Origin of the sequence: Veillonella sp. CNR 79/14 (assembly GCF_003992185.1) — a bacterium.
Taxonomy (GTDB): domain Bacteria; phylum Bacillota; class Negativicutes; order Veillonellales; family Veillonellaceae; genus F0422.
Genome location: NZ_RQVH01000006.1, coordinates 57,672 through 101,463, shown reverse-complemented (window position 1 = coordinate 101,463; position 43,792 = coordinate 57,672). Strand labels below are relative to the sequence as shown.

The window sequence follows — 43,792 nt, the reverse complement described above, 5'->3', positions numbered from 1 at the left end:
AAGCTGGCGACCGTGTTGTTAAAGCAAAAGATGGTAAATATTACAAAGCTGATGAAGTAAAAGCTGATGGTACTGTAAAAACTGCTGAGGAAAACAACGGTAAAGCACCAGAAGAAGTGAAAACTCCACAAGCTCGTTTAGTAAATCCTAATGGAGAAACTACAGCGCCTACTACCTTGTCCAATATTGCAGATGGCAAAGTAGCAGCAAACTCCAAAGATGCTGTAAACGGCGGTCAATTATATACTGCTAAATCTGAAATTGGCGCTATCATTGGTGGAACTACAATTGCAGCAGATGGAACTATAACAGGTCCAAAATTCAACGTTACTAAAGCAGATGGTACAACAGAAGAAGCTGGGACTATTAAAGAGGCAATCGAAAAATTAGATGCTACCAATGCTGGACAAAATACAGCGATTACTAATTTGGACACAAGAATTACTAACTTAGTAGACGGTGGTATGACATTCAACGGTGATGATGCAACAGCAGATAAAGTAACTCGTAAATTAGGAGAAACTTTAAACATCCACGGTCAAAACAATATCACTGTGAAAAAAGATGCTACTGCAGCAGATACATTAAATGTAAAACTTGCTAGTGATTTGAAAAATATTACATCTATCAGCAGTGGAGATGGTACAACAGGCTCTAAAGTTACATTAGGTACAGATGGTGTATCTATTGCTAATACAGCAGCAGGTCAAGGTGGAGCAGCAGGTGACACTAAAACTGTAACAATCGGTAAAGATGGCATTAATGCTGGTGGTATGAAAATTACTAATGTAGCGGATGCAGAAAAAGATGGCGATGCAGCGAACAAAAAATATGTAGATAATGCAATTTCAAATTTGAATACAACAGTGACTAATAATGCAAATCTACGTTATGCTGGCGATACTAATGAAGGTGCGGCAGCTGGTGCAGATCACTTGAACTTACCATTAGCCACAGGTACTTTAAAAGTAGCTGGTACAGCTGACCAAATCAAAACGGTAGCTAAAAATGGAACGATTACTTTATCCTTAGATGAAAAAGTAACAAATAAGTTAGATAAACTTGGTGATACAGCAGCTAATGGTCGTGACGGTAAAGCTGGTACATCTGGCGCACAAGGCTTAACTGGTAAAGACGGCTTAAATGACAAAACGTTAACAGATAAAGTAAATGCATTGCGTAACGGCGAAGCTGGATCTGTGGTATATACTAATGATGCTGGTGACCGTGTGGTAAAAGCAAAAGATGGTAAATACTATAAAGCTGATGAAGTTAAAGCTGACGGTACTGTAAAAACTGCTGAGGAAAACAACGGTAAAACACCAGAAGAAGTGAAAACTCCACAAGCTCGTGTGGTAAATCCTAATGGAGAAACTACAGCGCCAACTACCTTGTCCAACATCGCTGATGGAAAAGTAGCAGCAAACTCCAAAGATGCTGTAAACGGTGGACAATTACATACTGTGAAATCTGACCTAGCTACAGCACTCGGTGGAGATTCTAAAGTCAATGCTGACGGCTCCTTCACAGGCCCTACATACAACATCACAAAAGATGATGGCACAGGTACAGAACCAGTTAAGAATGTAGGCGAGGCGATTACTAAATTAGATGGTCGTATCAATAATGCAAACACTGCACTTGCTAATAAAGGATTAGATTTCACAGGCAATGATACAACAGATGCTGGTAAAGTACATCGTAACTTAGGTGAAACTTTAACAATTAAAGGTGCTGACAACTTCACACGCACAGATGCTGAAACAAACAACATTAAAGTTGTGAAAAATAACAATGATCTTGATGTGAAATTAGCAGAAAACCTTGGTAATATCAAAGAAATCGCTGGTAATGGTAAAGATGATCTAGTGATTAAAAATGGTGATGCTACCATTACCTTGAAACCTAAAAAAGACGCAGAAGGTACTAACCCTGCTACACCAGCTACAGTCGACTTTGGCAATGCGAAAGTAGTAGCCCCTAATTTAGAGGCATCTATCACATATCGTGCTAATAACGCAGAAGATGCAGATGCTAAGACTGTAACATTACAAAAAGGTTTGAACTTCGTATCTGGTGATGGTACAGCAGCTACTGCTGAAGCAGCAAAAGCAGGTATCACAATTGCAGCTGATAAAGATGGTAAAGTTGTATTTGGCTTGAATGAAGCAACTCGTAATGCTATCGATAATGCAGCAGATAAAAACTTAAGCAACTTATCTCAAGATGGTAAGGATAAAGTGGCTGATTTAGCAAAAACAGCAGCAAGAGATGCAGTAAAAGTTACAGCTGGCAATAATGTGACTGTAACATCTGAAACAAAAGATGGTAATACAACATACACTGTAAACGGTCGTGATACAACTGTAAAAGCAGCTGATAATGGTAGTGTTTCTGTTACTGGTGGTACCTTAAATGCTAAGGGTGAACGTGAATACACAGTAGATTTAACAGCAGATGCGAAAGCGGAACTGGGTAAGATTTCTGATCTAAATACACGCTTGGGCAGTGCAGAAGGCAAAATCACAACGCTTCAAGGTGATATGACTAAGGCAAAAGATGATATTGCAGCGAATACGAAAGCAATTGATTCTAATAAAGAAGCCATAGCTGCCAATAAAAATGCAATTGCTGACAATGCAAGAGATATTGCAGCTAATAGAAAAGATATCGATACTAATAAACAAGGTATTGCAGAGAATAAAAAACAAATTGGCGAAAATGCAAAAGCGATTGCTAAAAATGCAGAAGATATTAAGAAAAATGCCCTAGACATTAAGAACAATACAGAGACTATTAAATCTAATACAGATCGTATTCAAACAGTAGAGAACCGTGTTACTACAGCAGAAGGCAAAATTGCTACTAATGAAAAAGCAATTAAAGACAATGCATCCGCTATTCAATCTAATACAAAAGCAATTGGTGCTAATACAACAGCCATTGCAAAAAATGCTAATGATATCACAAAGGCAAATAAAGAGATTGAAAGCTTAAAAGGTAATTCTGCAACAAAAGATTTAAGTAACCTAACCAATACTGGTAAGGATACAATTACTAATTTGATCAATGTAACAGGTGAACATGGTATTACTGTCACACCAAGTACTGATACAACTACTAGAGTAAAAACTTTCACAGCAAAATTGAATGACACAGTTACATTTGGTTCTGGTGATAAGAAAATTACTGTAGATGGTACAACAGGTACTGTGACAAGCAAAGCAGTAGCAGCTGATACAGTGAAAGCTAATACAGTAAATGCTAAGACGGTTCAATTAGGAGATTCTGCAGGAACTAATACAACTGTTACAGCAGATGGTATAGCAGTAACGACTAAGAACCCTGATGGTACTACATCTAAAGTAGAAATCAAAAATGGTACAGTATCTGGTTTGACAAATACGAAGTGGGATCCAGCGAAAGTAGTGACTGAAGCAGATCGCAGTGTAGTGGCAACGCAAGGTCAAGTGAAAGATGTAACGGATACCTTGGCGCGTGGTCGAGTATTTGTAGGTGATACTGGTAGCACAGTGACAGTAGGTTTAGGCGATACTCTAGGCATTAAAGGTGGAGCTACTGGTCCATTAACAGATGGAAACATTGGTGTTGTTTCTACAACAGCAAAAGATGGCAAGCCGGCTACGATGACTGTGAAATTGGCGAAAAATGTGAATATGAAAGATGGTTCTACATCTTATGATAGTAACGTACCTGAGGTAAAAATTAATCCAGATGGTTCTAAAGAAATTGTTAAGAATGCAGATGGAACGGTGAAATATCAATTAGGTGAAGACGGTAAGCCGATTCATATAACTACAACAGTGAATGCTGGAGGTGTAACGATTGCACCAAATCAAGGAAGTGGTATTCCAACTGTTTCTTTAACAGCGGCTGGATTAGATAATGGCGGTCACCAAATTCACAATGTAGCGGCAGGTACAGCTAATACGGATGCAGCCACAGTAGGTCAAGTACGTGCAGCAGCACATGCTTTAAATAACCGTGTGAATGAGGCAGGCGCTCATGCAGCGGCATTAGCAGCGATGAATCCATTGAGCTATGATCCTCTTAAAAAATCTCAAGTCATGGCAGGCGTTGGCTCCTATAAAGGTAACAAAGCCTTAGCATTAGGTGTGGCTCATTATGCGAACGAAGATACTCTATTTAATGTAGGTGTTGCCGTTGGCGATGGAAGCAACATGGTCAATGCAGGTGTGACATATCGATTTGGTGGAGAAGACAGTGCGGTTCCTGAACGTTACAAAGGCGGTCCAATTTCTTCTGTTTATGTAATGCAAGACGAAGTAAGTGCATTAAAAGCAGAAAATGCTGAAATGAAAGAGCAAATGAAAATGCTTATGGAACGTATTGAAATGTTAGCAGCAAAATAACTCAATAGGAGATAGCTTATCGCTCTATGAAAGAATGGACATCACGTCGAAAGACGTGGTGTCCATTTTACATATTAGAAATAGACTACAGTATGTGATAGTGATTTTTTGTAAAATGATGAAATATGCAATATTGAAAAAAACCGATGAAATGTATATAATTAAAAGTATAAAACATAATAGGATTTTAAAAGCGTTGAAACTCAATGCTTTTGTAATTGCATTTAAAGATTTAACGAAGTGTGCAGTATGGCATAATATAGACTTAGAATGATAAAAAAGTTTTGATTATTACAAAAAGTGAATAAAATAATCAAAATTATACTAGTACTTTTAGTAAAGATATGTATAATAAGAAGTAGATAATGTATTTCTTTAAGATTGAAACATGTAAAAGTGATATGTTATTGACTATGTAGTGATGTATAAGTTACATCGATAAATGGGGCAGTTTATATTTAACAAATATAAATATATATATAGTTCAAGGTTTGATGACCAGAAAAAGGGAGGATTATCACAATGAACAAGTTATTCAAAGTTATTTGGAGTAAGTCTAAGCAGTGCTACATCGTAGTTTCAGAAGTAGCAAAAAACACTACAGGTAAAAAGAAAATTGCTGTAGCTAGTGTATTAGCAGCCTTGGCAGTGAGTGCACAAGTGACAAATGTACAAGCGGCAATTCCTGAAGGGACTGCGACAAATAGTGCGGCTTTAGCAATAGGTAATGATGTAAAGGTCAGCAATGATAGTTCCACTGGTATTGGTAAAGATGTGAACGTGACTAGACGGTTTGCTGTTGCTATTGGATATGGCGTTGATGTCACTGCAGATAATGGTGTGGCGATTGGGTCATTTGCTCGAGGCCCGGTGAGAACACAAGCCAATGGTAATGATAGTATTGCCATAGGGACTCGTACAGTAGCAGACAAGCAAAGTTCTATCGCTATTGGTCGGTTGAGTAGTGCTCTCACAGGTGAAAAAGGCGTGGCCATCGGTAATGAAGCGCATACGACAGCAACGTCTGCCATTGCGATTGGTAACAAAGTGAATGCTACGAAGGATACTTCCATTACTATTGGTAACGAATCTACTGCCACTGGAACAGCAGCAGTTGCCTATGGTAATAAAGCACAAGCAACAGCAGATAGTACAGTAGCAGTAGGTGATCAATCGAAAGCTACAGTTGCTAATGCCACAGCAGTTGGTACATCTAGTGAAGCTACAGAAGACAGTGCATTAGCAGCTGGTAATGGGGCTAGTGCCACGGCAACAGGTGCAGTAGCAGCTGGCAAAAATGCCTCTGCTAGCGGTGTACAATCCATTGCTATTGGTAGTGCTGGTACTGATGCAGCAGAAGCGCCAACAGCATCTGGAACGCAATCGATTGCGATTGGATCTAAAACAGTGGCCAATAGTGGTAATTCCATTGCCATGGGTTCTACTGCAACAGCTTCAGGTGTTGCTACCACGGCTATTGGCTCTACAGTAGTAGCTAGACAACATGGATCTACAGCAATTGGTAGTATAGTTAACGTAGATGGTTTTAAATCGGTAGGCCTTGGTTATGATATTACTTCTAAACAAAATGGTACGACTGCTATTGGTTATATCACACGAGTATATGGTAACCAAGCAGTAGCGATTGGTTCTAATATGACTGCTGGTGAAGAAGGTGTGGACACAGGTGGTCAGGTAGCTATTGGTTATAACTCCAAAGCTACAGGTCAAAGTGCTATTGGTATTGGCTCCAATAACACAACTGCATCTGGACATAGTACCATTGCCCTTGGTAATACCGCAAAAGCATCTGCGGCAGGTGCTATTGCTATCGGTAGAAATTCCAATTCTGCATTAACTAATTCTGTAGCATTAGGTGAAGGGTCTACTACCACAGCAGCTGATGGTACAGCGACTACTGGTTACTTAACAAAAGATGCTGTCAATAACACTGATCATGGCGTTGTTTCTGTAGGTAATGGAGGCAGTATCACTCGTCGTATTATCAGTGTAGCAAGTGGTACTAATGATACTGATGCAGTAAACGTAAAACAATTAAAAGCATTACGCAATGACACAGTAAGTACAGTAAGTGTGATGAATGGATCCACTACTACAGATTTAGTGCCTAAAACAACTGAAGGTGATGCAGAAGCTCATAAGGTAAAATTAGTAGCTGGTAAAAATATTACTTTAACAGCCAATGGCAATGCTGTAACGATTGCATCTAAGAGTGAAGTAAACTCTATTACAAGTAGCAATGGGGATGCAATTTCTGTAACGACTGGTGCAGATGGTAAAGTAAGTGTAACACCTAACTTAGCTAATGATGTGACTTCTAGTGGTGATGCGAATAAACTTGTTACGGCAGGCAAGGTAAAAGAAGCATTAGATAAAAAAGTAAATAAAGATGATCTAACTACAGAATTAAATAAAAAAGCAAATGCAGCAGATGTTACTAATTTAACAAACAATAAACTAGATAAATCCGCTGAATTACATGTTAAAAAGGGTTCCTATGCGGTAGATAGTGACGGTAGTGTTACATTAGATAAAGTAGATGGAACCGGTACTGTCAAAACAGAAGAAGCTGTAACAATCACTGGTATTGCAAGTAAAACTGCTCTAGAACATTTAAAAACAGAAGTAGATAAAAAAGCAAGCAAAGATGATTTAGATACAAAAATTGGTGAAGTTAATGCTGAATTAGCTACGAAAGTAAGTAATGATACTTTCAGAGAAGAAATGGCTAAAAAGGCTGATTTAAAAGCTATTAATGACTTAAAAGATGTATTATCTGGCAAAGTAGATAGTGCAGCACTTGATAAAATGGTAGCTGCCCTAGGTAATAAAGTTGATGAAACTGAATTAAATGAACGTTTAAAAACTGAAAAAGCTGAAAATGCGGCAGCTCTTAAAAAGGCTGTAGATGAAGCAAAAGCAGCTGCTAATACGGGTGTCAATGATTTAAAAGAAGGCAAACTTGATAAATCTGCTGAATTACACGTGGTAAAAGGCGAATATGAAGTAGATAATGACGGTACTGTGACATTGAAAAAAGCAAATGGTGAAAATACTGAAATTGCTGATGAAAATGTTACGATTAAAGGCGTTGCCTCTAAAGCAAAATTAGATGAAGTAGCCGGTAAAGTCACTGCAGCTGAAGGTGATATTACTAAACTAAAAGCTGGTGTGGAAGAGAATAAAAATGGCTTGGGAGATCTTAAAACTAAAGTAGATACAGTAGAAGGAACTGCTAATAAAGCAAAAGAGGATCTCGCCGGATTAACCACTAAAGTGGATGGTATCGATGGAAAAGTGACGGCACAAGGTGAAAAAATCGCTGCTGCTGATAAAAAAATTGCGGATATTGAAAAAAATATTACTGATAACGTAGTAACAAATGATTCTATGGCAGGCAAATTGGAGGCCTTAAAAACTGACTTAGGTGCTAATACAACATTGTCCTTCGCTGGCGATACAACAATCGATGATAAAGGCACAGATGCAGCTGACGATGATAATAATAGTGCTACTAAATTATCCTTGAACTTAAAAGAGAAAACTTTAAAAGTAAAAGGTGCCACTGATGAGATTACAACGGAAGCTAAAGGCGATACCATTACAGTTGGTTTATCTGATAAAGTAAAAAAAGAGTTAGCTAACATTTCTAAATTAGGTGACACAGCCGCTGATGGACGTGATGGTAAAGGTGCTACAGGTAAAGCGGCAGATGATCCAGATGCTACGGCAGCTGATAAAGGATTAACTGGTCAAGATGGCTTGAATGGTAAATCCTTGACAGATAAAGTCAATGCATTACGTAATGGTGAAGCTGGGTCAGTTGTATACACTGATGCTGATGGTAAACGTTTGGTAAAAGCTAATGATGGTAAATACTACTTAGCTAAAGACGTAGGTGAAGATGGTAATAAAGTAGGTGCAGCTAAAGCTGTAGAAGGAGATAACCTAAAAGCTAGCGTCGTGAATCCAAATGGTAAAGGTGGTCCAACTACATTATCCAATTTGAAAGATGGTAAGATTGCTGAAAACTCTAAAGATGCGGTGACTGGAAATCAGTTGCATGCAGCAAAAGCTGAAGTTGCTAAATATCTTGGCGGTGGTGCGACTGTAGATGAAAATGGTAATGTAACAGAACCAACCTTTACAGTAAAAGATAAAGATAATAAAGATGTTGCGGCTCATAATGTAGGTGATGCATTGTCCACCATGAATGAACGTTTAAACAATGCTCATTCTGCGGCAGCGGCCGATATTACGCAATTAAAAAATATGGAAGGACTTACTGAGGCTGGCATAAAGAAAATCAAAGAATATGCTGGCGAAGGCGTCGATGTTAAAGGTGATAAAAACATTACTGTTACTTCTACAATGGAAAATGGAGTTAAAACATTCCATGCAACATTGAGTGAAAAAATTACACTTGGTAAACATGATGCAAATGATCCTGATGGAGATCATGCTAATGATCCAGGCGTAGAACTTGATGGACACGAAGGAACTATTGTGGCTGGTGATCCAAATGGTAAAACAGCTGTTAAAATCGATGGTAAAGATGGTAGCGTAACAGCGGGTAAAGATGATAAACAAGTTAAGCTAGATGGTAAAGATGGTAATGTGACTGTAGGCACTGGTGATACGCAAGTTAAATTAGATGGACCTAAAGGAACTGTATCTACTGGTAAAGGTGACAAAGAAGTTAAAATGAATGGTGCTGATGGCACTATTACAGCTGGTGACGGTGCAAACGGCAAACAAGTTAAACTTGATGGCAAAGACGGTAGCGTACAAGCTAACAAAGTAACTGCAGGTACAGATGATAAAGCCGTATCTTTAGATGGAGATACAGGCACTATCACAGCCGGTAAAGATGCAAATGCTGTTACTATCAATGGTACAGATGCCACTATTAAAGCCGGTACAGGTGAAAACCAAGTAGGTATCAACGGTAAAGATGGTAGCGTAACAGCTAAAACTGTAAAAGCAAAAGATGGTGCTTTTAATAAAGTTACTGCAGGTAAAGATGATAAAGCCGTATCCTTAGATGGCGATAAAGGCACAATTACAGCAGGTACAGGTGCTAATGCAGTTTCTGTGGATGGTACAAAAGCGCTTATCACAGCAGGTACAGGTGAAAACAAAGTAGGTATCAATGGTAAAGACGGTAGCGTAACAGCTAAAACAGTAACAGCAAAAGATGTAAATGCCAATACACTTACTTTGGGTGATAAAGATTCTCCTGAAGCTGTAAAAATGGATGGTACCAAAGGAACTATTACAACAGGCAAAGATGCAAAAGCTATTGAAGTAAATGGACCTGAAGGAACGATTACTTTAGGCAAAAAAGACGGTGATACTAAAGTAGAATTGAATGCTGAAAAAGGTAGTGTAACAGCTAACATGGGTACATTTGGTGCTCCAGCAGATGCAAACGGTGTTCCTACAAAAGCAGGAGTTAATACTACCACTATCACTGATAAAGGATTATCCATACTAAGTAAAAATGCGGATGGTACAGTATCTAAAGTAGAAATCAAAGACGGTAAAATAACTGGCTTGAATGGTTCTGATTACAACAACTACAAAAAAGATAAAGACGGTAATGTTGTAAAAGATAAAGATGGAAACCCTGTAGTAGATAGTTCTGTGAAAATGGATGGCGCAGGTCTCAGCATTGCTCCAAGTACAGGTGATCCTACAAAATCTGTAAGCTTAACAAAAGATGGCTTAAATAATGGTGGTAACCGTATCACTAATGTAGCCCCAGGAGTTGAGGATACAGATGCAGTAACGGTTGGTCAAGTTAAAGAAGTGACAAGTAAACTTGGTGCTGCTTTAGAAAAAACTTCTCAACGTGTAGGCGAAGTTGGTGCACACTCTGCCGCATTAGCAGCCATGAATCCATTAAGCTACGATCCATTGAGAAAATCTCAAATCATGGCAGGTATCGGTTCTTATGATGGAAACCAAGCATTAGCATTAGGTATTGCACACTATGCTAACGAAAACTTTATGTTCAATGCAGGAATTACAATGGGATCTGGTAAGAGCATGGCAAACATCGGTGCCACATATCGCTTCGGTACTGGTGATGATGACAATATCCCAGAACGTTACAAAGGTGGTCCAATCTCCTCTGTATATGTAATGCAAGATGAAATTTCTGCATTAAAAGCAGAAAATGCTAGAAAAGATGCAGAAAATGCAGAAATGAAAGCACAAATTAAAATGCTTATGGAACGCATGGGGATGGCATAAAACTAAATATCAATAGTTAGTACTAAATTATGCATACCAAAAAGTGGGTACCAACGTCGAAAGACGTGGTACCCACTTTGCTTATCTTTATCAAGAAAAAATAGAAAATATCCAATAAAAGTGTTAGAATAGAGTCAAATCATATCATGTATTAATTATAATACATGTAATATCGTTATGAGATCTAGGAGGTTATGATGAATACAGATAATACAAATAATAAAAAGAATATTAAAATTATTACTAGTGAGAATAATAAGGAATTAGAAAAAAGGCTTAAAGAACTTTCACAAGAATTGATTGTAGAAAATTATGAATTATATAAAGAATTAGAGAACTGCTAATGGATAAAATTATTCATCTCTTGTTACAAGATATACTAAACTTTCATTCTGATTTGGAAAGACAGTTTGTACTTTTACCTGGAATAAGGAATATTGGATTATTAGAGTCAGCTATCTCTACAGCGTTTCAATCTTTTGGTGGATATGACTTATATCCTACAGTACATGAGAAGGCAGCACAATTATGTAGAGGAATAGCAAAGAATCACCCATTTATAGATGGAAACAAACGAACTGCATTACATTGTATGTTTATATATTTAAAGGCCAATGGATATATAATTAATACTACTCTAGAAGAAAAGAAATCTTTAATTATTGATATAGCTTCTGGTGAGAAGTCTTTTGAAGACATTGTTAATTGGCTTCGTGTGTATGCAGAAGAAATATGAAAAATAATATGTTTATCTCTAAAAGAAATTTGCACATATAATAGAAAAAACTCCCCTAAAGTGCTAGAATGAAATCAAATAATAGTCTGTATTACTGTTAATATTAGAAAGGAGTTTCTATGGCAATCGAGATTGGACAAGTTGGTATGGCTACGGTGGTAGTGGAAGCTAATAATACAGCGGAGTATATGGGGAGTGGTACGTTACCTGTATTTGCCACACCTGCGATGGTAGCATTGATGGAGAAAGCAGCCTATACAGGAATTCAAGGTGATTTAGGAGATGGCGAAGGATCCGTTGGGATTCGCATGGAAACAAGTCATGAAGCGGCTAGCCCATTAGGAGCAACTATAACGGCAATGGCAACGGTAGTAGCAGTGGACGGTAGAAAAGTAACCTTTGAAGTAGTCGCTAAAGAAGGTGAAAAAGTTATCGGCCGTGGCACACATGAACGGTTTATTATTAATAACGAGAAGTTCATGTCCAAAATCGTCGCTGGTTAAGTTATGTAGCCTGTGGCGATGCAAATAATAGATGAAAAAAGCCCGTGGCACACGTCTTCAGAAACGGTATTTCATAATGTTTCTTCAGACGTATACCACGGGCATTTTGTTATCTTATTTACCTAGTATAGAGTCGCCACAAGGCTACTACACATAAGGGCGTTCCTTACTTAAACATGTAAGTGAAAAGCCTAACGAATGAGGTCTAGCCACCTCAACACGTTAGGCCATTTCAATTCTCTAGTATCCTGAGATGAGCCTAACGCCTTCGACACGTTACTGGCTCTCTTTTATTGTGTCTAGTATACCATACTTTCAATGGTATGACAAATTATTTACGAGGGATACGGCGTAGGATCGGGATTAATAGCAAGGCTACTAAGATGCCGATGCCACTAGTTAGGAAGGATGCAGGGAGTCTTGTGACGGCAGCGATATAGCTATCCAGTACAACCCACCATGCTACGAAGTACCCTGCAGCTGTCCAAATAGCACCTACTAGCATAGCTAATAAGATGCGAGGGGTAGATATGGAACGAGCAGGAATGGAAGGTCTCCAACCTACTGTTAATACACCTACAATCACGCCCGCTAGTCCTTTGATTACGATGGAGAATAAGGTGTATTGGGAATGGCCCATGATGAGGTCAAAAATGCCAGACCCGATGGCGCCAGCGAGCCCTGCATAGAATCCGCCGAATACGGATGCTATGGAGAATAGGGCAGCGGAACCAAGATGTACCATGGCACCTGTTGGTAAAGGTACTTTAATAGTCGTAAACACGATGCATAAGGCAGATAATAATCCGATATAGATAATATCTTTTGTTGTGGATCTTGAGCTAGTAGATATAGCCAGTTGTGTATGCTCAGACGTTGCTGTGTTATTAGCTTGGGTCATATCATTGTTTGTTTTGTAAGTGTTCATAAAACCTCCTTATTGTGGGTCTGGAATAGAAATTAAACGATCTAATAGTAATTCAAGAGCTAAGCCGTCACGAAGAGAACCGATTTCCTCGTGGGTAAACTGTACTGCCTCTGTGGTAAATTGGCCTGCAATGCGAGATGCCTCTTCGGGGCTATAGCCACGTAGTACGAGGGCCGTCAAGATAGCTGTGAAAGTATCCCCCGTTCCGTGTGCTTTCACTTGTACTAATGGATTGGATACCCAAGTGATAGTATCTGTACTACCCCGATAGACGGCGATGAGGGCGGAATCCTCAGATGGTAAGCTAGATAAGACCACATATTCTGGGCCTTGCGCATGTAAACTGCGACACATATCATAGATAACCTCTTCCGATTGTGGTGTAGGGTCATAGGGCATGTCTAAGAGGAAGCAAGCCTCTGTGTAGTTCGGTTTGATGATGAAAGCTTTGGTGATGAGTTTACGCATTTCTTTCACCATTTCCTCGTTGTAGATGGAATAGAGTTTGCCATCATCTGCCATAGCGGGATCTACGACAACTAATTTATCTTTGCCGAATCGTTCGATGGCATCTTCAACAAGACGAATTTGCTCAGGTGATGCGAGGAAACCACTTTGGATGGCGTCGAAAGTGATATTATTTTTATTCCAACAGTTGTAGAAACTTTCAAGGTGATCCGTAATGTCCACCATTTCAAAATTAGGATATTCTACATGATTGCAAAGTACCGCTGTTGGTAATGGGATAGGTTGGCACCGTAAAGCGCTCACTAAAGGTATGAATACAGTTAGTGAACAACGGCCTACAGAGCTCATATCTTGTATAGATAAGATAGTAGGTACATGATTCATGGGATATACTCCTTTTTGTTAGTATTAGAATACTATTAGTATACACTTTCACATTGTCATGCGTAAATACACAGAAAATATAAAAATAACAGGACAGATGTTTAAAAACTAGAAATTATTGTCATGTTAACGTATAATAAAAGGATACATAACGTTAGTTTGGAGAATGAATATGAGTGTTTTAACTGTAACCAATGTAACCCATGGATTTGGGGCAAGACAAATACTAGATGATGCCTCCTTCCGTTTGCTGAAAGGCGAACACGTAGGCCTGATCGGCGCCAACGGAGAAGGAAAGTCAACATTTTTAAATATCATAACAGGGCACTTGATGCCTGATGAAGGAAAAGTGGAATGGTCCAATCAAGTGACGGTGGGTTATTTGGATCAGCACAGTGTATTAGAGAAAGGGATGACCATTCGTGATGTATTACGAGGGGCTTTCGATTCTCTATACGGTATTGAACAACAACTGCAAGATGCCTATTTAGAGATGGGCGATTGCTCTGAGGACAGAATGAATGAGCTTATGGAGCTCACTGGAGAGTGGCAAGAGATGCTAGAGCAGCGTGGATTCTATGAAATCGATGCTACCATTGAACGAACTGCGCAGGGTTTGGGCTTGATGGATATCGGTCTGGACCGTGATGTGATGGATCTCAGTGGTGGTCAACGGACGAAGGTGTTGCTCACAAAGTTGTTGTTAGAACAACCTACTATACTGTTATTGGACGAACCGACAAACTATTTAGACGTGGACCATATTAAATGGTTGCAAAACTATTTACAAAATTATGAAAATGCCTTTATCTTAATCTCTCATGATGTGGAGTTTTTAAATTCTGTGGTGAATGTGATTTACCATATTGAACAAGCTCAGCTCACACGATATACAGGAGACTATTACCAATTCCTAGCTGCCTACGAAGTGAAAAAGCAACAAGCTTTGCGTGCTTACGAGCGTCAACAACAAGAAGTGGCAGATATGAAGGATTTCATTCAACGGAATAAAGCCCGTGTAGCGACTCGTGGTATGGCAAACTCGAGAGCTAAGCGGTTAGAAAAAATGGAAATCTTGGAGAAGCCACAAGAAAAGATAAAACCATCTTTTGGATTTAAAGAGGGACGCACCCCAAGCCGTTTTATTGTGGATGCGAAGGATCTTGTCTTGGGCTATGATGAGCCCTTGACACGACCAGTTGAAGTAGTCATTGAGCGAGGGAAAAAAATTGCCATCCAAGGTGTGAATGGGTTAGGTAAAACAACCTTATTAAAAACCTTATTAGGTATGATTCCCGCTCTATCTGGAAAGATAGAAAAAGGTGAGTTCTTACAAATTGGATATTTCGCTCAAGAAGACAGTCGAGATAATTCTAAAACGGCTTTAGACTATATTTGGGATGCCTATCCGTCCTTGACTAATTCTGAGGTGCGTGCGGCTTTGGCTCGTTGTGGACTTACCAATGAGCATATTACCAGTCAAATGCGCGTCTTATCTGGAGGGGAAAATGCAAAAGTTCGCCTATGTAAATTGATGCAAGAGTCCTATAATGTGCTTGTCTTGGACGAACCGACGAACCATTTGGATGTGGATGCAAAAGCAGAATTGGCGCGGGCATTACAAGCTTTTAAAGGAACTATTGTCCTAGTTTGTCATGAGCCTGAGTTTTACGAATCTTGGGTAACGGATATTTGGACTATCGAAGATTGGACCACGAAAATTATTTAGGAGATGACTATGAAAGAACAAGCTATAATGGGTGTGCGCCAATTATTAGAAGGTCTTGATATCAATTTAGAGACAAAGGGCATGACAGATACGCCCAAACGTGTAGCTACGCTGTTTGAAGGCTTGTTTTCTGGGTGTTATAGCACTGGAAAAGAGGCATTAGGTGATGTGTATCCTACGGAGCATACTGGCCTTGTATCAGTGAATCATATCCCCTTTTATTCGATTTGCGAACATCATTTAATGCCTTTCTATGGCAAAGTACATATTGTGTATCAACCACGAGATGGTAAAGTATTTGGCTTGGGCCGATTGAAAGCATTAGTGGATGTCTATGCCAAGCGCCCACAATTACAAGAACGATTGACCCATGACATTGCCACATCTTTAGTGGAAGATGGCGATGTATTGGGTGCCATGGTAATGGTAGAAGCCACCCATTTATGCATGCTTATGAAAGGTGAAGTGGCACAGGAAACTGTAGCAAAAACAATACTGGCTACAGGTATATTAGAACCCATGGGGACATTACGCGAGGAAGCATTGGTGTTATTAGGAGGTAACGATCATGTTTAAGTACCGCAAGTACAACTGGCAAGATGGTAAACAATTAGAGCTAAAAGACCGTACATTAATTATGGGAATTTTGAATGGAACTCCAGATTCTTTTTCTGATGGAGGTCGTTACAATACTTCTGATACAGCCGTAGCCCATGCAAAACTTATGATAGAACAAGGGGCAGATATTCTTGATGTAGGCGTAGAATCCACTCGTCCAGGGCATACACAAATCTCTGTAGCAGAAGAATTAGAGCGTATGAAAGAAGTACTGTTGCCAGTTCTAGAATGCTCTACTGTACCTGTATCTGTGGATACATACCGAGCAGAAACAGCTGATTTTGCCTTATCGCAGGGGGCTCATATATTGAATGATATATGGGGCTTAAAATATGATAAGGACATGGCAGCGGTAGCGGCAAAATATGATGTGCCAGTCATTATTATGCACAATCAAAATAGTACTGATTACGATGACATTATCGATGATATGAAGGCATTTTTCTTCTCCTCGGTGGATCTAGCTTTGAAAGAAGGAGTAAAACCACAAAATATTTGGCTTGATCCAGGCATTGGTTTTGGCAAAGATTATGCTCAAAATGTGGAAGTGATCCAACGGTTAGGAGAAATTACAGTGTATGAATATCCTGTCTTATTAGCGCCTAGCCGTAAGCGTTTCATCGGAACCATACTAAATGATATTCCCGTGGATCAACGAGATGAAGGAACGGTAGCTACTTGTATTACAGGGATGATTCAAGGTGTAGATATGGTGCGAGTTCATAATGTGGAAATGCATAAGAGGGCAATTACCGTAGCAGATGTACTATTACGAGGTGAGTAATGGACAGAATTAATTTGAGAAACATGGCATTCTATGGGTATCATGGTAATCTACCAAGCGAAAATGAATTAGGTCAACGATTCTTTGTGGATATTTCTATTGGTGTAGATTTGACGAAACCTGGACAATCTGACAGTATTGAAGATTCTATTAATTATGCAGATGTATACGAACGGACAAAAGCTATTGTAGAAGGACCGTCACAACGACTGATTGAACGGGTGGGTACACTCATTGCAGATGATTTATGGAATACCTATCAAGGGATTGTAGGACTTTCAGTGACAGTACGCAAGCCAGAAGCGCCGATCCCCGGTGTGCTAGATTATGTAGAAGTAGTGATTACACGAGGGCAATTATAATGTATACCTATTATATTGGTATCGGTTCTAATCTAGGTGACCGAGAAGGATATTTAGCATTTGCGGTGAATCAACTAGTAGGTATACAAGGTGTAACTAGTGTAGAGCATTCGAACTGGATAGAAACGCCACCATGGGGGCCAGTGGAACAAGGACCATTTTTAAATGGGATTCTGAAAGTAAAGTCCACCATAGAACCTCTGACCATGCTAGAAACTATATGGCATATTGAGCGTTTAGCGGGTAGACAGAGAGAGATCCATTGGGGACCTAGGACATTAGATTTAGATATTGTGTGGATAGAAACTGAAGCAGGTCAAGTTGTGTGTGTAGAAGAACCTAATTTAGTGGTACCTCATCCCTATTTTTGGGAACGCCAATTTGTGTTGGAACCGTTGCGAGAGGTGTATCATCACTTTTCCTATGAAGGAGTATCTATTTCTGATCGAATAGAAGAGTTACGAGTATTGGAGTCTTAACAGACATTACACATAGCCTATCGTATTTACTTAGGCCTGTTGGTATTACGACAACAGTATATCTGCAGTATAGGATAGGAATAGATAAAGGAGCATATTATATGGGTTCTTTTTTTAGAAAAGGATGGGTAAAATTTATCCTTCTCATGTTTATATTTACAGCTATTACATCACCTATCGTGGTGTTGTTTGGCCCTTTTGATAACATTAAACGCACCGTAGTAGGCGCTATTTTACGGTCTCGACATCCACATTATATTACGTGGCTCTATACGCCTGAAGAAATACAAAAAATTGTGGGTACAGTTGGGACTGGTGAAAACCAAGAATTATTTAAGTTTGATGTAAAAGAAGATACTACATTGAATTTGCGTAAAATTGAGTCTAATCGGTATACGGGATATTTACTAGAAATTCCAGATCCACGAAGAGTTCAGGTAGCTACAGCACCTCATCTTAATGAAAAAGGCGAGACGACTAGTAATATTGCTCGTTTAAATGGGGCAGTAGCGGCTATTAATGGGGGTGGATTCCATGACCCTAATGGGACAGGAACAGGGCGTTCTCCGTATGGATTTATCCTGCATGATGGAGAGTATGTATTAGGTAAAGATGTAGGACCTGATGAAGATGTAGATTTCATTGGTTTTACGAAATCTGGTAACTTAATTGCTGGTACTTACAACAAGCGTGAATTGAAAGAGATGGGAGCCAAAGAAGGTTTAACTTTCGGTCCACCGCTTATCGTAAATGGTAAGAAGATGATTACTGATGGTGATGGTGGCTGGGGCATTGGACCTAGAACAGCCATTGCTCAAAAGAAAGATGGGACGGTCCTATTCTTAGTCATTGATGGACGTCAAGCCTACTCTGCTGGAGCTACTTTGCGTGATGTGCAAGATATTTTATACCAAGAAGGGGCTGTGATTGCAGCTAATTTGGATGGTGGTTCTAGCACCACGTTGTTCTATAATGGTAAAACTGTGAACAAGCCTGCAGATTTGTTAGGTGAACGCATGATTCCTACTGTATTTATCGTGAAATAGGAGAGTCTATGAATACCTTTGGAAAAGTAACAACAGCCTTTTTGCTAGGCTTAGTTTTGCAAGGTGGTGTCTACCTGTATTTAGACCAAGTATACTTAGCGCCTACTACAAATTTTCAGGTGATCAATGGCGAGGAAGTAGATAAAAACTTTCCAGATGTGAAAGAGGGAACTCGCTATTACTCTCATGACCATAAATATATGGCTGTAGTGGAACAAAATCGTGTGGATATATACACGGCTGGTAAAGAAGCTCCTGTTACTTTGGATTTAAAAGAACGGGAAGTATCTTATTTTGAATGGATGTCAGATCGTAATTTAGCCATTGTTGGTTTATTTGGTGGCCGTCATAATGATGTGATGTTAGCTCGTATTGACCCAGAAGCACCAGAACATGAAATTGATACAACTATTAATTCTGTTCCTAATGGATCGCGTATTACAGATGTGGCGTACTCTGCGGCAACGAATGTAGTCTACATGAAGGTCCGTGTCGGAGACGGTGCATATCGTGTATATCGCACAGATGCAAACTATGATACGCGTCGTGTCTATATGCAAGCTTCTGATATTGGGCGTATCGGCATGTTCTACAATGAAGATCGATTCTTCTATGATAATGTACGTACTGGAGATGTATTTATGTTCAATGGTACAGAAGGTGGATGGCGTGCCATCAACCCTCCAGGAAAATTCCGTTTAATCGGTGTTACCCAAGGACAATTGATTTACATTGTTAAAGTGGATGATAAAAATCGTGCCTTAGAGGCCTATGAAGGTAAACTAGGGGTAGGTTTTAATAAAGTTTATACCTATGATAACCCAACAGAATTATCAGAAATTACTGTAGATTCTATCTTAAAGGATAAAGAGACTGCTAAAGATAGCGGTTCTTCTGAGAAAAAGCAATAAAGAATTATATGATACATGTAACTTTCAGTAATAAAATTCACTGTCTTTCATAAAAAGCTATAACAATTAGTCATAATAGAAACAAAATTGTGGGACATATGGAAAGAAGGAACTAAAAAATGGCGAAATTTAAAATCCAAAAAGGATTAAGTGATGCGGACATGATGAAAGGGTTTGTGGAAACAGAAACCTTTGAGACTGCTATATTGAAAGATAATGCCAGTACAGGTAACAAACTAGGGGTCAAAGTAAAGTCACATAAAACGGAAGATGATTTTTATCAAGAGTTTTTAACAGAGCGGATAAAAACAGAAATTGGCAAGTTGTTGCTAGCGATAAAAATGGATTATTTTAAAGAGGATGTAAAAGACTTTTCTATTCAGGTAAAACGAAATGGTCAACATATTGTGTTAGAAACAGCGCCTAAAAAAGTGAAGTAGATATACATCAGTTGACAATGAATATCGAAACAAAAGTGGTGAAATTCCTCTAAAATAGTGGCTATGCATGTAACTACATCGATAAAATTCATATGATTAAAAAGCATGTATTTAGGTTGACAAAGATGGCGTTTAGTAGTCTAATATAGTTATGTACATTATACATGAGATAACTGTTACTCATGTATTTAATAATTCCCTTTCTATCAGGTGGTAGAGTCTTGATAGAGGAGGGTCAATGTGAAGGAGAAGGATTATGAGTGCAAAAAGAGTAAGATTAGTAGAAACAGTTCTTCGTGATGGTCATCAATCTATCTTGGCTACACGTATGCGTATGAGCCATATGCTTCCAGCATTACAACAATTGGATGAAATTGGTTATGATGCTTTGGAATGCTGGGGTGGTGCAACATTCGATAGCTGTATCCGTTTCTTGGATGAAAACCCATGGGAACGTCTTCGTACATTAAAAGCAAACTTAAAAAACACACCATTGCAAATGTTACTTCGTGGCCAAAACTTATTGGGTTACAAACATTATGCTGATGATGTAGTAGAAGCATTCGTTCGCAAAGCAAAAGAAAATGGTATGGACCGCATCCGTATTTTCGACGCATTGAACGACCCTCGCAACATGCGTGCTGCTATCGAAGCTGGTAACAAAGCAGGCGTTCATGTACAAGGTACTATGGTTTACACAATCAGCCCTGTACACACTAACGAAAGCTTCGTAAAAGTAGCTAAAGAATTGAAAGAAATGGGTATTGATTCCCTTTGCATCAAAGATATGTCCGGCTTATTAGCTCCATACGATGCAGAATCCTTAGTAAAAGATTTGCGCAAAGAATTTGGCGAAAAATTCGATATCGATTTACATAGCCATTTCACTTGCGGTTTAGCATCTGCTACATACTTAAAAGCAGTAGAAGCTGGCGTTGATATCATCGACACTGCATTGAGCCCATTCGGCCATGCAACTAGCCAACCTGCTACTGAATCTATCGTTGAAATCTTCAAAAACACTCCATACGATACTGGTTTAGATCTTGCTAAAATGCGTGAATTAGCTACATACTTCCGTGGCGTTCGTAAAGAAATCGCTGATGAATTCGGCTTGACTCCAGCTCATGAAGTATTGCCAGAAGTTCGTCATTACCAAATTCCTGGTGGTATGTTGTCCAATACTCAAAATCAATTGAAAGAAATGGGTATGGCTGACAAATTCTTCGACGTAATGGATGAAATGCCTCGCGTTCGTGAAGATCTTGGTTTCCCTCCATTGGTAACTCCAACATCTCAAATCGTTGGTACAATGGCTATGATGAACGTGTTGTTCCAATCCCAAGGATTGCCTCGTTACAACACTACACCAGCTGAAGTAAAAGACCTAGTTCGTGGTAAATACGGTCAACTTCCAGCAGCTGTAAAACCAGAAATCAAAGAATTAATCATTGGCGACGAAACTCCTATCACTCATCGTCCAGCTGATGACGTAGCTCCAGAAATGGAAAAAATGCGTGCTGATCTTGAAGCTAAAGGCTTTACTGGCGTAACAGAAGAAGACGTATTAACATACGCAATGTTCCCAGAAGTAGCTCTTCAATACTTCGAAAAACATGCAACACCTGTAACTCAAAAAGTATTGAACTACAAAGGTGAATAGTTAATCCTTACATTCACATATAAAAAACGACCTCTTAAGGGGTCGTTTTTTATTGTATGTACTGGAGATATCGTATTCAGCACGCTCTTTTATAGGAAATGTACACGGAAATGTCTACATATGCTATAATACAATTATAGATACAATACAGGAGTGATAGGTATGGCAAATGTAAATGGAAAACCGAAAGGATCGGCAAAGAGAAAAGTAAATAGAAAATTAGACAAAGTTCGCTTAGCCTTGTTTATCTTGTTTGCCATAGTAGTAGTGCAGCAAGTATATACAATCTATAGTTTACATCAAGAAAAACATCAACTTGAACAACAGTTGCAAGAATTAAAGAAAGAAAATGAAGATTTATCAGAACAAAAGAAGTTATTAGAAGATGATAAACATATCGAAGGTGTAGCACGGGAAGAACTAGGCTTAGTTAAGCCAGGGGAAGTTCCCTATGTTCGATAAGGGAAAGTGATACAAGAGTATCACTTTTTTTGTGTGTACCATGGATAGACTATAGATATGATTATAAATAACTAAGGATAGAAAGTTGAGCGATAGAAATGGAACAATGTATAGTAGAACAAGGCAGTCGGATTGGAATTGTGGACTTAGGTTCTAACTCGTTTCGGGTATTGTTGGGAACCTATGATGGTTCGCAGTGGCAGAATGAACCGAAACAATTATGGACTACACAATTAGGTAAACGTCATGGTAATGGACTATTAACAGAGGAAGCTATAGAGCGTGGTGTTCAGGCTCTCAAAGAAATAGAAGAGGTACTCACTGACTATGGGGCTACTATCCGCATTGGTCTTGCTACGAGTGCCATTCGAGAATCAGGAAATGGCAAGGACTTCTTAGAGAAAGCCAAGCAAGTGTGTCCTATGGAGTACCGTGTACTAAGTGGTGAAGAAGAGGCTACCTATGGATTTATAGGGGCTACGGTTTATGAAAATCCAGACTTTCACTATGCTACGATTGATGTAGGGGGAGGAAGTACGGAAATTGCCTTGGGTGATGCGAACCATGTGTACTTTACAAAATCCTATCCTGCTGGTGCTGTGCGTATGCAAGATATATCTAGGGAGGGACCACAACGTGTATGGGAAGAAACTGTGCGCATGTGGGATGAACTACCCATTGAAGGAATGTTTGGCGAGTTTATTGGTATTGGTGGCACCGCAACATCCTTGGCGGCCATAGATTTGCAAATGGAACGTTACGATCCTAGACGAATACAGGGGCATCGTATGGACCGCGGTACTATTGAAGCTATGATATTACAGCTTCGGTATATGAGTCGTGAAGAACGGTTGGAAGTGAAAGGTTTGCAACCAGGGCGTGTAGATATTATTGTGCCAGGGGCCGAGATTATTACATCTCTTATGGATACCTATCAAATTGGATCGATTGTGGTCAGTGAAGCTGATGGATTAGAAGGGTGGCAAGCGCAATATGGTGCAAAATAAATCCTATTATTCTTGGGCGCCTTTGGTGACTAGTTTGTTAGATGCCTATGAAAGTCAAGGAGATTTGCACACCAGTATAGAAGTGGAAAAGGCCAATGAAACACGCAAATATGTGGAGATGGTTGTGCCCTTGCTGACGATGGAAGAATTGGCAGAGCAAGTAGATAACAGTCGCACCGTGTTGAATAGATACTATGGAGGAAATTGTATTGATCAGTATCATATGTATCGACACCGTATGTATCAATCTACTATCCCTATGAATCGTAGTCGAGAGAAAGCCTTATATGGAGATATGTGGGCTACTGTATTGCGGTTTCGGCAGGCAGTGACAGCAGCGATGGGGGACTCAATAACAAAAGATACCCCTTTATTGTTAGCCTGTTCCGGTGGGGTAGATTCTATAGCCTTATTACATTATTTTTATATAGAGGGATTCACGAATGTAGGCGTATTTACTATGGACCATGGACTTAGAGTAGAGGCTTTAGAAGAAGTGGAGCTAGTAGAATGGTATGCCATACAATTTGGTATGCCCTGCTATACAGTGCATGAACATGTTGGTGATAAGGCCAAAGAGGAAGGTATATCCTTTGAGATGATGGGACGTCAATTGAGGTATACTCATCTACAAGATATTGCAGAAGATAAGGGATATGAATATATTGTGACGGCCCATCATTTAGATGACCAAGGGGAAACAATCTTAGCTCACTTGTTACGTGGAACTGGTCTAGAGGGTTTACAAGGAATGAAAACTATCACAGAAAATCTGTGGAGACCTTGTATATCTTTACCTAAACAGGTATTACAAGACTATGCTAAGTGGTTGCAGTGTTTTCATGGAGAAGATGCGTCTAACCAAGATACGACCTATGATAGGAATTGGATTCGACAAGTCCTGATACCTACCTGTACGGAAAGGTATCCACAAACAGTGAATGCCTTATATCGATTAGGTGCATTGGCGGAATGTGATACCTCCTATTTTGAGCAAGAGGTGACACGGTTAGAATCGGACTATGTCAGTCATGATAAAACTGGCATAGTGTTGGATAAACGAGGGCTGATGGGTGAGCATGATGCCTTAGTGAGCCGACTATGGAAACGAGTATTAAGCCTTTATGTGAAACCAGAACAATTGAATCAGGCAGTTATAGATGGTTTATGTTCTTTAGTCAAAGGTCCAAAGGGAAAAGAATTTCGTTTCCGTCAGGTGCAAGTTTTGACATCATATGATACAATTAAGGTTGTTCTATGTAGTGACATAGAAAAGAAATAGAGCTAACTAATAAGGAGTTACTATGATACCAGAAGTAAAAGAATTATTGCTTTCGGAAGAACAAATTCAAAAACGAGTGGCGGAATTAGGTCGTCAAATTACAGAAGATTATAGAGGTAAAGAAATTGTCCTTGTAGGTGTATTAAAAGGGGCCATTGTATTCTTTACAGATTTAGCACGTCATATTGAAGGCGATGTAAAAATGGATTTTATTTCTTGCTCTAGTTACGGTAGTAGTACTGTAAGTAGTGGCGTAGTTCGTATTTTAAAGGATTTAGATCGTCCTGTAGAAGGAAAACATGTGATTGTAGTAGAAGATATAGTGGATACTGGTACAACCTTGTCCTATTTACTAGAAAACTTGCAATCCCGCAAAGCGGCTAGTGTTCGTCTTTGTTCCTTGTTGAATAAACCAGATCGTCGTAAAGTAGATGTTTATGTAGACTATGAAGGCTTTGTCATCCCAGATGAGTTTGTCATTGGTTATGGTTTAGATTACGATGAAAAATATCGTCAATTGCCTTATATCGGCATTTTAAAAGAAGAAGTCTATCAATAATCGTTGATATATTCGACAAAATTTGATATGATAAATAAGTATCAATTTAGATTATAGATGAGAAAGGAGAAAACTTTGAAGCGAGGCTTAAAAAACGTACTCCTCTATTTGTTGATAATTGTCGCCGCAGTAGCAGCGATTAACTCTTTTTCTGAAGGTACAAAAAATAAATCAGAAATTACATATACATCGTTCCTACAAGAGGTGCAACGAAAAAATGTAGAGAGTGTCACAATTACAGGGGATCATTCTATTACAGGTAAATTAAAATCTGGTACAGAATTTGCTACCTATGCACCTAGTGATGCAGGTATTTTTGCAAAATTGTCCGAAGGTGGTGTTGATGTAACGGCGCAACCACCTGAGCAACCAGCTTGGTGGGTTAGCTTATTAACATCTGCGTTACCAATTGTATTGATTATTGGATTCTGGTTCTTTATGATGCAGTCTACACAAGGTGGATCTGGTCGCGTCATGAACTTTGGCAAATCTCGTGCTAAAATGCAGGGAGAAGGTAAAGTCAATGTAACCTTCAAAGATGTGGCTGGTGCAGATGAAGCTAAGCAAGAATTGGAAGAAGTCGTTGAATTCTTACGTAATCCTGGTAAATTCAATGCTATCGGGGCTAAAATTCCAAAAGGGGTCTTATTGTTTGGCCCTCCAGGGACAGGTAAAACCTTGTTAGCACGTGCTGTAGCAGGGGAAGCAGGAGTTCCATTCTTTACCATTAGTGGCTCTGACTTTGTAGAAATGTTCGTTGGTGTGGGTGCTTCTCGTGTGCGTGATTTGTTCAGTCAAGCTAAGAAAAATGCACCATGCATTATTTTCATCGATGAAATTGATGCGGTAGGTCGTCAACGTGGTGCCGGTCTTGGTGGCGGTCATGATGAACGCGAGCAAACCTTGAACCAATTATTGGTAGAAATGGATGGTTTCGGTGCCAATGAAGGTATTATTACCATTGCGGCTACGAATCGCCCAGATATTTTAGACCCAGCTTTATTACGTCCAGGTCGTTTTGACCGCCAAGTGACAGTGGGTCGTCCAGATCTTCGTGGTCGTGAGGCAATTTTACAAGTTCATGCTCGTAATAAACCGTTGGATCCAGATGTGGATTTAAAAACGATTGCGAAAAAAGTACCTGGTTTTACTGGTGCTGATTTGAGCAATTTATTAAATGAAGCAGCGTTGTTAGCAGCTCGTCAAGATCGCAAATCCATTTCCATGCATGACTTAGAAGAAGCTAGTGAAAAAGTAAGCTATGGTCCTGAGCGCAGAAGTCATGTGGTGAGTGAAAAAGAACGTGAATTGACAGCATACCATGAATCTGGTCATGCCATTGTGGCTCATTTATGGCCCAATGCAGATCCTGTTCATAAAGTAACAATTATTCCTCGTGGTAGCGCAGGTGGTTACACAATGATGCTCCCACAAGAAGAGAAAAACTATATGACACGTTCCCAATTGCTAGCACAGATTCGCGTGGCTTTGGGTGGACGTTGTGCAGAGGCGATTGTACTGAAAGAAATCAGTAGTGGTGCTTCTGGAGACTTACAAATGGTGACGAACATTGCTCGCGAAATGATTACTCGTTTGGGTATGAGTGATGAGCTAGGACCATTGGTATTTGGTGAACATCAAGAACAAGTCTTCTTAGGTAAAAGTTTAGGCTCTGAACGCAATTATGGCGAAGCAGTAGCTGAAAAAATTGACAATGAAATGCATCGCATTGTAGCAGAAGCATACGGTGATGTAATGAACTTGTTAACAGAAAATATTGATTTCTTACATAATATGGCGAAAGCTTTATTAGAAGAAGAAACAATTGATGCTAAGCAAGTGGAAAACTTGTATCGCTATGGTACTTTACTAAGTCCAGAAGAAGTACAAGCAAAAGCAGAAGAGGAAGAGAATAGTAAGAAAACTCCTCTAGAAGTGGCAGGTATCGTGATGCCAGATAAAATTGATGTATCAAAAGAATAATCTAAGATGCTAATAGGAAGGTATCTTCCCCTAGGGGAAGGTACCTTTTGTGCATATTAGATTTAATCAAGGTGTATTATGAGAGTCCTTTTGTATGTGTACCAAATTGGCATAGCTATGGAGGGTGAATTACTTAGAAAAGACTTGCTTTTTATGTAGGACCTCTGTACAATCGTATTGTAAACCTCGATAAAGGTAAGGAGGCGACAAGCCGTGAGAGATGAAATACTAGACTTTTTAAAAGAAAACAGAAATCAATTTGTATCTGGGCAAGCGATGTCAGAGGCTTGCCAGGTGTCACGTACAGCGATTTGGAAGCATATAGAAGTACTACGTAAACGAGGCTATGTGATAGAATCTTTTACAAAAAAAGGGTATCGGTTGCTAGAAGAGCCGAACCTGATTAGTCCTGAAGAGATGGAAGGGGTATTACAAACAAAATCCTTTGGCCGTTATTATGTATATGAAGAACGGTTAGATTCCACAAATAGTATCGCAAAGGCCTTGGCTATGGATGGAGTTCCAGAAGGTACAGTGGTATGTGCAGAAGAACAATCTTCCGGTCGTGGTCGCTTATCTAGAGGTTGGTATTCTCCCTATGGAAAAGGGCTTTGGTTTAGCTTAATTCTAAGACCCAAGTTCTTACCTATGGAAGCGTCAAAATGTACCTTAATGGCAGGAGTTGCCTTAGTGAAAGCATTCCGTACCTTGGGGCTTTCAGAGGCGGGCATCAAATGGCCGAATGATATATTGGTAGGGTCTCGTAAAATGGTGGGTATTCTAACAGAAATGAATGGCACTATGGAAGAGATTAACTATATTGTCTTAGGGATTGGCATCAATACGCATACGACGATAGAAGAAGTTAGCGAGGATTTGAAGGATAAAGTCATGTCTTTTGCTATAGCTGGGATAGAGATAGATCGCAAAGAAGCCTTCGCTGTAATTTTAAAAGCCTTAGAGGCTCAGTATGAAAAGGTGTGTCGAGAAGGCTTTGACTCTACCTTGGAAGAATGGAAAGAGTATAGTGTAACTTTATATAAAGAAGTACTGGTAAAAGCGCCAGATAAAGATTATATAGGGTATGCTAAAGATTTAGATAGAGATGGAAATTTGATCGTTCAATTAGAGGATGGACGAGAGGAACGTATCATAGCAGGAGATGTGTCTATACGCTCCACTGGAGGAGGATATTAAGATGTTATTAGTTGTAGACGTAGGGAATACGAATATCGTATTAGGCGTATATGAGGGAAAAGAAATTATGGCTCATTGGCGCATTTCTACAGATCGTGGGAGAACTACTGATGAATATGGCATGTTGTTGAGCAATTTATTTCTTCATGATCCAAAGGTGAATAAAGAGGATGTGGAAGCTGTCATTATTTCTTCTGTAGTACCTCCGTTGAACCCTACGTTAGAGCGTGTGTGTTTGCGCTATTTTCACAAAAAACCATTATTCGTAGGCCCTGGTATTAAAACAGGTATTTCTATTAAATACGAAAACCCTCGTGAACTAGGAGCCGATTTAATTGTAGATGCGGTGGCTGCTTATGAAAAGTATGGTGGAAACTTAATTATCATTGACTTTGGCACAGCGACGACGTATTCTGCTGTATTAGACGGTGGTATATACTTAGGTGGGGCTATATCTCCTGGTATTGGCATCTCTGCAGAAGCCCTGTTTGGTCGCACTGCTAAGTTACCAAGAATTGAAATTAAAAATCCTGGTCCTGTCATTGGTCGCAACACAGTTGGTGCTATGCAGGCAGGCGTATTATTTGGATATGTTGGACAAGTGGAAGGCATTGTGGCTCGTATGAAACGAGAAATGCCAGAGGATACAAAAGTGGTGGCTACTGGAGGCTTAGCGCCTCTCATTAGTGCTGAAACTGATGTGATTGATCACATTGATCCAATGATGACATTAGAAGGATTACGACTTATTTATGAAAGAAATCAATAATACATCCTGGCACATAGGACATGTCATAATTCCTGGCCGTATTGGGTTAGCGCCCATGGCGGGATTTAGCGATGTGTCCTATCGCTTATTAGCAAAAGAAATGGGAGCCTCTTTCGTGTGTACGGAAATGGTGAGTGCCATGGGGATTAAATACAATAATGAACATACAAAAGAATTGCTCTATATGGAAGCGGTAGAACAGCCTGTTTCTATGCAAATTTTTGGGTCAGATCCAGAAGCCATAGCCATTGGAGCAAAAGTAGTAGAGGCAGCGGGAGCGCCTATAGTAGATATTAATATGGGCTGCCCTGTGAAAAAGGTAGTATCTTCTGGAGATGGCTCTGCGTTAATGAAGACTCCAAAGTTAGCCATGAAGGTGGCGGAGGCAGCTGTGAAAGCAGTACATATTCCAGTGACTGTTAAATTGCGCCTTGGATGGGATGATACATCTATCAATGTAGTGGATATGGCACAACGTATGGAATCCGTAGGAGTCGCTGCGGTAGCTGTTCACGGTCGTACTCGTGAACAGATGTATAGTGGTAAGGCCAATTGGGATTACATTAAAGAGGTGAAGTCTGCTTTGCAGATTCCAGTGATAGGTAATGGTGATGTGAACTCTCCAGAAAGTGCGAAAGCGATGTTGGAATACACCGGCTGTGATGCGATCTTGGTAGGGCGAGCGGCGCAGGGGAATCCGTGGTTGTTCCGTCAAATTAAAGACTATTTAGAAACAGGGCAGTATAATCAGAATCCAACAGGCTCGGAGCGTATTGCTATGCTCATTCGTCATTATGATTTGTTGTGCCACTACAAAGGTGTAGATTTGGCGACTCGTGAGATTCGAACACATGCTAGCTTTTATATCAAAGGATTGCCAGAGGCAGCAAGATGGAGAAATGCTTTGAATGTAGCTATGGGTCGGGAATCATTTATCAACGTTGTAAATGACTATAAAACATACTTGGAAAGCTGTTCTGGGCATACAATGTAAGGTGTTTTGTGCATTCTGAAAGGGCATGAAATCTTATTATATTGAGAATAAAGAAACTTCATAAGCCTAGAATGTATTGTAAATACGGGATTTCTTTAAGACTAAATCAGTACCATTATGAGAAATAGTAAATTGACATGGATGATATTTGTAACTATAATTAAATCAGAAATACCAATTTACTTTTTTGCATAGATCATAGGGTGATGTCATGCAATGAATGGGTATATATAGCGTGACTCATCCAACATTTAGGGGGTGTATGTATGGTCATGAATGGTATTTATTTAGTTATTGCCTCAGCGTGTATCTTAATGTTAGGATATCGTTTTTATGGGGCATTCATAGCGGCGAAGGTATTAACTTTAGACAAGTATCGAATGACGCCGGCTATGGTTCACAATGATGGACACGATTATGTGCCTACGAATAAATGGGTCACATTTGGTCATCATTTTGCAGCAATTGCTGGGGCAGGTCCTTTAGTAGGACCGGTAATTGCAGCACAATTTGGGTACTTGCCAGGTACTCTGTGGATTCTTATCGGCTCCGTATTTGCTGGTGCAGTCCATGATATGGTTATTCTATTTGCATCTATTCGTTATGATGGTAAATCCATTGCGGATATTACACGTGAAGAGATTAGCAAAATTGCAGGTTTAGGTGCTATGCTAGCGACGTTATTCTTGCTTGTTATTACATTAGCAGGTATGGCAGTAGTAGTAGCCAATGCGCTTCACGGCTCTGCTTGGGCATTTTTCTCAGTGTTTGCAACAATTCCTATTGCAATTTTTATTGGTATTTATCTACAATGGTTGCGTCCGGGAAAAATTCAAGAAGCAACAATCATTGGGGTTGGTCTTATTTTTGCAGCTATTATCTATGGTCCCAATGTAGCGGCTAGCGAATATGCATCTTGGTTTATTTATGATTTGAAAACAATTGAAATTATGTTAGCTGTCTATGGCTTCTTCGCAGCAGCATTACCAGTTTGGTTGTTATTAGCTCCTCGTGATTACCTATCTACCTATTTAAAAATTGGTACTATAGGAGCCTTAGCACTTGGTATTCTAATCGTTATGCCTGAAATCCAAATGCCAGCAGTGACAGAATATATTTGGGGTGGCGGTCCTGTATTGAAAGGTTCTGTATTCCCATATATTTTCATTACCATTGCTTGTGGTGCTTTATCTGGGTTCCATACGGTTATCGCAACAGGTACAACACCTAAAATGTTAACAAATGAAAGAGAAGTATTACCTATCGGTTATGGTGGTATGTTAACAGAATCTTTCATTTCTATGATGGCAATGATTGCAGCTACTGCACTGCATCCAGATGATTATTTTGCAATCAACTCTACGGCAGAATCTTTTAGAGCCTTGGGACTTCAAGTGCATGAATTACCAGCGTTATCAGCTCTAGTAGGGGAAGACTTGATGCATCGTCCTGGTGGCGCTGTATCCTTAGCAGTAGGTATGGCACATATCTTCTCTCGCCTACCTAATATGGATCATTTATTGGGCTATTGGTATCACTTCTGTATTATGTTTGAAGCCTTGTTCATCATGACTTTGATTGATGCAGGTACTCGTGTAGGTCGTTACTTATTACAAGAATTACTTGGCTTATACTGGCCTAAATTCAATGACCAACATTGGGCTCCTGGTGTATATGGTTGTGCTGCATTGATTTGTATCATGTGGGGATACCTAGTATTACAAGGCAACATTGGCACAATTTGGCCATTATTCGGTGTATCTAACCAATTATTAGGTACGATGACATTGGCAGTAAGTACAACAATCATCATGCGTTTAGGGAAAAAACGGTATGCTTGGGTAACAGGTGTTCCAACTATTCTTATGGCGATTGTAGCAGTCGCTGCTGATATTGAAAACGTATTCTTCAACTATATTCCAGCTGGTAAATGGATTTTAGTGGCCTTCTCTGTAGCTATGTTTATTATGATTCTTGTTGTATTAGTAGAGGCAATTCGTAGTTGGATTCGATTATCTACATTACCACAAGATTTTAGAACACAAGAAGAAGTAGAAGCTGAAAGTTACGCTAAATTAGCAAAACAAGCAGAAGCATAATATACATAATTAGTATGTTAATGAAATAGACATGGCTCCTTGGGGACTATGTCTATTTTCATATTTTTCTTGCAATTCAGACTAGAATGTTGTACAATAATAAGGCTTATTGATGGTAAGCATCTTCCTACCCCTATGTAAGATAGGGGCGTTAGTCCGAAAGAGGAGGTGATTTTGTATGAACAAATACGAAGTCATGGTGATTGTGAAACCAGCTGATGAAGAGACAAACAAAGCTACTTTTGATAAAATTGAGGCTTTAATTGCTCGTGTTGGCGGTACAGTTGAGAAAGTTGACGTTTGGGGTAAACGCCGTTTAGCGTATGCAGTAAATAAACATACTGATGGCGTATACGTATTGATTAACTTTGAAGCAGCTCCTGGCGAAATCAAAGAAATCGACCGCGTACTTAAAATCGACGATAACGTTCTTAGACACCTGATTGTAAAACACGAAGAATAATAGCCTAAGGAGGTTGAGGATATGAATTCTGTACAACTTTTAGGGAATTTAGCTCGTGACCCTGAGGTGCGTTACACAAAAACTGGTCGTGCTGTTGCTACTTTCACAGTAGCTGCATCCAATACATATGTGGATCAAAATGGCGAGACTAAGGAACAAACAGCGTTTGTAAATTGTGTAGCTTGGGGAAAATTAGGAGAAGCTGCGGGAAACTTGCGTAAAGGCAGCCGTTGTTTTGTAGAAGGTCGTATTGCGACTCGTTCTTACGAAGCACAAGATGGTACAAAACGATATGTAACAGAAGTAGTTGCTAATTTCGTGGGACAAGCCTTAGATACGCAATCATTTGATGCCTTTGACGGTGGTGCATCCAATTTTGATGATTTTGGTGCAGGTTCCGGTGCAGGCGCAGGTGAAGAAATTCCGTTCTAAGCTAAGAACTCCACAACTATATCAAAGGAGGTTTCTCAATGAGAAGAGATAGAGGCAGAAAACCAAGAAGAAAAGTATGTAACTTCTGTGTTGACCATGCTGATCAAATCGACTACAAAGATATTGCTAAACTTCGTCGTTTCACGACTGAACGTGGCAAAATTCTTCCACGTCGTATTTCTGGTGTTTGTGCTAAACATCAACGTAAATTGACACTTGCAATTAAACGTGCTCGTGCTATCGCGTTGTTGCCATTCACAGCAGAATAATTCAATACAAATATAAGCCCAGTAGCTAATTTAGTTACTGGGTTTTTTGTTTTCTAAAAGGGGTTAAAAAGATATAATTTGAGTTTGTTGGCTCCCGGTTGGCGCCACTTTTTATGCTTTTTTGCGTGCGGTTGGAACCACATTTATTCTTCTGGAGTGTAGTTGGAGTTAGCTTTTATATGTTTCCTATATAGCAGAGGGTCCTTGTAATATAGAACTGGATGTATTTATAACATAAATTTTATATCATATATATTCCTATATAGTCTATAGAAATATACAAAAATGAGTAAAATTAATGATTGCTATGAGTTTTAGTTATTTTATTAGATGTACAAGGAGGCATTATTCGGAACTAGAAAGCATGCACCTATTTTGTATACAAGATACATGATATAATACAGGTATATCATATACACAAAGCTTATACAGTAGATACATATGATGTTATATGAAATGAGGTATACTATGAGAAAAGAACATGATTTTCTAGGTGAATTAGAATTAGCCGATGAGTTGTACTATGGAGTACAAACATTACGTGGTATTGAAAACTTTTTTATTACAGGTAAACAAATTGACTTAGATTTCGTAAAAGCTATGGCTATGGTAAAAAAAGCTTGTGCTTTAGCGAATATGAGTACTGGCCGTTTAGATGAAAAAATTGGTCAAGCCATCAGTCGTGCTGCCGATGAAGTGGTGCGTGGTAATTTCAATGATCAATTTCCTGTAGATCCTATCCAAGGAGGAGCAGGTACTTCTTTTAATATGAACATGAACGAAGTATTAGCGAACCGTGCTTTGGAAATTTTAGGGTATGAAAAAGGTCAATATGACATCGTATCTCCGAATAACCATGTGAATATGGCACAATCTACAAATGATACTTTCCCAACAGCTATCAAAGTATGTGCGATTATGAAAAGTAAACCTTTATTAATGGCACTTCGTCGTTTAGCAGATGAATTAGATAAAAAAGCTGAAGAGTATAAAGAAATTTTAAAAATGGGTCGTACTCATTTACAAGATGCGGTGCCAATTACATTAGGTCAAGAAATGGGTGCTTATGCATCTGGCGTGCGCCGTGGTATTCGTCGTATCAAATCTGCTATGTTAGAAGCACATACTGTGAATATGGGGGCTACTGCTGTGGGTACAGGCTTGAATGCAGAGCCTACGTATATCAAAGCTGTTGTAGATGAATTATCCCGTGTTGTAGGAGAACCGTTCATTACGGCGGACAACTTAATTGATGCTACGAACAATACAGATGTGTTTGCGGATATTTCTTCTGGATTGAAAGTAACAGCCCTAGTATTAATTAAAATGGCTAATGACTTCCGTTTAATGGCATCTGGCCCTCGTTGTGGTATTGGTGAGTTAAAATTACCGCCACGTCAACCGGGTTCTTCCATCATGCCAGGCAAAGTAAATCCAGTAATTGCGGAAGTATTGAACCAAACTTGTTACCAAGTTATCGGCAATGATTTGACAATTTCTCTTGGCGTAGAAAATGGACAATTCGAATTAAATGTTATGGAACCAGTGATTGCTTATAACTTGTTCAACTCTATGTGCTACTTAAAAAATGCGGTAAACACATTTGTAGATAAATTGTTAGTTGACCTTGAAGTAGATAAAGAACAATGTGAATATTGGTTAGAACGTTCTGTTGGTATCGTAACAGCTTTGTTGCCGCATATTGGTTATGAAAATGCCTCTGCTTTGGCAAAAGAAGCGTTGGAAACTGATCGTAGCGTAAAAGAAATCATTCTAGAACAAGGATTGTTAACGAAAGAAGAAATGGATTATATTCTTTCTCCTAAAGAAATGACGCGCCCTGGTATTGCGGGTCAAGATTTAGTAAAAAATCCTGGAAACTAATGTATATAAAGGAACTGCTTAGAAATAGGCAGTTCTTTTTGTTGTATCAAAGTAGTTGAGCTAGGTAGTCTATGTGGGCGTTCTTTAGTATAGCGCTTATAGATAAGCTCTCTGTAACACGTAGTAGGAGTTATATTGGTATGTAGCGTGTATGAATCTAGTATACGTACTAGATTATGCTACATGAGAGATGTAATGTGTGTACAATGTTGGTACGACATATAGTGAAAAAAATAGTGGGTACTTCTAATATAGGGCGTAACTATAACAACTTATATATAAATCGAGAGAGAAAAATTCGCAGTTTAGTATATAATCCGCTTAGGGTGGTGTATAATAAAGGAATAAAGGAGTTTGATTATGAATGTATATATAGCAGTGGCTATTGGTGGGGCTATTGGTGCCATGACGCGGTATGGCATTGGACAGTATATGGTCACGAAAGGAGCACTGTATCCTTGGGGAACGGTGCTAGTAAATATCATAGGTTCCATGTTTATTGGATTGGGTATGGCATATATTGAAGGGCAACCTAATGTATCACCTTGGGTTAAACTGTTATGTATTACAGGGTTTTTAGGTGGACTGACAACCTTTTCTACCTTTATCTTTGAAGGATATATGCTGCAAGAGAAAGGTTTGTGGTATATGCTATCCTACATGGGTGGACAGGTATTGGTTGGGTATGGCCTGTGCGGGCTAGCTTTCACCATTGGTAAACGAATGTGGGGATACTAAAATGAAAGAAATACATGTAAAAGATGCAGTGGGTCAAGCACTATGCCACGATATTGTGCGCATCGTCATTGGAGAAGTAAAAGACACACCATTTAAACGAGGACACATCATCAGAGCGGAAGATGTGGAAATATTATTGCAATTAGGAAAAGAGCATATTTATGTAATGGAAGAATCCGACTATAATTTGGTTCATGAGGAGCAAGTAGCAGAAGAATTATATCGTTTTTGTGAACATCCATCTCTCAGCCCTACCCCAGTACAACAAGGCAAAATTGAAGCCTTGGCAAATCATGATGGTGTATTGACCGTGGATGTGGAAGGATTGCATGAGATCAATAGTATTGGGGAGTTGACCATTGTTACAAGATTACACGGCACACCTGTAAAAGCTGGGCAACCGGTAGCAGGCATGCGATGTATTCCATTATTATTAGAAGCATGGCAGTTAGAAGAAGCGAAACGATTACGTGAAGGTAAGGAGCCTATCTTACAAGTCTATCCATTTGTGCGTAAAAAAATGGGTATTGTTACTACAGGTAGTGAAGTCTTTGCAGGGCGCATTCAAGATGCTTTCACAGCGGTTATCCAAGACCGTGTAGCGGATTATGGTGTAGAACTGGTAGCTCATGAAATTGTGCCAGATAATACTGATCAAATTGTGGAGGCCATAGACAAAGTAAAGTCCCAAGGGGCAGAGATTATCTTCTGCACGGGTGGTATGAGTGTAGATCCTGATGATTTAACTCCAGGTGCCATTGCACGTCGTGCGAAAGAAGTAGTTACTTATGGGCTACCAGTGTTGCCAGGCTCGATGGTGTGCATTGCGTATTTGGAAGATAGTACGCCAGTACTGGGGGTACCAGGTGGTGTATTGTACAATAATCCGAGCGCTTTTGATGTGATAACGCCACGTTTATTAGCAGATGTACGAATCACAAAAGAAGATTGCATTCGTATGGGGCATGGTGGCTTTCAATCAAAATAAGTAAAATTTTGAGAAGAATGTAGTTGACAAAATCAAATCCTATCTATAGAATAGGAATAAAATTAAGTGTTTTATATTGAAGTCTAAGTAGAGGAGAATAAGTATGGCTGTTGTAAAAAATGCAATTGACTTAATTGGAAACACACCAATTTATCGAATTCCAGATACTAATGTATATGTGAAATTAGAAAAATACAATGCCGGTGGCAGTGTAAAAGATCGTGCTGTTCTTGGTATGTTGCAAGATGCGCAAGAAAAAGGCTTAATTAAAAACGATACTATTATTGTAGAAGCCACAAGTGGTAATACCGGTATTGCTTTAGCTATGCTAGGTGCTATGTTGTCCATTAAAACAATCATTATTATGCCTGAAAGTATGAGTAAGGAACGTCGTGAATTAATTAAAGCCTATGGAGCACAATTAATTTTAACTCCAAAAGAATTAGGTATGAAAGGTGCTCTTGGAAAGGCACAAGAAATTCTTGATAACTATCCTAATGCAGTGACTTTGGGGCAATTTGTTAACCCAGCAAATCCACATGCACATTATGAAACAACAGCGAAAGAAATTTTGCGCGATGTGCCTAACGTAGGTATCTTCGTAGCTGGCATTGGTACAGGTGGCACCTTCACAGGTGTAACAAAAGCTTTAAAAGAGCAACACCCATATATTAAAGCGGTGGCCGTAGAACCGGAAGGCTCTCCAGTTATTTCTCGCGGTACTGGTGGGGTTCATAAAATTCAGGGTATTGGAGCTGGATTTATTCCAGAAAACTTCGACTCTTCTTTGATGGATGAAGTACAAACAGTAACCGATGAAGATGCCATCGAAGAAGTAGCTAACTTCATGCGTGAAACTGGTATTGGTATTGGTATTTCATCAGCAGCTGCGATTTTTGTGTCTCGTCAATATGGTCGTAAATTCCCAGATGTAGACGTTGTCGTGGTAGCTCCAGATGGAGTAGAAAAATATCTATCTATGATTCAATTTGAAAGTGTAGATTGGATTCATTCTTAATCGATTGTGATACAAAAGATAGCATGGTCTAGGCCATGCTATCTGTGTATAGGGAGGAATTTATGAGAGAGGTATGGAATTCTATTCGATACAATATACAGCGTGTATTACAATCTGATCCAGCTGCTACCTCTTGGTATATGGTAGTGTGGACATATCCTCATATAACAGCATTATTTTGGCATTTTTTTGCGCATCGTCTATATCGAAAAGGTTGGTTTACTTTGGCCCGGCGAGTAGCATTACATGCACGTCGAGTAACGGGCATAGAAATTCACCCAGGTGCGAAAATTGGTAAAGGCTTATTTATTGACCATGGTATGGGGGTTGTCATTGGTGAAACTGCTATTGTAGGAGATAATGTGACACTGTTTCATGGGGTGACTCTTGGAGGGATGGATTCTCGTAAGATAAAACGTCATCCTACGGTGGAAGATGATGTGCTTATCGGTGCAGGCACAAAAGTGCTAGGTGATATTACGGTAGGAAAAGGTTCAAAAATAGGCTGTAATCTGGTCATTAAACGAGATGTACCAAAGAATGTGATCATTTTTGAAACGGAACCAGAGCATATTATATATCGTCGCCCTAAAGTAGATCGTTTTGACAAAGGATCCTATGTACCACGACGGCATGCGTTGCCATTAGAGCCAAATGACTTTACTGATCATATGGCTTGGCACATTTAGGAGGAATGATGAAAGAGTTACGATTAGGTATCATTCAATTAGCTACAGAGATTGGACAAATAGATAGTAATTTTGAAACAGTGGAAACTTGTGTACGAGCGATTGCTAAGCAAGGCGTGGATGTAGTAGTATTGCCAGAAACTTGGAATACGGGCTTTATGACGGGTCCAGAGTTACATGCATTGGCAGATGAATCAGGTCAACGGGCGCAAGCTTTGTTGGGTGAATTGGCGCAATCAGAACATGTGAATATCTTTGGTGGATCAGTGGCTGTTAAAGAAGGAGACACTATCTACAATAGAACCTATGTATACAACCGCAAAGGGGAATTGCTATCTACGTATGATAAGATGCATGGGTTTAGTCCTGCCAAAGAAAATGAATATTTCACGGGTGGTAATTCGATTCATAACTTTACATTAGATGGTGTGCTTTGTTCCAGTGCCACATGTTATGATATTCGTTTTCCCGAACTAATTCGTAAATCAGCATTACAAGGGATAGAATTATTCTTTTTGCCAGCTCAATGGCCATTGTTACGTTTACATCATTGGCAAATATTAAATCAAGCTAGGGCTATAGAGAATCAAATGTTTTTCTGTAGTGTTAATGGTTGTGGAACTATTGGTAAATTACCAATGGCAGGTCACTCGATGGTAGTAGACCCTTGGGGTGAAGTGTTATTAGAATGTGATGAAACGCCGCAAACTCACATAGTAACTATTGATTTAGACATTGTAGACCACATTCGCTCTAAAATTAATGTGTTCCGTGATAGAAAACCAAATTGTTATTAATAGAATTAGTATGCATTTTAGGAATATATATAATTGACCATAGGTATTGCCAAGATGTAATACCTATGGTATAGTATATAAGTACTCAGTACACGGCCCCGTGGTGTAGCGGTTAACATGTCGCCCTGTCACGGCGAAGATCGTCGGTTCAAATCCGATCGGGGTCGCCATTTTTTTTACCTATTTTTAAGCAAATATATCGATTTATATATTTGCCTCGGTAGCTCAGTCGGTAGAGCAACGGACTGAAAATCCGTGTGTCGGCAGTTCGATTCTGCCCTGAGGCACCATGTACATATCCTCATGCGGATGTGGTGGAATGGCAGACACGCCATCTTGAGGGGGTGGTGAGCGTACGCTCGTATGGGTTCAAGTCCCATCATCCGCACCAAACGAGGGCCTATAGCTCAGGGGTAGAGCAACCGGCTCATAACCGGTCGGTCCCTGGTTCAAATCCAGGTGGGCCCACCATAAGAAACCATCTCACATTGTGAGATGGTTTTTGTTATCTATAGATGTTCATTGTATAATGAAAGAGAAGATTACAGATATGGCACTTTCAAAACGATTAGAACAAGTATTACATATGATTCCACAATGTCAAACGGTGGCAGATGTGGGTACCGATCATGGGTATTTAGCAGTGGCTTGTATAGAAGAAAAAGTGGCTACACAAGTTATCGCTATTGATGTGAATCAAGGCCCTTTGGAATCCGCTAGAGGATTGATAAAAGAACGGAAATTAGAAAATTATATTACATGTAGATTAGGAGATGGATTAGCTGTCACAAAAGAAGGAGAAGTAGACTGCGCAGTCATTTGCGGCATGGGTGGAGAATTGATGCAACACATCATTACGGTAGGCCCTGAATTGTTACATACCTATGTATTACAACCACAAAGCCATCGACGAGAGTTGAAACAATTTTTAGTAGATCAAGGGTATGGCATTATTCAAGAAGCATGCTTAGTAGAGGGTAACCAATATTATGATATGTGGTTAGTACAACGAGGCGCTACTTCCGTGTATAATGAGCTATCTAGAGAATCGATGTTATGGGAATATGGTGCTTTGTTACAACAAGAACAATCTGAAGTTTGGACACAGCACATACAACGTAGAATTGAAACGTTGCAATCTATCCTACAACATATGCGTGATACAGCGAAATCCAGTGATGCTATTCAGGTGATGGAACAAGAAATGAAGGCATTACAAGGTATTTTACAATAGGTACAGGTGAAACTTTTACCATTAAAAAAGTATAACCATTGATGAGTATGGAACGTTACATCATACCTTGAGTGGTGGATAGGAGGTATATATGGTAACTATGAAAGATATTGCTCAAGCCATTGAAAGTCAAGCGCCATTGCAGTTGCAAGAGTCTTGGGATAATTGCGGATTACAAGTGGGATCTATGAGTTCAACTGTGCAACGTGTGTTAACGGCATTAGATGTGACGCCAGAAGTAGTAGCAGAAGCGATAGAGCAACAGGTAGATGCGATTGTGACACATCATCCGATGATTTTTAAAGGTATCAAATCTATCAACACGGATACGATGCAAGGAAAGATGATTAAAGATCTATTATGCCATAGGATTAATGTGTATAGTGCGCATACGAATTTGGATGTTACAGCTGGTGGTCTTAATGACGAAGTGGCTATACGACTAGGGTTACAAGATATACAAGGGTTAGAAGAAACGGGACGTGACGTGGCTTATAAAGTGGCTGTTTATGTACCTATTACACATAGTGAACAACTTCGCCAAGCCATGGGCAACGCGGGGGCAGGTCATATCGGCGCGTACAGTCATTGCAGTTTTTCTGTTGCTGGAGAAGGAAGGTTCTTGCCCTTAGAAGGGACGAACCCTTTTATTGGTCAGGTAGGGGCAATTGAAACTGTACAGGAAGAACGAGTGGAAACGGTAGTGCCTAAAAAGCTATTAGGTCAGGTGTTAGCGGCTATGAAAGAAGCCCACCCGTATGAAGAAATTGCCTACGATATAGTAGCTTTAGAGAATGCGTATGATGCACACTATATTGGTCGCATTGGCAATTTACCGCAATCACTATCGATAGGGGAGTTCAAAGAAGTATTACAATCTGCATTCCCTCATAGTACATTGCGTTGGGGTGGAGCTAAGCAATCATCTATTCAACGTATAGGTCTATGTACGGGTAGTGGAGCGGAGTTCATTAAGATAGCAGCTAAGCAAAAAGCAGATGTGTATATTACTGGGGATGTCAAATACCATGATATGCAACTAGCAAAAGAATTAGGAATCACAGTAGTGGACGCGGGCCATTATGGTACAGAATACATGAGCCAAACAGTATTGAAACGAATGATAGAAAGAATTTTCACAACTCAAGAAGTAGAGGTCATAGAAAGTAAAGTACAAAGAGATTTTTTCTTTGAAGTCTAAGCACTTTCGGTTTATAATGTATAAGAGAGGTATTGACCCTCTCGGTGGTCTATGCTAGACTTAAACAGTAAGTATGAAAGGCGATTGCAAGTCTACTTGACTTGAGGAAAGTCCGAGCTCCATAGGGCAGGATGCCGGCTAACGGCCGGCGTGGGTGACCATAGGGAATAGTGCCACAGAAAAGTAAACCGCCACCTTTGGGTGGTAAGGGTGGAACGGTCGCGGTAAGAGCGCACCAGGTACATGGTAACATGTATGCTCGGTAAACCCCATCCGGAGCAAGGCCGAATAGGAAAGGGTTAAGGGTTGCCCGCCTACCTTTCGGGTTGTGCCGCTTGAGCGTATAGGCAACTATGCGCCTAGAAAGATAATCGCCACTGCGAAAGCAGGACAGAACTCGGCTTATTGATTGCTTGCTCAAAACCGCTCTTCGGAGCGGTTTTGTTATTGTAGGAGGTATTGTGATGAAACTAGAATCGATTAACAACTATGAAGATTTTAAAGCTGTTGTAAAAGGTGAGGATGAAATCGTCTTAGCTTGCTTTACAGCAGAATGGTGTTCTCCTTGTCAATCTATGAAAGAAGAACTGGATGTGTTACATGATGAATTGCAAGGTGTAGCACGCATGATTGCTATTGATATTGACGTAGCTAAAGAGATTGCTTTAAAAGAAGATGTGCAAGGTGTACCAACAATTATCTGCTATAAAAAAGGAAAAGAGAAAGATCGCGTAGGAGGCTATAAGAAGGCAGCTTCTGTACGTAAATTATTGAAACTATAAATAGAGGATATAAAATTATTTTTACAAATTAGTGATTAATGTTCTATAGAAGGAATATCTTTCATGATATACTATGGATAGTATATTAATTTGTAGAGATGCTATAAAGTTATTGCAAGAAAGGGGCTTTTTTGTGAAAGAATCATTGAATAGTCTTTGGAAATTATTCCAAGAACGTAAATTAAGTCGACGTACTTTTATGAAATCCTGTGTAGCTTTAACTGCTATTTTAGGGTTGCCGCCAGCATTGACCAATAAAGTCGTGGCAGCGGCAGAAACAAAAGAATTACCTACGGTGATTTGGTTGCATGGTCATGAATGTACAGGATGTGACGAATCTTTCATTCGATCCACATCGCCTTTCGCATCTGATGTGATTTTAAATATGATTGCCTTAGAGTATGATGATACCTTGGCTGCCGCAGCAGGGGAACCATTTGAACATCATTTACATCACTTGTTAGAAAGTAAAAAAGGTAAGTATGTATTAGCTGTTGAAGGTGGCGTTCCATTGGATGAAAATGGATCTTACTGCCAAGTTGGTGGACGTCCATTTGTAGATGTATTGAAAGAATGCGCTGAAGGGGCTGCTTTCATCATCGAATACGGCTCTTGTGCAGCTTGGGGCGGTATTCAAGCGGCAAAACCGAACCCAACGAATACAGTGTCTGTTTCTTCTATTGTAAAAGGCAAAAAAATCATTAAAGTACCGGGATGCCCTCCAATTCCAGAGGTCATGACTGGTGTGATTATGCATTATGCTTTATTTGGTGAAATTCCACCGCTTGATGTGGAAGGAAGGCCAAAACAATTTTATGGCAATCGTATCCATGATACATGCTATCGTCGTCCTTTCTTTGATTCTGGATTGTTTGTGGAACATTTTGATGATGATGCATCGAAAGCTGGTTGGTGTCTATATAAAGTAGGTTGCCGTGGACCAGAAACATATAACTCTTGTGGTAATTTGCGTTGGTGGAATGGGTTGTCCTATCCAATTCAATCTGGACATGGTTGTATTGGTTGCTCTGAAAAGGGATTCTGGGACAATGATAACTTTTACCAACGATTGCCTCATATTCATACCCCAAACACCATCACCGATGTGGATACATTAGGAACAGTGGCAGGATTTGGTGCTTTTGGTGCTGTAGTGGCTCATGGTGGTATTACCTTGGCAAAACATAAATATGATTCTATTCAAGAAGAGAAGAAATATTT

Annotated in this window: 38 protein-coding genes, 4 tRNA genes and 1 other RNA gene (1 of these 43 running past the window's edge); 41 read left to right on the top strand and 2 right to left on the bottom strand. The window is 39.6% G+C overall.

What is annotated here, in order from left to right; translation table 11 throughout:
- The 5 genes from EO119_RS03795 to EO119_RS03780 all read left to right on the top strand — a co-directional run.
- A partial coding sequence (locus tag EO119_RS03795) for a YadA-like family protein (protein ID WP_164725672.1) occupies positions 1–4,394 on the top strand: 4,394 nt, incomplete at its 5' end.
- 522 nt (positions 4,395–4,916) lie between these two features.
- Positions 4,917–10,673, top strand: coding sequence for a YadA-like family protein (locus EO119_RS03790; protein ID WP_126940736.1), 5,757 nt, complete (start codon positions 4,917–4,919; stop codon positions 10,671–10,673).
- A gap of 197 nt (positions 10,674–10,870) precedes the next feature.
- Positions 10,871–11,017 carry a hypothetical protein gene (locus EO119_RS08115; protein WP_009353075.1) on the top strand — a complete coding sequence of 49 codons (147 nt, stop codon included), beginning with the start codon at positions 10,871–10,873 and terminating at the stop codon, positions 11,015–11,017.
- Entirely contained in the window at positions 11,017–11,409 is a 393-nt protein-coding gene (locus EO119_RS03785) for a type II toxin-antitoxin system death-on-curing family toxin (RefSeq protein ID WP_038144450.1), read from the top strand. Before EO119_RS08115 ends, EO119_RS03785 begins: the two co-directional genes overlap by 1 nt.
- Before the next feature lie 119 nt (positions 11,410–11,528).
- Complete coding sequence (locus EO119_RS03780) at positions 11,529–11,912, top strand: thioesterase family protein (protein ID WP_126940735.1); 384 nt, start codon at positions 11,529–11,531, stop codon at positions 11,910–11,912.
- A gap of 331 nt (positions 11,913–12,243) precedes the next feature.
- Here EO119_RS03780 and EO119_RS03775 read toward each other — a convergent pair whose 3' ends face one another.
- Positions 12,244–12,840: an ECF transporter S component gene (locus tag EO119_RS03775; RefSeq protein ID WP_126940734.1), complete on the bottom strand. Its 597-nt coding sequence runs from the start codon at positions 12,838–12,840 to the stop codon at positions 12,244–12,246.
- Positions 12,841–12,849: 9 nt separating this feature from the next.
- On the bottom strand, positions 12,850–13,692 hold the full coding sequence (locus EO119_RS03770; RefSeq protein ID WP_126940733.1) for a pyridoxamine kinase: 843 nt from the start codon (positions 13,690–13,692) through the stop codon (positions 12,850–12,852).
- Positions 13,693–13,864: 172 nt separating this feature from the next.
- Here EO119_RS03770 and EO119_RS03765 point away from each other — a divergent pair, with 172 nt between their 5' ends.
- The 36 genes from EO119_RS03765 to EO119_RS03590 all read left to right on the top strand — a co-directional run.
- On the top strand, positions 13,865–15,421 hold the full coding sequence (locus EO119_RS03765; RefSeq protein ID WP_062401361.1) for an ABC-F family ATP-binding cassette domain-containing protein: 1,557 nt from the start codon (positions 13,865–13,867) through the stop codon (positions 15,419–15,421).
- Positions 15,422–15,430: 9 nt separating this feature from the next.
- Positions 15,431–15,997 (top strand): GTP cyclohydrolase I, encoded by a 567-nt coding sequence (gene folE / locus EO119_RS03760; protein WP_126940732.1) that lies wholly within the window; start codon positions 15,431–15,433, stop codon positions 15,995–15,997.
- A complete protein-coding gene (gene folP, locus EO119_RS03755; RefSeq protein ID WP_062401365.1) occupies positions 15,990–16,823 on the top strand; it encodes a dihydropteroate synthase in 834 nt (277 codons plus the stop codon). The genes folE and folP overlap by 8 nt, the downstream gene beginning before the upstream one ends.
- Entirely contained in the window at positions 16,823–17,185 is a 363-nt protein-coding gene (folB, locus tag EO119_RS03750) for a dihydroneopterin aldolase (RefSeq protein WP_009353117.1), read from the top strand. Before folP ends, folB begins: the two co-directional genes overlap by 1 nt.
- Positions 17,185–17,664: a 2-amino-4-hydroxy-6-hydroxymethyldihydropteridine diphosphokinase gene (gene folK, locus EO119_RS03745; RefSeq protein ID WP_126940731.1), complete on the top strand. Its 480-nt coding sequence runs from the start codon at positions 17,185–17,187 to the stop codon at positions 17,662–17,664. Before folB ends, folK begins: the two co-directional genes overlap by 1 nt.
- Positions 17,665–17,765: 101 nt before the next feature.
- The gene (locus EO119_RS03740) at positions 17,766–18,710 is read left to right on the top strand and encodes a phosphodiester glycosidase family protein (RefSeq protein ID WP_062401368.1); all 945 of its coding nucleotides are present in this window, start codon (positions 17,766–17,768) and stop codon (positions 18,708–18,710) included.
- Positions 18,711–18,718: 8 nt separating this feature from the next.
- A complete protein-coding gene (locus EO119_RS03735) occupies positions 18,719–19,621 on the top strand; it encodes a hypothetical protein (protein ID WP_009353093.1) in 903 nt (300 codons plus the stop codon).
- 119 nt (positions 19,622–19,740) lie between these two features.
- Positions 19,741–20,061 carry a hypothetical protein gene (locus EO119_RS03730; RefSeq protein ID WP_126940730.1) on the top strand — a complete coding sequence of 107 codons (321 nt, stop codon included), beginning with the start codon at positions 19,741–19,743 and terminating at the stop codon, positions 20,059–20,061.
- A gap of 256 nt (positions 20,062–20,317) precedes the next feature.
- Complete coding sequence (locus tag EO119_RS03725) at positions 20,318–21,724, top strand: pyruvate carboxylase subunit B (RefSeq protein ID WP_009353080.1); 1,407 nt, start codon at positions 20,318–20,320, stop codon at positions 21,722–21,724.
- Between the two features lie 162 nt (positions 21,725–21,886).
- Positions 21,887–22,186 (top strand): septum formation initiator family protein, encoded by a 300-nt coding sequence (locus EO119_RS03720; protein ID WP_126940729.1) that lies wholly within the window; start codon positions 21,887–21,889, stop codon positions 22,184–22,186.
- A gap of 98 nt (positions 22,187–22,284) precedes the next feature.
- Positions 22,285–23,193, top strand: coding sequence for a phosphatase (locus tag EO119_RS03715; protein ID WP_126940728.1), 909 nt, complete (start codon positions 22,285–22,287; stop codon positions 23,191–23,193).
- Positions 23,180–24,475 carry a tRNA lysidine(34) synthetase TilS gene (tilS, locus tag EO119_RS03710; protein WP_126940727.1) on the top strand — a complete coding sequence of 432 codons (1,296 nt, stop codon included), beginning with the start codon at positions 23,180–23,182 and terminating at the stop codon, positions 24,473–24,475. Before EO119_RS03715 ends, tilS begins: the two co-directional genes overlap by 14 nt.
- Positions 24,476–24,497: 22 nt before the next feature.
- Complete coding sequence (gene hpt, locus EO119_RS03705) at positions 24,498–25,034, top strand: hypoxanthine phosphoribosyltransferase (RefSeq protein ID WP_126940726.1); 537 nt, start codon at positions 24,498–24,500, stop codon at positions 25,032–25,034.
- A 75-nt stretch (positions 25,035–25,109) separates the two neighbouring features.
- Complete coding sequence (ftsH, locus tag EO119_RS03700; RefSeq protein ID WP_126940725.1) at positions 25,110–27,017, top strand: ATP-dependent zinc metalloprotease FtsH; 1,908 nt, start codon at positions 25,110–25,112, stop codon at positions 27,015–27,017.
- 213 nt (positions 27,018–27,230) lie between these two features.
- A complete protein-coding gene (locus tag EO119_RS03695; protein ID WP_126940724.1) occupies positions 27,231–28,214 on the top strand; it encodes a biotin--[acetyl-CoA-carboxylase] ligase in 984 nt (327 codons plus the stop codon).
- 1 nt (position 28,215) lies between these two features.
- A complete protein-coding gene (locus EO119_RS03690; protein ID WP_009353081.1) occupies positions 28,216–28,983 on the top strand; it encodes a type III pantothenate kinase in 768 nt (255 codons plus the stop codon).
- Entirely contained in the window at positions 28,967–29,977 is a 1,011-nt protein-coding gene (gene dusB / locus EO119_RS03685; protein WP_126940723.1) for a tRNA dihydrouridine synthase DusB, read from the top strand. The genes EO119_RS03690 and dusB overlap by 17 nt, the downstream gene beginning before the upstream one ends.
- Before the next feature lie 266 nt (positions 29,978–30,243).
- Complete coding sequence (locus EO119_RS03680; RefSeq protein WP_009353099.1) at positions 30,244–32,076, top strand: carbon starvation protein A; 1,833 nt, start codon at positions 30,244–30,246, stop codon at positions 32,074–32,076.
- A 178-nt stretch (positions 32,077–32,254) separates the two neighbouring features.
- Positions 32,255–32,539 (top strand): 30S ribosomal protein S6, encoded by a 285-nt coding sequence (gene rpsF / locus EO119_RS03675; RefSeq protein ID WP_009353064.1) that lies wholly within the window; start codon positions 32,255–32,257, stop codon positions 32,537–32,539.
- 21 nt (positions 32,540–32,560) lie between these two features.
- Complete coding sequence (locus EO119_RS03670; protein ID WP_009353084.1) at positions 32,561–32,971, top strand: single-stranded DNA-binding protein; 411 nt, start codon at positions 32,561–32,563, stop codon at positions 32,969–32,971.
- A 38-nt stretch (positions 32,972–33,009) separates the two neighbouring features.
- Positions 33,010–33,240, top strand: coding sequence for a 30S ribosomal protein S18 (gene rpsR, locus EO119_RS03665; protein WP_009353119.1), 231 nt, complete (start codon positions 33,010–33,012; stop codon positions 33,238–33,240).
- 468 nt (positions 33,241–33,708) lie between these two features.
- The gene (locus EO119_RS03660; RefSeq protein ID WP_009353123.1) at positions 33,709–35,124 is read left to right on the top strand and encodes an aspartate ammonia-lyase; all 1,416 of its coding nucleotides are present in this window, start codon (positions 33,709–33,711) and stop codon (positions 35,122–35,124) included.
- A gap of 360 nt (positions 35,125–35,484) precedes the next feature.
- Complete coding sequence (locus tag EO119_RS03655) at positions 35,485–35,862, top strand: CrcB family protein (RefSeq protein ID WP_062401384.1); 378 nt, start codon at positions 35,485–35,487, stop codon at positions 35,860–35,862.
- 1 nt (position 35,863) lies between these two features.
- A complete protein-coding gene (locus EO119_RS03650; RefSeq protein WP_126940722.1) occupies positions 35,864–36,850 on the top strand; it encodes a molybdopterin-binding protein in 987 nt (328 codons plus the stop codon).
- Positions 36,851–36,953: 103 nt separating this feature from the next.
- The gene (locus EO119_RS03645; RefSeq protein WP_126940721.1) at positions 36,954–37,868 is read left to right on the top strand and encodes a PLP-dependent cysteine synthase family protein; all 915 of its coding nucleotides are present in this window, start codon (positions 36,954–36,956) and stop codon (positions 37,866–37,868) included.
- Between the two features lie 62 nt (positions 37,869–37,930).
- Entirely contained in the window at positions 37,931–38,557 is a 627-nt protein-coding gene (gene epsC / locus EO119_RS03640) for a serine O-acetyltransferase EpsC (RefSeq protein ID WP_009353111.1), read from the top strand.
- Positions 38,558–38,565: 8 nt separating this feature from the next.
- Entirely contained in the window at positions 38,566–39,354 is a 789-nt protein-coding gene (locus EO119_RS03635) for a carbon-nitrogen family hydrolase (RefSeq protein ID WP_009353113.1), read from the top strand.
- A 94-nt stretch (positions 39,355–39,448) separates the two neighbouring features.
- A tRNA-Asp gene (locus EO119_RS03630) sits at positions 39,449–39,524 on the top strand.
- A gap of 44 nt (positions 39,525–39,568) precedes the next feature.
- Positions 39,569–39,644 (top strand) — tRNA-Phe (locus tag EO119_RS03625).
- 15 nt (positions 39,645–39,659) lie between these two features.
- A tRNA-Leu gene (locus EO119_RS03620) sits at positions 39,660–39,745 on the top strand.
- A gap of 5 nt (positions 39,746–39,750) precedes the next feature.
- Positions 39,751–39,825 (top strand) — tRNA-Ile (locus EO119_RS03615).
- A gap of 58 nt (positions 39,826–39,883) precedes the next feature.
- Positions 39,884–40,588, top strand: a complete 705-nt coding sequence (locus EO119_RS03610; RefSeq protein ID WP_126940720.1) for a class I SAM-dependent methyltransferase — start codon at positions 39,884–39,886, stop codon at positions 40,586–40,588.
- A gap of 91 nt (positions 40,589–40,679) precedes the next feature.
- Complete coding sequence (locus EO119_RS03605) at positions 40,680–41,789, top strand: Nif3-like dinuclear metal center hexameric protein (protein ID WP_126940719.1); 1,110 nt, start codon at positions 40,680–40,682, stop codon at positions 41,787–41,789.
- A 67-nt stretch (positions 41,790–41,856) separates the two neighbouring features.
- Positions 41,857–42,210: RNase P RNA component class A (rnpB, locus tag EO119_RS03600), an RNA gene on the top strand.
- A 43-nt stretch (positions 42,211–42,253) separates the two neighbouring features.
- Positions 42,254–42,571 (top strand): co-chaperone YbbN, encoded by a 318-nt coding sequence (locus tag EO119_RS03595; RefSeq protein WP_009353085.1) that lies wholly within the window; start codon positions 42,254–42,256, stop codon positions 42,569–42,571.
- A 133-nt stretch (positions 42,572–42,704) separates the two neighbouring features.
- Positions 42,705–43,792, top strand: the 5' portion of a protein-coding gene (locus EO119_RS03590; protein WP_126940718.1) for a hydrogenase small subunit. 55 nt of this gene lie beyond the right edge of the window; 1,088 of the gene's 1,143 nt are visible here — the first part of the coding sequence; it begins with the start codon at positions 42,705–42,707; its stop codon lies off the right edge, out of view.

Coding starts and splice junctions, on each gene's coding strand:
- EO119_RS03790 (WP_126940736.1), top strand. CDS start 4,917: ATGAACAAGTTATTCAAAGTTATTTGGAGTAAGTCTAAGCAGTGCTAC.
- EO119_RS08115 (WP_009353075.1), top strand. CDS start 10,871: ATGAATACAGATAATACAAATAATAAAAAGAATATTAAAATTATTACT.
- EO119_RS03785 (WP_038144450.1), top strand. CDS start 11,017: ATGGATAAAATTATTCATCTCTTGTTACAAGATATACTAAACTTTCAT.
- EO119_RS03780 (WP_126940735.1), top strand. CDS start 11,529: ATGGCAATCGAGATTGGACAAGTTGGTATGGCTACGGTGGTAGTGGAA.
- EO119_RS03775 (WP_126940734.1), bottom strand. CDS start 12,840: ATGAACACTTACAAAACAAACAATGATATGACCCAAGCTAATAACACA.
- EO119_RS03770 (WP_126940733.1), bottom strand. CDS start 13,692: ATGAATCATGTACCTACTATCTTATCTATACAAGATATGAGCTCTGTA.
- EO119_RS03765 (WP_062401361.1), top strand. CDS start 13,865: ATGAGTGTTTTAACTGTAACCAATGTAACCCATGGATTTGGGGCAAGA.
- folE (WP_126940732.1), top strand. CDS start 15,431: ATGAAAGAACAAGCTATAATGGGTGTGCGCCAATTATTAGAAGGTCTT.
- folP (WP_062401365.1), top strand. CDS start 15,990: ATGTTTAAGTACCGCAAGTACAACTGGCAAGATGGTAAACAATTAGAG.
- folB (WP_009353117.1), top strand. CDS start 16,823: ATGGACAGAATTAATTTGAGAAACATGGCATTCTATGGGTATCATGGT.
- folK (WP_126940731.1), top strand. CDS start 17,185: ATGTATACCTATTATATTGGTATCGGTTCTAATCTAGGTGACCGAGAA.
- EO119_RS03740 (WP_062401368.1), top strand. CDS start 17,766: ATGGGTTCTTTTTTTAGAAAAGGATGGGTAAAATTTATCCTTCTCATG.
- EO119_RS03735 (WP_009353093.1), top strand. CDS start 18,719: ATGAATACCTTTGGAAAAGTAACAACAGCCTTTTTGCTAGGCTTAGTT.
- EO119_RS03730 (WP_126940730.1), top strand. CDS start 19,741: ATGGCGAAATTTAAAATCCAAAAAGGATTAAGTGATGCGGACATGATG.
- EO119_RS03725 (WP_009353080.1), top strand. CDS start 20,318: ATGAGTGCAAAAAGAGTAAGATTAGTAGAAACAGTTCTTCGTGATGGT.
- EO119_RS03720 (WP_126940729.1), top strand. CDS start 21,887: ATGGCAAATGTAAATGGAAAACCGAAAGGATCGGCAAAGAGAAAAGTA.
- EO119_RS03715 (WP_126940728.1), top strand. CDS start 22,285: ATGGAACAATGTATAGTAGAACAAGGCAGTCGGATTGGAATTGTGGAC.
- tilS (WP_126940727.1), top strand. CDS start 23,180: ATGGTGCAAAATAAATCCTATTATTCTTGGGCGCCTTTGGTGACTAGT.
- hpt (WP_126940726.1), top strand. CDS start 24,498: ATGATACCAGAAGTAAAAGAATTATTGCTTTCGGAAGAACAAATTCAA.
- EO119_RS03690 (WP_009353081.1), top strand. CDS start 28,216: ATGTTATTAGTTGTAGACGTAGGGAATACGAATATCGTATTAGGCGTA.
- dusB (WP_126940723.1), top strand. CDS start 28,967: ATGAAAGAAATCAATAATACATCCTGGCACATAGGACATGTCATAATT.
- EO119_RS03680 (WP_009353099.1), top strand. CDS start 30,244: ATGGTCATGAATGGTATTTATTTAGTTATTGCCTCAGCGTGTATCTTA.
- rpsF (WP_009353064.1), top strand. CDS start 32,255: ATGAACAAATACGAAGTCATGGTGATTGTGAAACCAGCTGATGAAGAG.
- EO119_RS03670 (WP_009353084.1), top strand. CDS start 32,561: ATGAATTCTGTACAACTTTTAGGGAATTTAGCTCGTGACCCTGAGGTG.
- rpsR (WP_009353119.1), top strand. CDS start 33,010: ATGAGAAGAGATAGAGGCAGAAAACCAAGAAGAAAAGTATGTAACTTC.
- EO119_RS03660 (WP_009353123.1), top strand. CDS start 33,709: ATGAGAAAAGAACATGATTTTCTAGGTGAATTAGAATTAGCCGATGAG.
- EO119_RS03655 (WP_062401384.1), top strand. CDS start 35,485: ATGAATGTATATATAGCAGTGGCTATTGGTGGGGCTATTGGTGCCATG.
- EO119_RS03650 (WP_126940722.1), top strand. CDS start 35,864: ATGAAAGAAATACATGTAAAAGATGCAGTGGGTCAAGCACTATGCCAC.
- EO119_RS03645 (WP_126940721.1), top strand. CDS start 36,954: ATGGCTGTTGTAAAAAATGCAATTGACTTAATTGGAAACACACCAATT.
- epsC (WP_009353111.1), top strand. CDS start 37,931: ATGAGAGAGGTATGGAATTCTATTCGATACAATATACAGCGTGTATTA.
- EO119_RS03635 (WP_009353113.1), top strand. CDS start 38,566: ATGAAAGAGTTACGATTAGGTATCATTCAATTAGCTACAGAGATTGGA.
- EO119_RS03610 (WP_126940720.1), top strand. CDS start 39,884: ATGAAAGAGAAGATTACAGATATGGCACTTTCAAAACGATTAGAACAA.
- EO119_RS03605 (WP_126940719.1), top strand. CDS start 40,680: ATGGTAACTATGAAAGATATTGCTCAAGCCATTGAAAGTCAAGCGCCA.
- EO119_RS03595 (WP_009353085.1), top strand. CDS start 42,254: ATGAAACTAGAATCGATTAACAACTATGAAGATTTTAAAGCTGTTGTA.